Here is a 56,665-nt window from a genome sequence, read left to right as displayed (position 1 = left end):
TCAATGCCGCCTGGTACAACGCCCTGCAAGGGCAGCCGGGGGTTACGGTGGTCGACCTGTACGGGCGTTACCCGGATGGCAGGATCGACATCGCCGCCGAGCAGCAACTGATCGAGGCCCATGAGCGCATCGTCCTGCAGTTCCCGATGCAGTGGTACAACTGCCCGGCGCTGCTCAAGCAGTGGATCGACGATGTGTTCGCCGACGGCTGGGCCTACGGCAGCGGCAAGGCGGTGGCCGGCAAGACGCTGAGCATCGCCGTTTCAACCTGGTCGAAGGCCTCGGATTACCAAACGCAGGGGCGCTACGGGCGCACGCTCGAAGAGCTCACCAGCCCGTTCGAGGTGCTGGCGTTTCGTATCGACATGCACTACCGCCCCGGGTATTTCCTCAGCGGCATTGGTGATATTGGCGACGACGCCCTGCGCGACAACGCCGAACAGTACCGGCACTACATCACAGCGTTTGAATACCAGTACAGCGTTGACATGGCCTGACCGCCGGGCGCTGCCAGCACCACGCCAATGCTGGGTAACACGTTTGACTGATTGAACCACTTGATTAGCCTGCCGGGCGCGCCCGCGATTGAAAAGGGCGCGGGCGCCTGCAGCCATAAGAACAATGGAGGGTGTGATGCAAAGCGTTTCGTTCCGCCAGATGAAAGACGGCGTCAAAGAAGAATATGAAATGCTCCACCAGCTGGAGGCAGACTTCGCCACCCTGCTGCCGGACCGTATCCTGGCCTGCCTGCGTGGCCTGGAGAACTCGCTGAGCGGCTACCAGATCGACCGCCTGCAACATTCGCTGCAAACCGCCACGCGCGCCGAAAACGACGGCGCCGACGAAGAGATGATCGTCGCCGCGCTGATTCATGACCTGGGCGATGAACTGGCGCCCTACAACCATTCGCAGTATGCCGCCTCGATCATTCGCCCCTACGTGCGGGCGGAAGTCACCTGGGTCATCAACTACCACGGCCTGTTCCAGAACTTCTACTACGTGCACTTCTTCGGCGGCGACCCCAACGAGCGGGACATCTACAAGGACCACCCGTATTACCAGAGCTGCGTGCACTTCTGCGAAGCCTGGGACCAGGCGTCGTTCGACCCGGACTACCCGACCTTCCCGCTCGAACACTTCGAGCCGATGGTGCGGCGCATTTTCACCCGCCCGGCCTTCGACCCACGGTATGTGGGTGACGAGCGCATGAGCATCAGTACCGAACGCTCGGTCGCCTGAACCACGCGGATTCGCAGCCCACAAGGAGAACACCATGGATGACCGTGCAGCAATCAGTGGCACCACGCGTGTCTTTGCCATCCTCGCCGACCCCATCGCGCAAGTGAAGTCGCCGCAGGCGGTGAACCGGCTGGCCAGCGAGCGGGGCGAAAACAGTGTGCTGGTGCCGTTGCAGGTCGCACCGGCCGACCTTGGGCGGGTGGTCGAAGGGTTGCGGGCATCGCAGAGCCTTGGCGGCTTCGTGGTGACCGTGCCGCACAAGTCGGCGGTGGTGGAATATTGCGATACGGTTTCCGATGCGGTGCGCCAGGTTGGGGCAGCCAATGTCGTTACCCGCAGCAGCGATGGCCGCCTGCACGGGCATAACCTCGATGGCCTGGGTTTCGTCGCCGGGCTAAGGCTGGGCGGTATCGAGCCTGCCGGCTTGTCGGTGTACCTGGCTGGGGCAGGGGGGGCGGCCTGTGCGATCGCCTTCGCCCTGGCGCAGGCGGGTGTGCGCAGCCTGACGGTGTACAACCGCACTCCGGCCAAAGCACGGCAGTTGCTGGAGCGGCTGGCCGAGGCCTATCCCGCCCTTGGCACTGCGGTAGGCACGGATAACCCCAGCGAACATGATTTGGTCGTCAACGCCACCTCGCTGGGCATGCGCGAAGGTGATGAGCTACCGTGTGACGCCTCCCGCCTGGAGGCTGGCCAGGTTGTTGCAGAAATCATCATGGAGCCTGCGCTGACGCCGCTGTTGCAAGCGGCCAAGCGCCAGGGCTGCCAGACGCACCCGGGGGTTTCAATGATGGAGGGCCAGATCGAGATGATCTTCCAAACGCTGCACCAGGGAGGTTGACGATCTCGCAGGCTTGAAAACAACAACAGCAACACACCGGCTTCAGGACTACCTGTTGGCCCTTGCTACACGTCGTCATGCTGTACCCGGACTGCCTGGTCAATCACTGATATCCATAATAAAAGGTGTACCATGTCCAACCCTGTTTCTCTGGAAGACGTGCCTTTCAACCGCTTTCATCGGTTGCTGGCCTTGCGCTCCAGCGGCGGCTCGTTCGTCGATGGCTACGTGCTGAGCATCATCGGCATCGCCATGCCGCTCCTCGTTCCGGCCATGAACATCAGCAGCTTCTGGGAAAGCCTGATTGCTGTTTCGGCGCTGGTCGGTATCTTTCTGGGCGGTTTCGTTGGCGGCAGTCTCACTGACCGTTTTGGCCGGCGAGCCATGTACTTTGTCGGGCCGATTCTGTTTACCCTGTGTTCGGTGTTGCAACTGTGGGTCGACTCCGGCCTTGGCTTGTTTGTGCTGCGCTTGCTCATTGGTATCGGCATTGGCTTCGAGTACCCTGTGGCCACGGCCTTCCTGGTCGAGTTCCTGCCCAGGAAAGCCCGCGGGCCACGCCTTGCCAGCCTGAGTATCTATTTCTTTGCCGGGGCCGCGGCTGCGTACATGTGTGGCCAGGCCCTGATCGAGGCGGGTGGGGCTGAGGGATGGCGCAATGCACTGGCCAGCACGGCCCTGGTGAGCGGCTTGCTGCTGCTGATCCGCAAGGGTACGCCGGAGTCGCCGCGCTGGCTGATCAGCAAAGGCCGCACGGTTCAGGCTGAGCGAATCATCAAGCAGATCTATGGCCAGGGCTTCGGGCTGCAGAACCTTCCCGAACATCCCAAGCCTGCGAAGTTGTCAGTGCGCAGCTTGCTGCATGCAGGCTATGGCCGGCGGATGTTTTTCGTCACCACCTTCTGGACGTGCTCGGTAATCCCCGTGTTTGCCGTCTATGCCTTCGCGCCCAAGGTACTGGACGCCCTGCACCTGGACGCACAGTGGGCGGCCTACGGCTCGATGATCATCACCCTGATGTTCGTGGTGGGTTGTTTCGTCGCCACCTGGCTGGTCAATGCCATGGGCCGCAGGAGCCTGTTGATCAACAGCCTGCTGTGGTCTGGCCTTGCCTTGCTGCTGCTGGGCAGTTTCTCCGAGCAGTCCTCGTGGCTGACCGTGGCGCTGTTCGCCGCCTACGCCTTTTTCATCGGTGGCGCCCAGGTGCTGCAGTTCATCTACCCGAATGAGATCTTTCCCACCGAGATCCGCGCCGTGGCCGTAGGGCTGGGCACCTCGGTGTCGCGCATCGGTGCGGTGGTGGGCACTTACCTGGTGCCCGTGTCGATCCAGTCCATTGGCATTGGCCATACCCTGTACTTCGCCGCCGGCATCACCTTCATCGGCCTTGTGGTGTCCTGGCTGATGGCGCCCGAAACCCGTGGTATCGAGCTTTGCAAAGCATCGTCGCTGGCGCCTCAAGCCAGCCCGGCCCGGCAGCCATCGGCCAGCCCGCTGCACAAAGCTACCTAGCGCATCAGGGCTGCCCCCCAAGGGGCAGCCCTGCACACGGAAGTGCCTCGGCTCGCAACGGGTCGGGAACGTCGTAGTGGAGCAACTACCGAAACTCAACGTGTTGTGACTCACCATTTCAGTGAAGGGGTTACGTATGCATAAGCTGTTGAGAGTGCTGGCTATTGCCTTGCTGTGTGTGTTCGCAAGTGTTATTCAGGCCGCGGAGAAAACCACCCTTAAAATCGGCACACTACCGTGGGAAGACACGGTGCCATTATCGGATATCGCCAAACGGTTTTTGGAGAAACAAGGCTATCAGGTTGAAGTGACCACTTTCCCTGATTGGGGCATTGCCTTTGCTGCACTGGGGCGCGGGGATGTGGACCTGATGGTGTCGCACATCAACTATGTCGCGGCCGACTATTGGCAGAAGTACCATCAACGGCTGGAAAAGATATCGGTGGTATCCCATGGCCTGCGCCAGGGCATCGTGGTGCCTGATTACATGCCGATCAAGTCCATCGAGGAACTTAACGGGATCAAGGACCAGGTCGATGGCAAGATCATTGGCATCGAGCCGGGCTCTGGGGTGATGCGCGATACAACCGAAGCCATCAAGCAGTACGGGCTGCAGTATGCCCTGGTGGACGGCAGCACCGCGGCGATGACCGCCCAGTTGCAGTCGGCCATCGAGCGTAAAGCGCCAATCGTTACCCTGTTGTGGCAGCCGTCGTGGATGGACATGAAGTTCAAGGTTCGCTACCTGGAAGACCCCAAAGGCGTATTCCCGCCGCCACAAACTTATTACTGGATCGCCAAGAAAGGTTTCTCGGTTGCCAACCCGCGCGCCCGTGAAGCCATGGCGAGCCTGTATGTGCCCATCGATGAAATCACCGCCATCAATATGTCGGTCAATCAGGGCATGACCATGCAGCAGGCGGTGGATGAATGGTGGGGGCAGAATACCAAGTTGATCGACAAGTGGGCCGTGATGGCCAAGTAAGGCCGTGAATAAAACAATCAGCGTGTGTTGTGGTGTTTCCAGAACTTGAACAACAACAAGACAAGTGGAGCGCAAGCATGGCAACCGTGTTTCCCAAATCGCACAAGGACCTGTTGCAGGAGCGTCAACCGGGTTTCAGCATGCCGAGCGAGCTGTATGGCCGCCAGGATGTGCTGGACAATGACATCGAGGTGATCTTTCACAAGCACTGGATCATGGTCGGCGTCGCCGCCGACGTGCCCGAACCCGGTGATGTCTACGCCGTGGACATCGGCAAGTCGTCGGTGTTGCTGGTACACGATGACGATGGCGTGATCAGGGCATTTCGCAATGTTTGCCGCCACCGTGGGGCGCGGCTCAAAGGCCCGGGCAAGTCCACCGTGGGCATGCTGGTCTGCCCCTACCATCAATGGACCTACGACCTGGACGGCGCCCTCAAGCATGCCGGGCACATGGGCGCAGACTTCGACCGCAGTTGCCGCAGCCTGATGCCGGTGCATGTGCGCGACATTGCCGGCGTGCTGTTCGTTTGCCTGTCCGACAACCCGCCCACGGACATCGCCAGGCTGGAAGAGGAGATGGCCGCCAGGTGGGCGCCTTATGACCTGCGCAATACCAGGATCGCCTACGAGAGCGACATCATCGAAGCCGGCAACTGGAAGCTGGTGATCGAGAACAACCGCGAGTGTTACCACTGCGCCGCAGGCCATCCCGAGTTGCTGGTCAGCCTCTCATCGGCGGACCTTGGATACTGCGCTGAAGAAATGACGCCGCAAGAGCGCGAGGAAGTCGATGCCTTCGAGCGCCTGAGCGAACGTCAGCGCGCCAGTTGGGATGCCGACGGCATCATCCACCATGTGGTCGATGCAATGACCGATGACAACCCCACCATGTTCCGGGCCCAGCGCCAGGTCATCATCGGTGCCGGTGAGTCGCAAACCATGACCACCCACGTGGCCTGCCAGAAGTTGCTCGGCGGTGGAGTGCGTCGGGACCTGGGCAGTAGCCACCTGTGGACGCATCACTCCTGGACCCATGTGATGAGCGACCACGCGGTGATCACCTACTGCATTCCGCTGACACCGGATACCACCCTGGTGCGCAGTAAATGGCTGGTGCGCGCCGATGCGGTGGAGGGCGTGGACTACGACCTTGAGCAACTGACCGAAGTGTGGAAAGCCACCAATGCCGCCGATGCCCGCTTCGTCGCGATCAACCACTGCGGCACGCAAGACCCTGGTTACTTGCCCGGGCCTTATTCCAGGTACACCGAGGTATTCCTGGAACGCTTCGCCAGCTGGTACTCGGCCAGGCTTGCGGCGCATGGGGTTCGTTGATCGGCGATGTCACTGGCGGGCCCGAGCCTGCGGAGGGTTGCAACGATGATGTTCGACACAGTATCAGACCCAGCCACCTGGGCAAGGGTGGGCACGTTCTGGCCCAGTTCGCAACGGCGCATGCTGACCTGCATCGGTATCGTGCAGGAAACCCATGACGTGCGCACGTTCACCTTCAGCGCGGCAAGTGGCGAGTTGTTCAGCTTCGAGCCTGGCCAGTTCATCACCCTCGACGTCGACATGGGGGCAGCGCGCCAGTCGCGCTGCTACACCCTGTCGTCCTCGCCCACCCGGCCCTTCACCTTGAGCATCACGGTCAAGCGTGTGGCCAATGGGCCGGTGTCCAACTGGCTGCACGACAACCTGCGCCTGGGCGATGCGCTGCCGGCTTACGGCCCCTCCGGTGCCTTTACCGCAAGCGGCGTTGCGGCGCAGCGCTACCTGTTCTTGTCCGCAGGCTCCGGGGTTACGCCGTTGATGTCGATGGTGCGGGCAGCGGCCGACCTGGACCTCGACCGTGATGTGGTGTTCGTTCACAGCGCGCGTACGCCAGGCGACATCATTTTTCGTGAGGAAGTCCAGCGGCTGGCGCGTCGGCATTCGCAGCTCAAGGTGCTCAACATCGTCGAAGGGGTAGGCGACGAGCCGGCGTGGGATGGCCCGGTGGGGCGGCTCGACCTCGCGGTGTTGCAGGCCCATGTCGCGGACTGGCGGTACCGTGAAGTGTTCGTTTGTGGCCCTGGCCCCTATATGCAGGCCGTGCACGACATGCTGATGGGGCAGGGGTTCGACATGGCCCGCTACCACTGCGAAAGCTTCAACCTCGGGGTGGCGGAACTGCCCGCTGCCGGCAACGCGGCAGCGCCGCCCACTGCCGGTGCTGAGCTGGCCGGGTACAGCGTGCGCTTCAGCAAGTCGGGTGCGGTGTTCAGCGCGCGCAAAGGGGAAACCGTGCTCAGCGCTGCCAAGCGCTCGGGCGTGGCGATTGCGTCATCGTGTAGCCAGGGCATGTGCGGCACCTGCAAGGCGCAGCTGCTCGAAGGCAGCGTGGATATGCAGCATGGCGGCGGCATTCGGCAGAGGGAAATCGACAAAGGCCTGCGGCTGATGTGCTGCAGCACACCGCTGTCGGACATTGTCGTCGACCTTTGAGCAAAGGGTGTTATGTCGGCTTTCAGGGGCGTGACCCGCCCCTGCTTTTTAGGGGTAGCGTTGGCAATGAAAAGAACGACGGCACTGACCTGCCTGGGGCTGGGTATCATCTGGGGCTGCACCTACACCTTTCTGCAGTGGTCGACGCAATTGATCACGCCGCTGCAGACCACCTTCATTCGCGTGCTGTTCGGGTTCCTGCCCATTGCCGGTTACGCCATGTTCACCGGCGTGCTGCAGTGGCGGCACATGCGTCACCTGCACCACTTTGCCGCCATGTCCATCCTGGCAGGCAGTGTCTACTTTTTTGCCATTACCGCAGGCACGGCACTGCTGCCGTCAGGCATTGCCGGGTTGCTCAATGGCGCGATTCCGCTGTTCGCCTTTCTGTGCGCCTGGCTGTTCTTGCGTGAGGAACGGCTAGGGTGGCTCAAGGGCGTGGGCATCCTGATGGGCTTTTGCGGCATGGTGCTGATCGCCGCGCCGTGGTCCAGCACGCAAGCCGTGAATCCCGAGGGCGTGGCTTACATGCTGTTCGGGGCACTGTGTTTTGGCGCCTCGTTCGTCTACACGAAGCGTTTCATCTCGCCGCTGAAAATACCGGCCGTGGCGTTGACCACCTATCAGCTGGGGTTGACCTTGCTGACCTTGCTTGCCATCACGCCGATGACTGGGATCGCCAACCTAGCGGCCAGGCCGGGTGCGATGGTGGGTATCGTGCTTGGGCTCGGTGTGCTCAGTACCGGGGTTGCCTACATCGCGTTCTACCGCCTGGTTGAAAGCGAAGGCGCGGTGGCGGCCTCGGTTGTGACCTACATTCCACCGGTGGTTGCACTGTTGATCGGGGTGGCGGCTGGCGAACCCACCGCCGTCACTGCCTGGGTGGCAATGCTGTTGATTCTCGCGGGCGTGGCTGTCGTTCAGCTGGCTGGCCACTTTGAACTGCGCCTGGGTGTAGCGCCTGCTACCGCACGGCGCTTGAAATCATTCTGACTACGGTAAGGAGCGACTTCATGGATGCTGTTCCCCAGTTCCAGCAAGCCCTGTACTTGCGTGCTGACATCGTGGCACTGCGTACCGACCTCGCGCTAGCCCTGCGGGCCGCGGACCGGCACGGGCTTTCCGAGGGTGTCTGCAACCATTTCAGCGTTGCCGTCCCTGGTGAGCCCGATCTTTTCTTGCTCAACCCCCGCGGGCTGGCATGGTCGGAGGTCCAAGCCGATGACATCGTGCTGGTGGACAGCGCTGGCCGCTGCCTCGCAGGGCGCCATGAGATAGAACCGACGGCCATGTTCATTCATGCCGCGATTCACCGCATTACCCAGAAGCACTGCGTGCTGCATACCCATATGCCCTATGCCACCGCACTTTCACTGACGGTGGCGGGCGCGCTGGACACGACACTTTCGCAAAACGCGATGCGTTTCCATGAGCGCCTGGTGGTAGACCGTGACTACAACGGGTTCGCCTTCGATCATTCCGAGGGCGAGCGTATTGCCCACGCGATGAAGGGCGCCGATGTCGTCTTTCTCGGCAACCATGGGGTGGTGGTGTGCAATGACCGAATCGATTACGCCTATGACGACCTCTACTACCTGGAACGTGCCTGCTGCGCCGAAGTGCTGGCCCGCTCTACCGGGTTGGCGCTGGCGCCATCCTCTGCGGACATCGCCAGGAAGGTTGTGGCGCAGCTGGATGCAGGGCGCCTGCAAAGTGAGCTGTTTTTCGAGTCACTGCGCCGTCATGTGTAGCAGCGCTTTTGAGTTCACCCCGTTTTTTCCCTACGTCCAAGGAGGCAAGTCATGAAGTGCTGGTTCATTACGGGAGTTTCGCGTGGCTTTGGCTTGGCGCTCGCCAAAGCGGCCCTTGCCAATGGCGACAAGGTGATCGGCACGGTGCGCAGCGAAGCGCCAACCGTGCATGACCCCGAAGGCCGCCTGCGCGTGCTCAAGGTCGACATGAACGATGACGAAGGCGTTAGCGCTGCGGTTCACCAGGCATTCGAAACCTTGGGCCGGATCGATGTGCTCGTCAATAACGCAGGTTATGGGGTGCTTGGGCCGATCGAAAGCTCGACCGATGACGACTTGCGCAAGCTGTTTCAGGTAAATGTCTTCGCCCCGATCCGGATCATTCGCACGGCGTTACCTTACTTGCGTAGGCAAAAAGGCGGGCACATCGTCAATATTTCCTCGATCTCCGGGCGTGCGCCGGGGGTAGGGGCGGGGCTTTACGCCGCCACCAAGTTTGCCCTTGAGGGCTTTACCGCCACCCTGGCGCGCGAGGTCGAGCCCTTTGGCATCAAGGTCACTGCCGTTGCCCCTGGCCAGTTCCGCACCGACTTTCTCGACGCCAAGCCCCGGCAAGCGGACACGGCAGATGCCGCTTACGGGGCAACCGTGGGGGCGGCGCTGGATGCGCTGTACCGCTTGAACCATCTCCAGCAAGGCGACCCTGAACGTGCGGCCCAAGCGATCCTGAAAGCCGTGGCTGCAGAACAACCTCCGCTCCAGCTTCTGCTGGGCGCCGATGCGGTGGAGCGGGCGCGGGCCAAAATGCGGGCGGTCGAGGAAGAGATGGTACGTTGGGAGGACGTCAGCAGCAGTACAGGGTTCCGCGAAGCACCCTCATCGAGCAAATCGTAACTATTTGATTTAAAGATAGTTCTGTAGGAGCGGGCTTGCGGGCACTGTTCCCTGCGCGCCAGCGCCGCCATCAGCCTTTGCGGGTCAGCCTGAACAGCAGGTAGACGCCTCCCAGCGGGATGGCCATAAGTATGCACACTACGGCAAACAAGGCGCGACGGGGTTGGCTATATCCATGTAGCCTCTGTGAAATCGAGCGCCGCAAGGCGGTGTTCGTTCGCACCATCGTAGCAGGTCACCAAGGGCATTTCTGGTCCACGGTTAGAGCGGAAATTCAGAATTTTTCCCTTCCGTGTAGGCCATTTCCCAAAGATACTCTCTCCGCCTTTTTTGCGTTGCGGTCGCTTGGACACAGCTCTAGTCTCGGCTTGTCGTTGCAGTTCAACGACACGGCTTTGACAGGCCGGTTTCGATAGAGAAGGTATGGCTACCTTTATGGTGGCTGTGCGTGGGGCACCTACGGGTGCGCCGGGTTACCTCTGTCGACCGGTCTGTCAACCCATGCACAGCTACCACCCAATTGTTTGACAGCAATGGGTGTTGGCCCAATCGACAGAGGTTCGTCATGCTTAAGTTTGCCCCCGATTCACCCCTCCAATCTCAAATCCTTGAAGCCACCCGAAAAGGCTTGGACAATTTCAAGGAGAAAACCCGATGACCACAGACACTACCCCACGCACCGTCGGCAAAACCACCTTCTACCAAGGTGAGCACCAGACCCACCCGCTGTTTCGCATTGAGCCCGGCATTCCCTGCCAAGATGCCCGCGAACAAGCTTCGGAATTGATGGGCTACGTGAACGAACTGACCATCACCGGCCTGATGGACGAAAAGCCTATGTTGCTTTGGGCATCGCATTATCTTGGGGCGATGGCCAAGGCATTGTTGGATGATGCAGAGATGGGGATGAAGGGCGTGAAAGGCCAAGGCTGAGAATGCATCACGGCCTTTAGGCGGTCGCCATCACCCTTGCAGCGCCTGTGAGATCGAGCGCCGCCCGCGCGGCGCATCGCAGGCAAGCCTGCTCCTACATCTGTTTCGGGCCAGTAACGCCTGTGCCATCGCGCGCGACCGCCTTGTTCGTTCACCTCGATATCGAGACATGCGCCAAGGGGTACGCGCGCCAATGGCACAGGATTGATTGGCCCGAAACAGATGTAGGAGCAGGCTTGCCTGCGATGCGCCGCGCGGGCGGCGCTCGATCGCATCAGCGCTGCAGATCCAAAGACGATCACTGACCACACCCGGCGGATAAGCTTTGCCATCCACGCCGCAGCTCTCCATACTCCACCCAACAAGCCAACTGGCAAAGCCCCAGCCTGTACCGGGCGCTTGCCACAAAAATTGGCACACCTACCGTGAACCTAGCCGTTTCCTCTGACCACAAGCGGAAGTGACGGATGTTCGATACAAGCCAGTCCCGTTCAATGCTGTTGCGCCTGGTTGGCGTGATGCTCAGTGTGTTCCTCTGCGCCGCCCCAGCGGGCGCTGCGCAGCCGTTCAAGGTCGTCACCACGTTCACCATCATCGCCGACATGGCCAGGAACGTGGCCGGTGACGCTGCCCAGGTGGAGTCCATCACCAAGCCTGGGGCGGAAATTCACAACTACTCCCCAACCCCCGGCGACCTGCGCCGCGCCCAGGGCGCCCAGTTGATTCTGTGGAACGGCCTGGGCCTGGAGCTGTGGTTCGAAAAATTCTTCCAGCGCCTGGACCAGGTGCCCAGCGTGGTGGTGTCCGACGGTATCGAGCCCATGGGCATCGCCGCCGGCCCCTACACGGGCAAACCCAACCCCCACGCCTGGATGTCGCCGCGTAACGCGCAGGTGTACGTCGACAACATCCGCGATGCGCTGATCAAGTACGACCCGGCCAATGCAGCGGTCTACACGCAAAATGCCCAGGCCTACAAAGCACGTATCGACGCCACCATCGCCCCCATTCGCGAGCGGATCCAGCAGATCCCGCCCGAACGGCGCTGGCTGGTCAGCAGCGAGGGTGCATTCTCCTACCTGGCCCGGGACTTCGACCTCAAGGAACTCTACCTGTGGCCGATCAACGCCGACCAGCAGGGCACGCCCAAGCAAGTGCGCCAGGTCATCGATACCGTCAAGGCCAACGGCATACCGGCTGTGTTCAGTGAAAGCACGGTGTCCGACAAACCCGCCCGCCAGGTGGCCCGGGAAACCGGTGCGCACTACGGCGGCGTGCTCTACGTCGACTCGCTGAGCGCCAGCGATGGCCCCGTGCCCACCTACCTGGACCTGCTGCGGGTAACCACCGAGACCATTGCCAAGGGCCTGAACGAGGCGCATAACCCATGAACCATCCCGGCACGCCCACCCCCGAGGTTCGCGCCATGAAAACCGCAACGCTCGAACCTGGCATCGTTGTCCAGGGGGCGACGGTCACCTACCGCAATGGCCACACCGCGCTGCAGGATGCCAGTTTCGAGCTGCCCCTGGGCACGATCACCGCGCTGGTCGGCATCAACGGCTCCGGCAAGTCGACCTTGTTCAAGGCCATCATGGGCCTGGTGCGCCTGGCGGCCGGCTCCATCCGCGTGCTGGGCATGCCGGCCGAACAGGCGCTGCGCAAGAAGCAGACCGCCTATGTGCCGCAAGCCGAGGAGGTGGACTGGGACTTCCCGGTACTGGTCGAGGACGTGGTGATGATGGGCCGCTACGGGCACATGGGCCCGCTGCGCATCGCCCGGCGCGCCGACCATGAGGCGGTGGACGCCGCCCTGCAGCGGGTCGACATGGGCGCACTGCGCAAACGGCAGATCGGCGAGTTGTCCGGTGGGCAACGCAAGCGTGTGTTCCTGGCCCGGGCGCTGGCCCAGGACAGCAAGATCATCCTGCTCGACGAGCCGTTCACCGGCGTTGATGTGAAAACCGAGGACCAGATCATCCAGCTGCTGCGCGAACTGCGCGAGGAAGGCCGGATCATGCTGGTGTCCACCCACAACCTGGGCTCGGTGCCCGAGTTCTGCGACCGCGTGGTGCTGATCAAGCGCACCGTCCTGGCCCATGGGCCCACCGATGAGGTGTACACCCGGGCCAACCTGGAGCAGGCCTTTGGCGGCGTGCTGCGGCATTTCGCCCTGGTGCAGGGCAGCGAGCAACTGCACCCACCGGTGAGCGTATTCAGTGACGACGAGCGCCCGCTGATCCTGCGCGACGGCCTGCCGGCGCGGCGAGAAAACGACAGCGACAACGAGGCCCACCGTGATTGAACTGCTGATCGAACCCTTCGCCTACGGCTACATGCGCAACGCCATGTGGGTGTCGGCGCTGGTGGGCGGGGTGTGTGCGTTTCTGTCCTGCTACCTGATGCTCAAGGGCTGGTCGCTGATTGGCGATGCCTTGTCCCATTCCATCGTGCCGGGGGTGGCAGGCGCCTACATGCTGGGCCTGCCGTTCTCCCTGGGCGCGTTCTTCGCAGGCGGGCTGGCCTCGGCGGCCTTGCTGTTCCTGCAGCGCCGCACCCGGCTCAAGGAGGATGTGGTGATCGGCATGATCTTCACCTCGTTCTTCGGGCTTGGCCTGTTCATGGTGTCGCTGTCGCCCACCTCGGTGAACATCCAGACCATCGTGCTGGGCAATATCCTCGCGATCACGCCCATGGACACCCTGCAACTGGCAATCATCGGCGTGGTAACCCTGGCCGTGCTGCTGGCCAAATGGCGCGACCTGATGCTGACCTTCTTCGACGAGAACCAGGCCCGTGCCGTGGGCATTCGCCCAACACGCCTGAAGCTGCTGTTCTTCGCCCTGTTGTCGGCCTCCACCGTCGCGGCCCTGCAAACGGTCGGGGCGTTTCTGGTGATCTGCATGGTCATCACCCCCGGCGCCACGGCCTACCTGCTAAGCGACCGTTTTCCCCGCCTGCTGGTGATCGCCGTCAGCATCGGCGCGCTCACCAGCCTGGCCGGCACCTACTTGAGCTACTACCTCGATGGCGCCACCGGTGGGGTGATCGTGGTGCTGCAGACCTTGATCTTCCTGCTGGTGTTCGTGTTCGCGCCCAAGCACGGCATGCTCGCGGCCCGGCGCCGCGGGCGGCAGGCACTGGAGGTGCTGCCATGAACGCACTCACGCTGTTGCTGGAGCCTTTTCGCTTCGACTTCATGGTCAATGCCTTGCTCATTGCCGTGCTGATCGCCATCCCCATGGCGTTGCTGTCGTGCTTCCTGGTGCTCAAGGGCTGGGCGCTGCTGGGCGACGCCATTGCCCACGCGGTGTTCCCCGGCGTGGTGATCGCCTACATCGTGCAGATCCCCTATGCCGTGGGCGCGTTCCTGGCCGGTATCCTCTGCGCGGTGGCCACGGGCTTTCTCAAGCAGAACAGCCGCATCAAGCAAGATACGGTAATGGGCATCGTGTATTCGGGCATGTTTGGCCTGGGCCTGGTGCTGTACCTGAAAATCGAGTCGAGCGTGCACCTGGACCATATCCTGTTCGGCGACATTCTCGGTGCCAACGCCCAGGACATGCTGTTGTGCGCCGCCATTGCCGTGCTCACGGCCGTGGTCGTGGCCACCAAGTGGAAAGACCTGATGCTGTACACCTTCGACAGCATCCAGGCCCATGCGGTGGGCCTGCGCACCGGGTGGCTGCACTACGGGCTGTTGTGCCTGATTTCGCTGGCGGTGGTGGGGGCACTCAAGGCTTCCGGGGTGATCCTGGCCGTTGCGCTGCTGATCGCTCCCGGCGCCATCGCGGTGCTGATGACCCGTGAGCTGCGGCATATGCTGTGGGTGTCGCTGGTGGTGGCGATTGGTTGTGCATTCCTTGGGGTGTACCTGTCGTTCTTCCTCGACAGTGCCCCGGCGCCGACCATCGTCCTGGCGTTCGCCGTGCTGTTCATGCTGACCCTGGGCTACCAGTCGGCCAGGCGCATCGGCACCGATGCGCCGCCAGGCAGCGATGAGGCTAGCCGCCGCGGGGGCTAGCCCGCAGCGGTTGGCTCAGAATGCCGACTCCCGAATCAGCACAGCCACCAACGTGCGCCAGCCTGCCAACAATAGGCTCTGGCGCTCGCCTTCGAGCACCACGGTGCCGCGCAGCAGCAGTGCCGGTGCAGGCTGGTCATCGGTGACGCTGAGGTCGGCGCGGTACAGGGCCTGCTCGGGCCGGGCGAGGCCTTGGGAGTCGAGCGTGGCGGCAATCGCGCCGTCATACGGCGAGGCCAGTTCGGCGGCCATGCCCAGCTGCTTTACCGCGGTACGTGCCAGCTGTTCGAGGCGCACGGGCCGGGTGGGCAGGGTGATGTTCTCGGGGTAGAAACGGCCCTCGCTGGCGCTGCCCAGGCGCTGCAGGTCGTGTTCTTCGACAAATGCCTCGACCCGTGCCGCCTCCGGCTGCACCAAGGTGCCTAACCATTCGCCGGGCGGTAGCCACTGGCCGGCCTGCAAAGGCTCGGCGATATCGCGCAGCTGGCCGGCGACCGGTGCGCGAATGGTCAGTTCCTGTACGTGCTGGCGCAGCAGCTGCAGGCGTTGTTGCGCGGCCGCCAGTTCCTGGCGTACCACGCCGATGCCCGCCGCGCTGTCGCGGTCGAGCAACTGGAAGCTGTTTTGCCACTGCAAGGTCAAGGTGCGCAGTTGCACGCTGTGCAACTCCTGCTGCAGGTCTGGCGCTTCGAGCTCGAACAACGGCTGGCCGGCGCTGACCGAATCGCCAGGCTGGGCCAGGATGCGCACCAGGCGCCCGCCCACCGGGGTATACAGGTTGGCTTGCCCGGCCGCCTTGAGCAGTGCCGGGGCCTGCACGCTGGCGCGCCAGGGCAGGCACAGCAGGGCCACGGCCAGCAGGCAGGCGGTGAGGGTAATCAGGCTGTTGCGGTTCATGCGCAGGTCCTTGCGGCGGGCATGCCATTGGCGTGCTTCGTTGATCAGGGGCAGCAGGATGAAGTAGCCGATTTCCACGGCGAACAGCAGCAGGCCGAGCAGCTTGAACGCGAAGTGGTACACCAGCAGGGCGATGCCCAGGAACAGGAACAAGCGATACACCCAGGTGCCGAGCGAGTAGGCCACCAGCAAACGGCGCAGGCGCGGGGGGAAGTATTCCGGCGCGGGGTCGCCAAAACCGAACAGCCATTCGCGCAGGCGCCAGCGGGTCAGGGCGAAGGCCCGCTGCTGCAGGTTGGGCACGCCGAGCAGGTCCGACAGCAGGAAGTAGCCGTCGAAACGCATGAAGGGGCTGAGGTTGACGGCCAGCGTCAGGATCCACGTGGTGCTGGCCAGCATGAACGCGGCGCTGCGCAGCATGCCGTCCTGCAGAAAGCTCCACAGCAGCGTGGCCCAGCAGGCCAGGGCGAGCTCGGCCGCCATGCCTGCCGCGCCGATGGCCAGGCGCTGGCGCCGCCGGGGCAGGCGCCAGGCACCGGAGGTGTCGGTGTAGAGCACCGGCCACAGTACCAGCAGTGCCACCCCCATGGTTGCCACCCGGGCGCCCTGGCGCTTGCAGGTGTAGGCGTGGCCAAGCTCGTGCAGCACCTTGGCCAGCATCAGCGTCAGGCCCGCCAGGGCGGCGCCTTCCAGGCTGAAGAAGTGCAGGAAGGTGTGGGTGAAGGTGTCCCACTGGCGCAGCACCAGGGCCAGGCCAATCAGGCCGGCCGCCACGGTCAGGGCGAAGAAGGTCAGGCTGAACAGTGGCGCTACCCAGGGCAGGGTGTGTTCCAGGAAGGCGTCCGGGCGCAGCAGCGGCACGCGGATGAACAGGTAGTTCTTCAGCAGCCAGCGTGCCCAGCCAGTGCGCCCGGCGGCCAGCCGGTCGTTCAGGCGGCGCTGGTCATCGGGGCCCAGGCTCTGCAACAGTTGGTGCTGGCGCAGGAACGCATGCAGTTGCAGCACATCCTCGGCTTCCAGGCGCAAGGTGGTGGTGGCGCTGATGCGCTGGGCCACCTGGGCAGGGTCGCCCAACGCCCAGCAGCCGAGCATTTCCACTTCGGCCCAGCCCAGGCGAAAGAACTGGCCGCTGGCCGGGTCTTCGAGCGTCCAGCCCGGCGCCCCGGTGGCGTCACTGGGCCCCGGGTGCAGGCGCAGTTCTTCGCGCAGCGCGCCCAGCGCCGTCACAGCGCCAGCCACATGCGCAGGGTTGCCAGCGGGCGGCGCAACAGGTAGGTGAACAGCGTGCTGCGCTCGCCGTAGACCTTGGCGGTGCCCTTCAGGCCGATGTGAATGCGCGGGTCGTCCTCGCTGAACACCGCTTTCAGGCGGTAGGCCATGCTGCCGTCCGCCGTGGCGCTGGCCCGGTAGCCCAGGTGCTCAAGGCGCGCCTGCAGCGGCGAGGCCGGGTCGGTATTGAGGAACATCAGCACCTGCGCGCCGCTGTGCAATTCGATGGCGTCCTTGACCGGCAGGCGCACTTCCAGCTGCGCCTGGTGCGGGTCGGCCACCTGCAGGATCTGCTCGCCCAGGTTGACCGGGCGGCCTTGCCACTCGGCCGGGTCGTCGTACAGGGCCACGCCGTCGTGGGGCGCGACCATGCGCGTGCGGGCCAGGCTTTGCTCCAGATAACGCACTTCGCCCAGCGCCTGGTCGCGGCGGCCTTGCTGCACCGCAAGGCCAGCCTTGCTGCGGGCGTCGTTCAAGGCCTGCTGCTGGCCCTGGCGCAGCTCGCCTTCGGCAATGGCCAAGGTTTGCCGCGCCGCCTCCAGGCGGCTCTGCAGCTCGCGGGCATCCAGCTGAACCAGCGCTTGGCCAGCGCTGACCGGCTGGTTGGGCTCCACCAGAATGCGCTCCACCACCCCTTGCAGCGGTGCGCGCAGCACACTGGGGCGCAGCGCAGTGATTTCGGCCGGTGCCAGCGCGGCCTGGCGCACCGGCAGCAAGGCCAGGGCCAGCAGCACGCCTGCGCCGATCAGCCACGGCTTGCGCTGGTTGCGCAGGCTTGCGAAACGGGCAAGGCGCGGGCGCTCGAAGCTGGCCCAGGCATGCCCGTAGGCATCCTGCAACAGTGGCAACAGGCTGCTGTCGGCCATGCTCAGTGGCTGGTCGCGGGCCAGCAGCAGCGCGCCCAGCAAGCGCTGGTTGCGGTCGTGAAGCGGCAGCCACAGCAGCCATGGTGGCAGGTACTCGGCCCACAGCGCCTGATCCTCGCGGGGCAGGGCGCTGGCATTGAGGCTGCTCAGCTGTGGCCCTGGGTGGGCCTGCTGCCAGGCTTGGCAGCGGCTGGCCAGCCAGTGGTTGAAGGGTGCGTCCGGCTCGACCGTGGCCAGGCCAGACAAGCAGGCCAGGCGCTGGCTGCGGGCGTCCCACAGCATGGCCTGGCGGTAGGGCAGCAGGTGGCGGGTTTCGTTGACCATGACGAAACCCAGGGCCGCCGCGCTGTCGGCGGCCCTGGCCTGGCGTTCGAGCTGCAGCAGCGCGGCCAGGGTGGGGTCATTGAGGGCTGCGGTCATGAGTCGGCGCTGGCCGGTGGGGTGATGCGCGCATTGCCGCTCATGCCTGGCAGTAACTGGCCAGCCTGGGCATCGATTCGGCCGAACACCTTGATCGACTGGCTGAGTGGGTCGATCACCGAACCCAGGCGGTCGACCTTGGCCGGGTAGTCGCTGCCGGTTTCATCCAGGTGCACACTGAAGGCAAACCCAGGTTTGAGCCACACCATCCAGCGCGATGGCACGATCAGTTCCACCTCGAAGGCGCTGTCGTCGTAAAGCGCCAGCAGTTCCTTGCCCTCGGCCACATACTCGCCAGGTTGCACCTTGCGCTCGGCAACCCGGCCGGAAAACGGCGCGTCGATGCTGCAGTGCTGCACCATCACCTGGTTCACGCCGTTCTGCGCCCGCGCCATGCTCAGCTCGGCCTGGGCCTGGCTGAGGTCGGACACGCTGATCGACTGCAGCTGGTCCAGCTTGCGCGCCACCCCCAGCTTGCGGCTGGCCGCTTCCTGGGCGGCAGCGGAGTGGCCCAGCCGGGCGCGGTGGATGGCGCAGTCGAAGCCGACCAGGCGCTCACCCTTGCGGAAGCTGTCACCTTCCTTGACCTTGAGCTCGGTGATCTTGCCGGCCAGCTCGCTGGAGATCACCGTGCGCTGGCGGGCACTGAGTTGTACCCGCAAGTCTGGTTCGGCCAGCGAGGCTGGCGGTGGCTGCAGCGGTGGCAGTTCGTCGGCCATTACCGGCAGGCTGCCGAGCAGGGCCAGCAGGCACAGTTCAGCGACGGGCCGGCGCATGGCGTACCTCGACCAGTTCGGCGCTTTGCAGCGAACCCAGGCTGCTCCACATGTCCACCTGCGCCGCGGCGATACGCGGGGCGCCAGGGTAGGCCTGGCTGGCCACCTGGTAGCGCGCCATCAGTGGTGGCTGCACTTGGCCCTGGGCCAAGGCCAGGCTGTTGCGGCCGATGGCGCGGGCCAGTTCGGCAACGCTGTCACCGGCCAGGCGCTCGGGCAGTGGGTCGAGGCCGGCGGCCTGGTAGATGGCGCCGTAGGCGGTTTGCAATTGGGCAAAGCTGCGGTCGCGGCTGCGGGTGGCAAGCACGGTCTCGGTGGCTGTGCGCACTTGTTCGAGCACGCTCTGGGCGTCGCTGCGCACGGCGTTTTCGGTTTGGCCGAGGATGCCGGCCTGTACCCGTTGCAGCTCGTTGGAGCGTTCGAACAGGCGGGTTGCCTGGTGGTATTGCTGCCAAGCCACGTTGACCTGGGTCAGCACGGCCATGCGCAGGGCCTGGCGGCGCATGTCGGCCAGCGCTTCGCGGGCTTCGCCGGTGCGCGCCACGCTTGGGTAGGCGAGCACGTTCATCAGGTTCCAGCTCACCTGCACGCCGGCATCGGCCCAGTTCTTGTTGGCGGTGTAGCTGTTGCTGTCGTAGTTGCTGCCGACGAACAGCGACGCGCCGGGCATCAGCCGCAGCAGGGCTGCGCGGGTTTCCAGCACGGCGTTGCGTGCCTGGTAGCTTTCCTCGCGCACTTCCGGGCGGCGGACCATGGCCATGGCTTCCAGGTCGGCGAGCGGGTAGGCCAGGTTGGGCGCCTGCAGTTGGCTGTCGCTGGGCACGGCCAGCTGGAAGTCGGTGGCCGGGGGCAGGTTCATCAAGCCGGCCAGGCGCGCCTTGGCGGTGGCCAGCTCGCTGTCGACGGTTTCCAATTGGCGCACGGTTTCCAGCAGGCCTTTCTGGAAGCGCAGCGCCTCGACCGGGGCCAGCAGGCGTTGGCGTTCGGTTTCCCGGGCCTGGCCCAGGGCCCGGCGGGCATCGGCCAGGGCACGTTGCACCTGGGGCTGCAGGCGCTGGGCGGTGGCTGCTTCCCAATAGGCGCTGCGCACTTGCTGGATGATATCGGCGATCACCCGGCGGCGGCGTTCTTCGGCAGCCAGCACTTTGTTGGCCTGGGCCTTGGCACCGAAGTAGCCGATGCCAAAGTCCAGCACGTTCCACGACAGTTGCAGGTCGGCACTGCGCAGGCTGCGGTCCTGGCTGGTGGAAGGCTCAAGCGACTGGTTGCCGGTGCGCAGCGACTGGCTGGACGATGCCAGTTGGTTGTCGCGGCCACGCCAGCCGGCACGAGCAGCGAGCTTGGGCAGCAGGTCGTAGCTTTGCTGGTCGAGCAGGTTGTCTTCCAGGGCTCGTTCCATCAGGGCCAGGCGCTGTTGCAGGTTGTACTTCACCGCACGGGCCATGGCCTGGTCGAGGTCGATGGCCTGGGTGACCGGTTCCTGGTTGTCGAACATGCGGCTGCGGTCGGCGCTGGCCTGGGCCAGTTGTTGCTCCAGGGTCAGCGGTTCGGGGGTAATCGCGCAAGCGCTCAGGCCCATGGCCATGAAGCCCACGGCGATTTTCAACGGCGCCCGCTTTGACGCGCCTGGCAGATGCTTCTTGATCACGTGATTTCCCTTGAACGTATGGTGGGCCGCGGCCCGGTGATGCGGGGCGCGGCGGGGAGAAGATAAGAATTGTTCCCAATACCGGGCAATGGTGGGTTTATTAAGATTGCTTAATGCGGTGTCGCGTTCTGAATGGCTGAAGCGCCGGTCAGGGTTGCCATGTGCCTGCCGTGAGAGGTGTGGCGCCTATGAGATCGAGCGCCGCCCGCGCGGCGCTTCGCGAGCTGCGCTCGCTCCTACGTTTGTTTCGGGCCAGTTATGCCTGTGAAATGCGCGCGCGGCCGCCTTGTTTGTACGACGCGATGTTGCGCCATGCGCCAAAGCGTTCGCGCGCAAATGCCCCAGGACTCACTGGCCCGAAACAAACGTAGGAGCGAGCGCAGCTCGCGAAGCGCCGCGCGGGCGGCGCTCGATCTCACAGGCGCTGAAAATCTGTCGGCGAGCCCCCAGAGGCCTGCCTGCCGCCTTCAGCGGTTGCCGAAGACAGTTACCAGCAGCTCCTGGGCCTGACTCATCCAGCTACCGCTAGCCTTGGCCTGCAATTGCGCGCTAAGCCCCTGGTGGCCAGGCAGCGGCTCGGCCGATGCCTGGGGTTGGCCCTGACCTGCATGCAGGTGCAGCTTGACCGTGGCCTGGTGCCCCGCGCTGTCCTGGCCACGCAGCAGCAAGTCGAGCTGGCCGTAGCGCTGCAGCGCCTGGCCCTGTACCTGGATCTCCCCGCGTTGCGGGTCGAAGCGAATCCACGCCGGCAGCGGCAGGCCGTTGGCCAGGCGCACGCTGATTTGCACGCGACCGTCGCGGCTGCTGAGTAGGCCGCTTGGCAGCTTGATTACGCCGCCGGGCGCGGCGGCCAGGTGCACGTCGTGGCGTGTGGCCTGTACCCCGACAGCCAGTGGGTCGATGGCCAGCAATGGCGCGCCAAGGTGCAGCGACACCGGCTCGTCGCGGTGTTCGGGCAACGCATCAGGCTCGGGCAAATCGGCAATCTCCTGGGTGCGACGGTCGAAGGCGGCCTGGCTGTCGTCGATCTGGCGCAACACCTGGGCGGCGACATCGGCCCGTGGGGCATCGCGCTCGACCGTTGCGGCCGCCGCAGTGGCCTGGGCAGGCCAGAAGGGCGCTTGGGCGTCAAGGATGACCGGATTGACGGAATCCACGGGAACCGTCGGCTCCACGGGTTCCACAGGGTTTGTCGGTTCAGTTGGGTCAACAGGGTCGACCGGATCGACAGGCTCCACGGGGTCAACAGGGTCAACGGGGTCAACAGGATCGACAGGGTCTACAGGATCCACGGGATCAACAGGCTCCACTGGCTCCTGAGCCGCCCCCACCAACACACTCACCCGCACCGCGGCACTTTCCAACGCGCCGTCATTAAGTGTCAGCGCCAGGCGTACCTCGCCGGTCTGCGTCGCGCTGCTGGCATACGACAGTTGGTGCAGCAGGGCATTGGCCTGGGCGCGGGTCAGCGCCGCCTCGATCTTCACGCTCAGTACGCCGTCGACACTCTGCAACTGCGCTACCACCTGGCCGTCGAGCAGTACCTGCCCATTGACCAGGCTGAAGCCATTGCCGGCGATCAGGCCGAACTGGTCGCTGGCCACCGCGCCGCCTTCGCGTTGCAGGCTCAGGCTGGCACCCTGGTAATTGCCCAGGCCACCATTGGCTGCGTCCATTTCCGCATCGCCCAGGCGCAAGGCCGGGGCCAGCGCCACCGGTTCGCCGGCCAGCGTGTAGTGTGGCTGCGCAGCGCCGGGGGCCTCGAACTGGGCAATGCCCTGGCCAATCACCAACACCTGGCCAGCACTGCCCAGCTGGATATGCCCACCCTGGGTGACCACCGCCGAATGCTGCTCGTCGAGCCGTTGCAGGCCTTCGCTGCTGGCATACCGCTGGACCGTGCCATCGGCCAGCACCAGGTACAGGCTGCGGCCATCGGCGCTCAACGCCATGTCACTGATCCCGCTCACCTCGACACGGTCGAGCAGGCTCAGCGCGTGGCTGGTCGGGTTCAGGCTCAGGCGAGTCACGCCGTTGCCAGCGGCGATGTACAAGGTGCTGCCATCGCTGCTCAGTTGCGCACCCACCAGCCCGCTAAGGTCAAGGCCACCGGCGGTACTGGCATCGGCATGGGTGACCAGCGTCAGCACACCTGCGGTATCCCGCTGGTAGACGATCACCGCCAGGTGGTTCTGGAAACCGGTAGTCACCACCAGCAGGTCGCCTTGCTGCGACAGGCTACGGGGCTGCCACAGGTAGGGGGCCGAGAAGCCGTTGCCCGCCAGTTGGCTGGCCAGGGTCAGGGCGCCGTCGGCACCGCGCTCGAACACGGCCAGGCCGTAGTCCCCGGCCACATACACGTGGCGGCCGTCCTGGTCCACCAGCACCTGGCTCAGGCTGCCCAGGTCGCTGAGGTAGCCCGTGCTCTGCACGAAGGTCAGGTTGCCGTCGGTATCACGCAGGTAGGTCCGCACCTCATTGCCGCCATTGGCCACGGCATACAGCGACTGGCCATCGCTGCTCAGCGCCAGGCTGTCGATGGTCACGCCCTCGCTGGCAGGCAGGCGCCCCAGCGCGCTCAGGCTGCCATCGGCGGCCAGGGAGAACCAGGCGATCACGCCCTGGCTGTCGGCCACGAACAAGGTCTTGCCGTCGCTGCTCAGCACGGCGCTGTGCACATCGGCCAGCCCCGCCAGGCTTGCGTCTTCATGGCTCAGGGTGAAATCACCCAGCGACAGCACCGGGTCGTTGTCCACTTGCGGGGCGTCGTTGACCTGCAGCACCTGCACGGTCACCGCCAGCGCCGCCGACGCCAAATGGCCATCGCTGAGGGTCACGCTGATGTGCACCTGGGCGGCCGGGGCGCGGTTGCTGCTGGCGAAGGTCACCTGGCGCAGCACGTTGTTGACGTCGGCGCGGGTTGGCGCAGTACCGGCGTCGTCGTTGAAGTGCACCACCAGGCTGGCGCCTTCCACGGCGACCGTGCCAATGGCCACGCCGTTCTTGAGCAGGGTGCCGTCCACCAGGGTCAGGCCGTTGCCCTCGCGCAATGCCAGGGTGTCTCCGGCCTGGGGCGCGTCCAGGGTGACCGTGAGCGTTGCGCCTTGGTAGTTGCCCAGGCCGTTGCCCAAGGCATCGAACTGGGCGTCGCTGACACTGGCCTGGGGCGCGATGGTGATCGCTGCTCCGGCCTCGTTGTACAGCTGCGCGGCGCCGTTGTTGCTCACTTGCGGTGCGCTGTTGTCGGCGGCGCTGCGTTGCAGGGTAACGGTGACGCTATCGGCCAGGGTGGTGTCGAGGTTGACATTGTCCGCCTGGGCACTTTCGACGATGGCCAGGGTGAGCGTGCGGCTGCCACTCAACTCGCCGGCGATGTTGTAGAACGCCAGGCTGTCGATCAGTGCCGCGGTGTCGGCGGCAGAGCGGTTGACGTACAGGGTCAGCGTGGTCACACCGCCTTCCACGCGGATCATGTACTGCAGGCCGTCAGGCAGCGTGGGGGAGGAGTCGATGGCCTGGTCGAGGTTGATTTTCTGGCCCAGCACGCGGATTACATCGTGGGCGGCCACGGCGTCCAGGGTGATGACCACCCGGGCGATGTTCTGGCCGCTTTCGATGGTGTCGATGCGGGTGCCGGTGAACAGGTTCACCGGGTCGCCCCAGCCTTGCAGGGTAGGGTTCAGCGGCTGGCTTTCGAGAATGGCCGGGTCGTTGACCCCGGTGAGGGTCAGGTCCACGCTCAGCCGGGTGTTGTTGCCGTCGCCGTCGTTGAAGGTGATCTGCACCTGCTGGCGGGTGCCGTCGCGGGTCGGGTCCTGGCTGAGGTTGCGGTAGTCGATCTGGCGCAGGATCGCCTGGGCATCGGCCTGGGTCAGCGGGGCGATGAACAGCACGGTCAGCTGGCCATCGGCCTGGGTGAGGCTGGCAATCGCCGTGTCGCCCTTGAAAATCTGGCCGTCGCGCAGGGTCAGGCCATTGCCGTCGACAAAGCCGAACAGGTCGTCGCTCGACGCCCCGCCCTGGCGTGCGATCACCAGGCTCGCGCCCTGGTAGTCGCCCAGCGCATCCAGTTGCTGGTCGCTCAACGCGCCGCTTGGCAGCAGCAGGGTAGCGGCGTCGCCTTCGGTGACCTGCAGGCCGTCCACCTTGATGCGCAGGCCGACGACCTTGCTGCCGCTCACATCGCCGGCCAGGTACAGGTGCTGGCCATCGGCGCTGAGGCTAAGGCCGGTCAGTTGCTCGGTGCCCCATTCATCCAGCTGGAAGCTGCGCGCCTGGCTGCTCAGCAGGCCGTCGCTGGTACGGGCGAAGCTTTCCAGGTGCTCGCCGCCGGCGACGAACACGGCGCTGCCGTTGCGCGCCACCACCAGGTCGATGGCATCGGCTTGTACCGTTTGGCTGCCGAGCAGTTGCAGGCTGCCGTCGGCGCCCAGGGCGATGCTGTACAGCACGGTGCTGTCTTGCTTGTCGAGCACGTACAGCGAGCTGCCATCGGCGCTCAGGGCCAGGGCGGCCAAGTTGTGCGTTTCGCTGCCGGTGGCCAGGGTGGCGACTTGGCTCAGCGAGCCGTCGCTGGCGATGCGCAGGGTGGCCAGCAGGTATTGGCCGCCCATGCCGCTGGCCAGCAGATACTGGCCGTCGGCGCTTACCAGCAGGCGGTGCACGCTGCCAAGGCCGGTGAAGTCGGTGTAGGCGGCCACCTGGCTGAGGCTGCCGTCTTCGGCCTGGCGCAGCACGAACAGGCCGGCGTTGGTGGCCAGGTACAGGCTGTCGCCATGCTGGGCGATGTCGTCCACCATCGGCAGGCTTTCGCCCAGGCTGTCGGCGCTGAAATGGCTGGCCAGGGTGAGGGCACCGGTGTCGCTGTTGCGGGCGAACACTTGCACGCTGTTGTCGCCCGAGGTGATTACGTACAGCCATTTCTGGTCGGCAGACAACACCACCTTCTCCGGCACGGAGAGGGTAAGGTCACCGCTGCCCAGGGTTTGCACCAGCGTCAGCTGGCCGTCGGCGTCGCGGCTGAACACGCTGATTGCTGCCTTGCTCGACCCGTCCCAGCCGCTGGCATCGGCAATTACGTACAGGTAGCGGCCATCGTCGCTGAGCAAGGTGTCGCGCGGCGAGTCGATCAGGTTGGTGCCGCTGTCGTCCTGGTTCACGCCGCTGCCGACCTGTTCAAGGTCGGTGGTGTCGGCTGACAGCTGCGGCCGTTGGTCCGGTGCTGCCTGCACTTCCAGTTGCAGTTGCACCACGGTTTCGGCGCCGCGGGCATCGCTGACCACCAGGCGCAGGCTGTACTGGCCAACGCTGCCGGCGGCCGGGCTGCCGCTGATGGTGCCGGTGGCGGCATCGAACGTCAGGCCTTCGGGCAGGCCCTGCAGGGTGAAGCTCAGGCTGTCGCCTTCGGCGTCAGTGAACGCGGCCAAAGGCAAGGTGGCCTGGAACGGTTGCTCGACTTCGATGCTGCCCAGCACCGGCATGCCTTGGCTGCTGGTGGGCGCGTGGTTGACCTGCAGCACGATCTCGCGGCTGCTCTGTTTCAGGCCGTCGTCGAATGTCAGGGTCAGGCTGACCTGGGCGTCGGTGGCGCTGGGGCCTGCGCTGTAACCCAGTTGATGCAGCACGGCGTTGACGGTTTGCGCATCCACCGCGCCGGTAAAGGTCAGGGTCAGGGTGCCTGCGCTTTGCACCAGGGTTGCCACCGGCTGGCCGTTGAGCAGCAGGCGCTGGCCGTCCTGGGTCAGGCCGTTGCCGCTGACGAAGGCGAACTGGTCGGCGGCCTGGGCCGCATCGCTGCGGCTGACGGTCACCACCAGGCCGGCATAGCTGCCCTGGGCCTCGTAGTCCACGTCGCTGACCGTAAGGCCTGCGGCGAACAGGTTGTCCGCGCCCTGGTTCCAGGCTTGGGTATGCTGGGCGTTGAGCACCCCCAGCCCACCGCTGACCAGCACGGCGCCGGTGTACAGGTTGCGCCCGTCGCTGCTGATGATGACCCGGTTGGCGCTCATGCCCAGGGCGATGTTGTGGCTGTGGGTGAGGGCGCCGGTGGCGAGGTCGCGGCTGAACACCACCAGTTTCTGCGCACCAAAGGTGGTGGCATAGACGGTCTTGCCATCGGCGCTGATGGCCATTTCGCGCAGGAAGGTGCTGCTGGTCAGGGCATAGGTATCGATGGCGCCGGTGAAGGTCAGCTTGCCGCTGCTTGGGTCGCGGCTGAAGCTGCTGATGTAGGCCGGGTCGTTGCTGCTGATGTACACCGTGCTGCCATCGGGGGCGATGATGATGTCGTTGGCGTTGAGAAAGCCGGTGTTGCTTGGCAGCGCGGCACTGGCCGGGTCGCTGCTGATGCTGTCGAGGGTCAGCGTTTGCAACAACGTCAGGGTGCCGCTGCTGGCATCGCGGCTGAGTACCGTGAGGGTACGGCTGCTGAGGTTGCTGATGTAGGCGGTGGCCCCGTCGGGCGACAACACCAGGCCGCTGGGGCGCGGCATGCTGGCGCTGTCGGCGTAGCTGCCAACCCAGGCCAGGGCGCCGGTCTGCGGGTCGCGGGCGTAGATGCCCACGGTCGCCTTGCCGGTACTGCCGTCGGCCACCGTGGCGCCGTTCACGGTGTAGAGGAACTTGCCGTCGGCCGACAGCACGATCTGCCCAACCTGGCCATCCAGGCCTTTCACGCCGCCGTCGAGCTGGCCATCGGCATTGGCCACGGCGCCGTCGCCCTGGTGGGCCTGCACGCCTTGGTAGGTCAGCTCGCCGGTATTGGCGTCGCGCTGGAACAGTACCAGGGTGCCGGCGTCCTGGCCGCTGATATAGCCGGCCACGTACACCGAGTTGCCATCGGCGGAGAAGGCCACCGAGCTGGTCTTGTTCAGGCCGTCGACTTCGATGGCCACGGTGCCTGGGTCGTCGCTGGCGCCTTGGGTGAAGGTTTGCAGCAGGGTCAGGCTGCCGTTGCCGGTGTCGCGGGCGAACACCTGCACGTAGCCGGTGCCGGTGGCATTGGTGGCGCTGTTGCTGGCCACCACCAGGGTTTTGCCATCGGCGCTCAGGGTCAGGCTGATCACATGGTTGCTGAAACCATCGAGCTTGCCGTCGAAGTAGATCAGCGTGCCATCGGGGGTGAAGCTGTCGCTCAGCTGCGGGGCACTGCCGGTGCGCAGGGTGAGTTGCGCGGTGATGGCCAGGGCCCGGGTGTCGACGCCGCCGCCTCCGCTGCCGCCATTGTCGGTGACACTGGCCAGGGTGATGCTGCGCACGCCGCTGACGGCACTGACGTGTTCGTTGCGGTAGGCGATGCCATCGACCAAGTTCTGCACGGCGGCAGTGGCAAGGCCGCTGCTGCTGGTCAGTACCAGCGTGGCCTTGGCGCCGTCGCGGGTGTAGCTGTAGGCCATGCCGTTGGCCAGGGTGCCACTGGCGGACTGCTCCAAGGCGATGCGGGTGCCGTCCACCAGCAGGTACTCGTCGCTGGCATCGGCCAGGCCGTCGAGTTCGAAGGCAAGCCCCGTGATGCTCTGGCCGGCCTCGCCGGTGCTCACCTGGGTGCCGCTGAACAGCTGCACTTGCACCCCCGGGGTGTCGTACACCGGGTTGACCACAGGTTGCGCGCTCAGGGTGGGCGCGCTGTTGATGCCGATCAGCAGGGCCACGACCTGCGCCTTGCTGTCGAGCTGGCCATCGTTGGCCACCAACTGCAGGCTGACGGCGCCTGTGTCGGTGGCGTTGCGGTAGATGACCTGCTGCAGCACGCTGTTGGCCTGGCTGCGGGTGAGCGCGGCGCTGAAGGTCACGGTCAGCGTGCCATTGGCCTGGGTGAAGCGGCCAACTTCCACGCCGTTGCTCAACAGGCGCTCACCGTCCACGCTGAACCCGTTGCCGGCGGCGAAGGCGTACTGGTCGTTGCCATTGGCCCCGCCCTGGCGCTGCAAGGTCAGGGTAAAGCCGCTGTAGTCGCCCAGCCCTGCGCCCAGGGCATCGGCGTTGCTGTCGCTCAAGGTCAGGCCCTGGCCGATGGCCAGGTCGCTGCCGCTCATGTAGCTGCGCACGGCGCTGAAACGGTCGATGCCCGTGCCCAGGGCAAGCAGCGACTGGCCATCGGGGCTGACCAGCAAGCCTTGCGCACCGGCGGCGTCAAGGCTGCCGCTGGCGGTCAGGGTGCCGTTGGCGCCGATCTGGTATTGGGTGACCTTGCCATCGCTGGTGCTGGCGTACAGGCGCAGGCCATCGGCGCTGATGGCCAGGGCGTTGACGTTCGCCAGGCTGACGCTGTTGAGCCGCACCAGGCCATTCTGGCCGAGCTGGAAAACCTGGATCACGCCGTCCTTGCGGTCGCCTACATAGATCAGCCCGCTGTCGCTGACTACCAGGCTGTGCAGGGTCTGGCCGGTGAACTGGCCGGCGGTGAGGTTGGCTGCGCCCTGGTCGACTGCACTGAGCGAGCCGTCGGCATTGCGCTTGAGCACGGTGAGGGTATCGAAGCCGATGTACTGCGGATCGGTGGTGACATACACATAGTCGCCACTGACGTAGACCTTGTCTGGCGCGGCGTTGCCAAAACTGCCCTGGCTCAGCGACTGCACCACGCTGCTGCTGACCGCACCCAGCACCGGGTCGCGTTGGTACACCTCCAGGCCATTGTATTGGGTGCTGACGTACACCCGGGTGCCATCTGCAGACAGCGCAAGGCCGGTGACGCTGCCCAGCTGCACCGCCTGGATCTGGCTCAGGGTGCCGTCGGCGGCCACCCGGTAGGTGTGGATCTGGTTGTCGCTGCCGGCGGTGTACACGAAGTTGCCGTCACTGCTCATCACCAGGGCATTGAGGGTGCCCAGGCCTTGGGGCGCGTCCAGGCTCTGCAGGGCCGTCAGGTTGCCCAGGGCATCGGCCTGGAACACCTGCAGGCGGCCGTCGCTGCCCGCGCTGTACAGGTAATGGCCGTCGCTGCTGTAGAGCGCCTTCTGCACCGTGCTGCCCAGGCCGCCGATGCCCTGGGCCAGGTCCAGCGGCGCATCGGATTGCAGTTCCGGCGCCCGGTTCACCGTGCTCACCAGGGTCAGCGTGGCACTGATGGCCGGTTCGCTGCTGTTGTTGTCCTCGCCCATGTCGCTGATGCGCGCCAGGGTTACGGTGCGCGTGCCGCTGTCGAGGCTGCCATCGAGGGTGCGGTACTGGATGCTTTCGACCAGCGCCTTGAGGTAACTGGCCGTGTTGTGCTTCTCGTTGCTCGACGACAGCGCGATGTTGATGGTGGTGAGCGAGCCTTCGGTGGTGACGGTGTAGCTAAAGTGCTCCCCCTGGGTTTCAACGCCTGCGCCAGCCGCCGGCTCCAGCACGATCTGGGTGCCGTCGATCACCAGCGCTTCCTGGCTGCCGGCGCTGTCGATGGTGATGCGCAGGGTGTCGAAGCCCTGGCCCTCGTCGTTGCTGTTGGCCACGGCATTGCTGAACAGTGGGGCACTGGTGCTGGCCTGTTCGCTGACCGTGTGGCTGGCCTGTGCCGGTTCGGCGCTGAGGCTGGGGGCGTGGTTGCCGGCAGCGGCCTGCTGGGCGTCGGCCTGCTCGGCTGTCTGCACCGCCGTGGTCACCGCGGCGGCGTCGAACATCATGCGCGGTTCGAGCGCCAGCGCCAGGCGGGTAGGGGTGGCAGGGTTGCGGGGGCGGGGAGCACTCATGGCGGGTCCTTGTCAGTCGATCAGGCGCACGAAGCGCTCGTGTTTGATGCGTTGGGCGATGTCGCTCAGCAGGTTCTTGATCTGCGCTTCGCCGTCGGCGAAGTTCTCGGCATTGGCGAAGGTCATGCTGCCGTTGCCGGCACACACCTGCAGGCCGGGGCCGGCGACCTTGTCGAACAGCACGCGGCCGAAGTCCTGCGGGTCGCCAGGGCGCACGCCGAGGAAATGGAACTTCAGGCCACGGGCGCGAAAACTCTGGCACAGCAGGGTGAAGCGCTGGCCGGCGACGTCGTTGGCCGAGACGCTGCCGTTCTCGCCGTTGATGGCTTGGCCAACCTCGGCGTTGTAGGCGTCGGTGTCGAACCAGTTGCCGGTGGTGTTGGCCAGCATCACGATGATCTTGGCGTTGTCGCCTTCACCGTCGGCGTTGAAGTCCAGCGGCAGTTCGTTGTCGCCCCAACCGGCGCTGCCGCGCATGCGCGGGGATAGTGCCATGGCGGCCCAGCCCATGGCGATGGCGTAGTTGGTGTTGAAGCGGGTGGTGAATTGCTCGCTGCGCCGCTCGATCTTGTCGATATCGCGGGTCAGCGGCAGCAGCGCGGCGGCCGGGCAGCCTTTGTCGGCCACCATCCAGCGGGTGTCGTTGACCCCCGAGGCCTGGCCGAAGTCCGGGTTCGGCCCGACCCAGGAAATGGCCGGCGCGCCGGGGCTGCCGTTCTCCGGCAGGTCGTGGCGGTAGTAGATCTTGAACTGCCCGGAAGGCGCCTCGTCCCAGAAGTAGTTTTCCCCCAGGCGCAGGCCGCGGTACATGCACAGCAGGTTGGCGCGCCGGTCGGGAATGCGCTGGTCGGCCAGGCCGCTGTAGCCGGTGCGAAACAGCGAGCGCAGCTCCACCGGGGTGAGCGCGCTGGGGGTGGCCCAGCGGCGGATACGGTTGCTGTCCTCGTCGTCGTAAACGTTCACCGCCTGGCTGTAGGGCACCAGGGAAATCCAGGTCTTGCCATCGGGGCGGGTGCCCAGCACCTGTTTGGAAAACTCAAGGGTCAGGCGGCGCAGGGCGGCGATATCGCTGTCGTTCTCGCTGAGGGTGTTGGGCACCACCAGGGCCACTTCCACCGGGCGGTTGACCACCTCTGCGGTGGAACTCACCTGCAATGACTGGGGATTGGCGCCCAGCATGTCGGCATGGGCCACGAAGCTGGCCGAGACGGTGATGTTCAGCTTGCCGTCGGCGTCGCGCGTTTGCTGCACATCCACCGCGCCGCTGTCGACCTGGTCGATCAGTTCGCGGTCGGTGCCCAGGTTGGCGCGCACGAAGCCGGCGGCCAGGCCCTGCATCTGGGCAAGGCTCAGGCGGTCGTCGAGCAGGCGCTGGTTGCCCACCGCCATGGCCGCGGCGTCGGTGGCACGCTTGAGCTGCGCGGTGTTTTCCAGGGCGCGGGTTTGTTCGATGACGAAGGCGGTGGCCAGCAGGGCGCCGCCGATCACCAGGATGGCGAAGGGGGCGACGGCGCCGTGTTGCTGGCGGGCGAACTGTCGCAGCCGGTGGCGCAGAGGCAGGGTGGCAAGCATGGGGCAGGGGTTCCTGGGCGAGGCGGGTGGTGCTGGCCTTCTCGGGCCGCGCTGCAAAGATAGGAATGCTTCTTGTTAGCAGCAATCGCCGTACCATTAAGATTGCTTAACCCGGCCGCCGGGCGCGGCCGGTTCAGGCGGTCACTGGGTTTCGCCCTGGGGCATGACCTCCTGGGTCAGGGCTTTGTCCAGGGTTGGCGTGCCGTGCTGCAGGCGGCTTACAGCCTGCACTTGCAGGGTCTTGTCGGTGAGCACCAGGCTACTCAGCACCAGCCGGTCGACCTCGGTACACAGCTGCACCACCACCACCGAGCTGTCGGTGTCGCTGGCCTCGTCGTCACTGTCGTCGTCGGCGGCGCGCGGCACTTCCGGCAGTTCGCCGGTGTACTGCGCCCCGGCGCTGTTGGCCCGGCAGATGCCGCTGGCGCCGCCGCGGTGCAGGGGCCGCCAGGCCATGCTGCGGTCGGGCTCGACCTTGCTCACGATCAGCTCGAACGGCACCGGGTCGAGGTCGGTGTTCAACCGCGCGGTCATGCGCGTGGCTTCGTCCACCAAGGCCTGCAGGCCGTTGGCATCCAGCGTGCTTTGCACGCCCAGGGTGGAAGCCAGGGTATGGGCCGATTGCTCCAGGTAGCTGCGCGCCTGGTGCAGGGTGTACAGGTCGGCGCCGAGCAGGGTCACGCCGATCAGGATGGGCATGATCAGGGCGGCCTCGACGCTGGCACTGCCGCGTTGGCTGCGACGAAAATTCATTGGCCGTCCTCGGTTTGCAGCGGGCTGGGCAGGTTGCCGAGCAAGTGGCGGTATTGGTACTGGTAGCCATCCCCGAGGCCGAACAGCGCGGGGAAGGTGGTCATGTAGTTCTGCTTGAGGTCGACCGTGACGCTGAGAATCGGCGGCGAGAGTGCCGTGTCGGTGGTCTGCTGCTCGTCCTGGTCCGTGCTGTCGTCCTGGCTTGGGCCGTAGCGCGACTCGCCAAAGCTGCGCAGGTTCTCGAACGGCAGCACGTCGACCTTGAGCTCCCCGGCATCGAACAGGTTGAAGCTGCGCTCGACCATGCGCTGGGCCACCTGGGACTCCATCGCCTCGGGGCTGAGCCGGTAGTAGTCGGGTGTGGTGCGAAAGCGCTGCACGGCGTGTTCCAGGGCCAGGTTGCCGGCAGCGATCACCATGGCCATGTGGGCCAGTTCGAACAACATCATCAGGCCGAACAGCAGCACAGGCAGGATGAACGCGGTTTCCACCGCGGTCACCCCCTCCTGTTGGCGGCGCAGGCGTTGCAGGGCTGCTTTCATTGCCACTCAGTCCTGGCTGGCCAGTTGCAGCGGCTGCTGGCTGGCGGCGAGCAGTTCGCTGTCGATCGGCGCACCGCCTTCGATGCGCTGGCGCGTGGCCTGGAAGCGTTCGAGCACGCGGGCGGCGTAGTCCGGTGCCAGGCGCTCTTCGAGAATGCGCCGGGCGGTGTCGTCGTGGCCGTCGAGCACGTAGGCCAGGGCCAGGTTCAGTTGCAGGGTGACGTCGGCGCCGTTGCGCGCGGTGTTGAGCAGGCCAATGGCCTTGCTGCGCTGGCCGTCGGCCAACCAGCTCAGGGCCAGGTTGTTGGTGGCGGCGCTGTAGCCGGGGTCCAGCTCCAGGGCCTGGTTGAACGACTCGCGCGACGCCGCGTGCTGGCCCTGCTGGGCCTGGGCGACGCCCAGCATGTTCAGCAGTTGCGCCCGCTGGCTGCGGTCACCTTGCACGTCCAGCGCGCAGCGCAGGTCGGCTTCGGCGCGGGCAGCATTGCCCAGCGCCAGCGCGGCGCGGCCCAAGCCGCCGCACAGGGCCTGGCGCTCGGTGGCGGTGAGGCCGGGCATGTCGGGGCCAACCTCGCGGCGGGCGCGGTCGAACAGGGCGTAGGCTTCCCGGGCCGGGCGCACGGCGGCGGCGACGCTGGCGTACTCGACCAGGTAGGCGCCCTTGAGCTGCTGGCGCTGGTCCATGCGCTGGTACACCTCGAACGCACCGGCCAAGCGGCCGTTGTCGCGCAATACGCGGGCAAGCTTCAGGGCTTCGCCGGCCTCCTGGCCGGCTGGGGCATCGGCGCTGGTGTGCAGGGCCGGGGCCAGGCTGCTGCAACCGCTGAGGGTGAGAACGCCGAACAGCGACAGGGCGATAAGTGAACGGGACATGGCAGTTACCTGTGGGAAGTCGGGGGTCAGTGGGTCAGCAGGCGCACGATGCGCACCAGGGCCGGGGCGCCCATCATGGCGATGATCGGCGGCAGGATCAGGGTCATCAGCGGCACGCTCAGTTGCGCGGGCAGCTTGCCGGCGCGCTCTTCGAGGGTCAGCACCAGGGTCTTGCGGCTTTCATCGGAAATGGTGCGCAGGGCGTGGGACAGCGGGGTGCCATAGCGCTCGGCCTGAATCAGCGTCGACACCATGCTTTCGATGCCGCTGACCCCGGTACGCTCGGCAAAATGCTGCAGGGCCTTGGCGCGGTCGCTGACCAGTTGCAGCTCGGCGCAGGTGTAGCGCAGTTCCTCGGCCATTTCCGGCGCCGACAAGGCCAGCTCCTTGGCCACCACTTGCAGGATGCGCCCCAGTGGCAGGCCGGCCTCGGCGCAAATCACCATCAGGTCCAGCGCATCGGGCAGGCTGCGCTCCAGGCGCCCGCCGCGGCGCGCGGCCCGGGCCTTGAGCCACAGCTCTGGCAGCAGGGTGCCGACGAACAGGGCGATCAGTGCGGCGGTCATGCCGTTGAGGGTCAGGCGCTGGCCGCTGTCGAAGCCGGCCAGCAGCACCAGCGACGCCAGCAGCAGGCCGAGCAGGTACTTGCCCAGCACCAGCAAGCCCAATGCCTCGCGCTGGCGCAGGCCGGCCAGGGTCAGCAACTCGCGCAGCTTGCGCCGGTCGCGCTCGGCACCGGCCAGTTGCTCGCCCACCCGGGCGCTGGCCTGGGCCAGCGCTTGCAGTTGCTGCGGAACCTGCAGGGCCTGGTCGCGCAGAATGTCGGCCTGGGCCTGCACGGCGCTGCTGTCGCGGGTCAGGCGCTCGCGCAGCACCGGTTGGCGCTGGCGCCGGTGCAGGCCGATCAGCGCCATGCCCAGGCCGCAGCACAAAAGGCCCAGCGCGGTGAGCACGAAGGGGTCGTCAAGCCATGGGGTCATCCGATCCTCCGGACCATCAGTTGGGTGATCAGCAGGCCCAGGGCGACGCTGCCAAAGGCATAGAACAGCACGCTGTTGCCAGTGGGGTCGTTGAGCAGGAAGCGAAAGTCCCGGGGCGAGTTGAAGTACATGTAGCCCAGCGCGCAGGGCACCAACGCGGCGACGATCTTGGCCGAGGCGCGGGCCTCGGAGGTTTTCGCCTGGATCTTGAGAAACAGCTCCTGGCGTTCGCGCAGGGTGGCCGAAAGGCGGTCGAGGGTTTCGCCCAGGCGGCCACCGGCTTCCATGTTGATGATCAGGATCACGGCGAAGAAGCGGTACTCGTTGAGCGGCACGCGGTTGGCCGATTCCTGCATCACCTGGCGCAATGGCACGCCCAGGCGCAGCCAGTTGTCGATTTGCACGAACTCGCGGGCCAGGGGCCCGGCCAGGTTCTGCGCGACCATGCTGAAGGCGTTGCTGACCGGCACCCCGGCGCGGGCGGCGCGGGTGATGGCATCGATGGCCTGGGGCAGGTCGAGCTTGAGCTGGTGCAGGTACTTGCCCATGGCCTGGCGGTACAGCACCAGGCCGCTGAGGCTGAACGCCAGCAGCGTCAGCAGGCTGCCGTACAGCCAGGGCAGCGGTGTTTCGCGGCCCAGCAGCACGCCGAAGGTCAGGCTGGCGAGCAGCAGCATGGCCAGCCGGCTGCGCAGGTTGGCGCGCCAGCCCAGGGTGTCGAGGTCGGTCCACAGCCGCGCCAGCGCGGTGCCGATCACCGGCCAGCGGGTGAACGCCGGCCCTGCGCTGTCGCGCAACAGGCCATCGTCGCCGCCGAGCAGCGCCGCACCGCTGCCAAGGCTGGCCTTCAGCGCCGCCAGCCGCTCGGCCTGGGCCAGGCTGCGCTGGCGCTTGCCGCTGAGGCTGCGCACGGCATAGAACGCCACCAGCACGCCAAGGAACACCACCAGGGTGAACAGGTCGAGGACCGCGTTCATCACAGGCCTCCGAACAGGTGCGCGTGCTGGGTGTAGAACAGCGGCCGTTGGCCGCTGGCGACGAACTGGCCGCTCAGGCGGCCTTCGGCGTCGATGTGGGTGGTCTTGAAACCGTACAGCTCCTGGGTCTGGATCACGTCGTTCTCCATCCCGCACACCTCGGTGACCGAGACGATGCGCCGGGCGCCGTCGCGCATGCGCTCGACCTGCACGATCAGGTTCACGGCACTGGCGATCTGCCGGCGAATGGCTTCCAGCGGCAGCTGCATGCCGGCCATCATCACCATGTTCTCCAAACGCATGATGGCGTCGCGCGGGGTGTTGGCGTGCACCGTGCACAGCGAGCCGTCGTGGCCGGTGTTCATGGCCTGGAGCATGTCGAAGCATTCACCGCCGCGCACCTCGCCAAGGATGATGCGGTCTGGGCGCATCCGCAGGGCGTTGCGCACCAGGTCGCGCTGGTCGACCTTGCCGGTGCCTTCGGCGCTGACCGGGCGGGTTTCCAGGCGCACCACGTGGCGTTGCTGCAGTTGCAGTTCGGCGGCGTCTTCGATGGTGATGACCCGGTCGGCATCGCTGATGTTCTGCGACAAGGCGTTGAGCAGGGTGGTCTTGCCCGCGCCGGTGCCGCCGGACACCACGATGTTGAGCTTGGCCAGCATGCCGCGCTTGAGCACCTCGACCATGTCGGCCGACAGCGCGCTGCGCTCGGCCAGAATTTCCAGCGACATGTTGCGGCGCATGAACTTACGGATCGAGATGGTGGTGCCGTCGATGGCCAGCGGGTGGGTGATCACGTTCACCCGGCTGCCGTCGGCCAGGCGCGCGTCGACCATCGGGTTGGCCTCGTCGATGCGCCGGCCCACGGCGGCGGCGATGCGCTGGGCGGTGTTGAACACATGCTCTTCGTCGATGAAGGTGATGGGCGAAAGCTCCAGCTTGCCGTAGCGTTCGACGAACACCGTGCCGGCGCCGTTGACCAGGATGTCGTTCACCGAGTCGTCGTGCAGCAGCGGCTGGATCGGGCCGATGCCGACCATCTCGTTGAGCATTTCCTCGCAAACGGCCTGCTCTTCCTGGCGCGACAGCTGCAAGCGGCTGTCGTCGCAGATGCGCCGGACCACGCCCTCGACCTGCTGGCGCAGGGCGTCGCGGCCCAGGGCGGCGGCCTTGAGCGGGTCGATCTGGTCGTATAGCTGGTTGCGAATCAGCCGGCGGTTCTGCGTGCCCAGGGTGTCGGCCGGGCGCGCCGCGGCCACGCGCTGTGGGGCGTCGTTGGCCGCGCGGGCCGCGGCGGGTGCCGGGTTGCCGGGTGTGGCTTCGGGGCTTTTGCGGGTGGGGCGGATAATCATGCGCGCACTCCTTGGTTCAGGCCGCGCGGCGCGTGCGGCCGAGGGCCTGGCGCAGACGCAGGATCAGGTTGCCGGCGGCCAGTGGCGGCGCCACCGGCGTGCGCCCGCAGGCCAGGTCGGCAAGGTCGAGCAGGGCCTGGCGCAGGGCCGGGGCGCGGTTGAGCTGCAGCGGGCCTGCCAGCAGGCTGTCGGCCAGGGCACTGCCGGCGTGGGGCAGCACCAGGTCGACCTTGCGGCTGATGAAGTCTTCGAACTGCTCGCGCTCCACCACGTCGGTATTGCCGGGGCGCTGCGGGTTGGCCACCAGCAGCAGGCGCTGGCCGTTGCTTTCATCGCCAATCTCGCCCAGCAGGTTCAGGCAGTTGCGCGCATCTTGCACGCTGAAGTCGCACAGCAGGATGCGCGTGTCGGCATGGGCGAGCACATCCAGGGCGCCGTGGCAGCGGCCGCTGGGCAAGTCCCAGATCACCTGGTTGAACAGCTGGCACAGGCTGGCGCCCAGGTTCAGCAGGTGTTCGCGGCTGAAGCTGTCGGCGGCGTGCAGGTCGGGCGCTTGCGCCAGCAGGTACAGGCGTTCGTCGATCTGGGCGATGGCGCGTTCGAGCAGGCGCGAGTCCAGTTCGCTGGCGGCCAGGGTGGCGGCCAGGCCGGCATCGCCCTGGTGGCCGAGCAGCAGGGCCTGGTCGCAGCGGCCACGGTCGAAGTCGACCACCGCGCTGCTGCTGTGGCGTTCGTTCGACAGCAGCCTGCCGAGCGCTGCCACCACGGTGCTGGTGCCGCGCCCGCCGCCCACGCCGGTCACGGCCAGGGTGCGGCCGGTGCGGCTGCCGGGGGTACCGTGTTCCTGCGGGTCGCGGGCGCGGCGCAGGGTGCTGGCGAACTGGTCCAGGGGCACCGGCTTGCACAGGTAGTCATGCACACCGGCGTGCAACAGGGCGCGGTACAGGTTGAGGTCGTGGGCGCTGCCCAGGGCCACCAGGCGGGTGGACGGCGGGCATACCTGGCTCAGCTCGGCAATGGCCTGCAGCGGTGAGGCCTGGCCGTCGAGGTCGACCACCAGCACCTCGGGCACGCTGTGCAGCTCGCAGCCGCTCAAGGCGGCGCTGAAGCCGCCGGCCTGGGCCAGCGCCGGCGACAGGCCAAGGCGTTGCAGGTACTGGCCGAACAGCTGCGCATCGCTGCCGCTGGCGGCGTACAGCGCCAGCGCCGGGCGTGGTTCGGCGCTGGCCTGTGGGGTTCGCGTGGTGTCGTTCATCGGGGCGCTCCGCGGTCAGTCCTTGTTGAAGTTGATGTCCAGCAGTTCCACCGTTTCGTGGCGCTGGTAACGGTCGACGGCGTTGGTGGCGGCGATGCCGTCACCGCCGTCCAGGGCCTGGGCGCGGTTCAGGTCGCGAGGGTCGGCGACCATCCGGGCGATGTTGGCGCGGTTGGCGCAGCCCAGGCTGCCGATGGCGGTGAAGGGCTTGACGGTCACGCCGTTGGGGTCGCGGATCAGGCAATCGGGCACTTGCGCGACCACGGCCTCGGACACCACTTGCAGGTCGGTGTCGCCGCTGCGTTGCAGCTGGGTGGGGGCGACGATCACCTGGCGCACGCCCAGCTGGCGCAGCACCTGGGCAAGGCGCGTGGCAACCTGCTCGCCGCCTGGGGTGGCCGGGCGCAGGGTCAGGGTTTGCTGGCTCAGGCGGCCCTGGCGGGCCAGCAGGGTGTTGAGGTCGGCCAGGGAGGCCTGGTCCAGGCCTCCGGCTGCGGTGGTCTTGAGCTGCGCGACCAGTGCCGATGGCACGGCCTGGATCGCCGGCATGGGCGTACCGGGCGCGTAGTTGGCCACGCGCTGGTTGTTGAAGTTGCGGTCGCAGCCGCCTAGCAGCAGGCCGAGCGCCAGGCTGAGGAGCGCGGGTTGGGCAAAGCGCATGGGGTGTTCTCCTTGGCTCAGAACAGGTAGCCGGCGGTGGCTTGGGCAGGAGTCAGGGCATCGAGCTGGGCGATGCCCCGGCCTGGCGTTTGCAGCTCGCCCGGGGTGGTGGGCTCGACCACATAGGCGGTGGCGATGATCACCAGCTCCGTGTCGGCCTGGCTGGAGGTGTGGGTTTCGAAGAACCGGCCAAGCCCGGGGATGTTGCGCAGGCCGGGCACGCCGGTGACCTGCTGGGCGCTGTTGCTGCGCAGCATGCCGGCCAGGGCGAAGCTTTGGCCGCTGGCCAGTTCCACGGTGGTGTCGGCGCGGCGCACCTTGAAGGCTGGAATCACGTTGCCTTGCAGCTCCACGGCGCCTTCATCGGACAGGTCGCTGACTTCGGGGGCGACATGCAGGCTGATGCGGTTGGGCGACAGCAGGGTCGGGGTCATGCGCATGATTACGCCGTACTGTTTGTACTCGATGGTGATGTTGTTGTTGGTGGTGATCACGATCGGCACCTCGCCACCGGCGGCAAAGCCTGCGGTTTCGCCTGACATCGCCGTCAGGTTCGGTTCGGCCAGCACCGTCGCCAAGCCGTCCTGGGACAAGGCGGTGAGCAGGCCGGCCACGGTGGTCGAGCCATAGCGGTGGAAGCCCCCGGCCACGGCGTTGCTGACGGTGCCGCCACTGAAGGCGCCGGTGGTGGCATCGAACAGGCTGGCGCCGTTGCGGAAGAAGTAGTTGCCGTCCTTGAGCGTGGCTTCCCAGTTCAGCCCCAGTTGCGAGCTGAGGCTGCGCGACACTTCGACGATGCGCACGCTGAGGTTGACCTGGGCCGAGAGCTCGACCTTGAGCTGGTTGATGACCCGCGGGCCTTGCTCGCTGCCACCACTGCCTGCAGCGCCGCCACCACCACCTCCGCCTCCGCCACCGCCGCTACCGCGCGTGCCGTCCTGCGGTGAGCCAAGGTAGCTCTCCACGGCAGTGATCACCTGGTGCGCCTGCTGCGGGGTGCGCACACTGCCGCGCACCACCAGGCCGTTGGCCGAGGCCGGGCTGAACTCCACCTGGGCGCCGGGTACTTCGGCGATCACTTGCTTGCGCAGGGCGTCGAGGTCGTAGTCGGCCACCACGCGGATCGCGGCGATCACCTGTTCCTTGTCGTCCAGGGCATACAGGGTGGTGGTGCCTGCGGTTTGGGCGAAGACGAACACGCTGCCTGGGGTGGGCGCCTGGAAGCTGGCGATCTTCGGGTCAGCGACCAGCACCCGGGTGGCGGCCCTGGGCAGTTGCAGCAAGCGCCCCTGCTTGACCAACAGGTGCACGTCGCGGGTTTCGCTGACCTCGGTCAGGTGCGCCGGCAGGTGCGCGTTGGCGTCGGGGGCGGCCGGGTAGGCTGCCTCCTCGGCATAGGCCTGCGGGTCTTCGGGCTGCTCGGCTTCGGGGTACTGCGGCGGCAGCTCCAGGGGTGGGTCCAGCACCACCACTTCGGCGTGCGCCGGCAGTGCGCAGAACAGGCCCAGGGCGCAGGTCAGCGCCAGGAAAAGGGGAGAGCGGGGGAACGTCATCGTCAGTGCTTCCGGAATGGCCAGTCGATGCCCGGGTGGGGCAGGTCGGGATCTCAAGGTTTCGCAGGGCGTACGTATTCGACCTGGTCGCCGCGGTAGAGCACGGGCAGCGAGTCGCCCAGCCCGGGCTTGGCGTACACGTCGGTGGCCTGGGCCAGGCGGGTGACCTCGCGGGTGCCGCTGCGGGGCAGGCCGTCACCCGGCTCGCGGTTGCCACGCAAGGCCAGCTGCAAGGTGCCGGCTTCCTTGCTCAGCGCCAGGCGTTCGGCCTGGGCCGGGGTCACTTCCAGGGTGACGGTTTCGAAGTAGCGGTTTTCCTTGTCGTTTGCCGCTGCCGCCGGTGCAGCCGGCTCAGCGCTGTTCAGCCGTGCGGTGAGGTCGCGGGCGCTGCGGTTGACGGCCAGCACGCGCACATCGCGCAGCAGGGTTTGCGCGGCGAGCTTGGGTGGGCCGAGGTCGCGGTCGTCGTTCTTGCCCACCTTGAGCGAAAGAATCACGTCGACCCGGTCGCCGGCGCTGACCAGCCCCTGGCTGACGGCTACCGCCGAGGTGGGCAGCGACAGGCCGCGCATGCCTGGCTTGAGTACCGCGGCCAGGAAGCCCGGCTCGCCAGCGCGCACCAGCAGCGCGGCGGTCAGTGCCTGGCCGGCCTTGAGCGGGCGGCGCAGCACGGCGCCGGCGCCCAGGTCGAGCTTGCCCTGGCCACGCTGGAAGTACTGCTCGGCCGAGGGCAGCGACTGCACTTCCTGCCAGCGCAGCATGCTGCGGTCGATCAACTGGCCGGGGCGCAGGTCGGCGGCGGCTACCAGCACGGCCAGCGGCGCCTTTTCCGGGGTAGCGGGCTTGGCGGCGGCAACGGCGGCCGGTGGAGGGGCGAGCAGAACGCGGGCCAGCAGGGCTGCGCCACCGGCCAGGACCAGGGCGCCTGCCAGCAAGAGGACGGAAGGGGTTTTCATGGGACAACCAGATCGTCAGGGGTGGATGGAAGAGAACAAGGTGAAGAAACTGCCGGTCGCGATGGCCAGGCCGTAAGGCAGGCCCTGTGGGCGCTCACGGGTGAGCACGGTGGGGATGCCGATGCCCAGCGCTGGCAGGCGTGCGCCAAGCTGTTGCCAGAGCAGTGCACAGGCATGCTCCAGCGGCGCCAGCACCGGCATGGCCAAGGCCAGGATGCCGCCTGCCAGGGCGGTGACGATGAGAAACGCCATCTGGTTGCCGCTGCTCCACAAGCACAGCACGGTCATCAGCTTGACGTCACCGGCGCCGACCTGGCCGATGCTGAACAGCATGAACCCGACCGCCAGTACCAACACTGCACCGAGCAGCGCGCAGCCCAGCATCGGCAGCAGTTCACCGGCGCTCATCGCAGCCCAGGGGCCGAGGCCGAACACGGCGAACAGCGGCTGCGAACACCAGACCAACAGCAGCATCACCACCAGCAGGTTGTGGATGCGGCGATACAGCAGGTCCGAGGCGATCACCCAGCACAGTGCCGGTGGCAGGACGATAAGAGCCAGTTGGCTGTTCATGGCGGTGCCGGCGGCTTACTGCGCCGCGCCCTTGCCGCCGCTGATCTGGTTGCCGATGGCTTCGAAGCGGTTTTTCAGTGCCGAGATGAACACGCCGTCTTCGCCGAAGATGATGCCGATGGCCGCGGCCATGGCGGCAGCGAGAATGCCGTACTCGATGGCGGTAACACCGCTTTCGTCGTTGAGGAAGGCGCGGATGCGAGGGGTCATGGCAAATCTCCGAACGGGGCATGGTTAACAGGAAGGCCCCGGCGGGGCGTGGCTGATATTACGAGTGATTCTCAATTGCCGAGCAAGGTGACAACCATTAAGAATGCTTAAGGAAGGCCCGCTCAGCGCCCGGCCAGCACCTGTTTGCGCACATTCAGGCTGGCTGCCAGGCCCGGCTGGTTGTCGCCCAGGCGCAGGTCGCCGCCATGCACTTCGGCAATCGCCCGCACCAGCGTCAGGCCCAGGCCATGGCCGTGGACATCGCCCTTGGGTTCAAGGCGCTGAAAACGCTCCATCGCCCGCTCGCTGTGGGCGGCGCTGATACCCGGGCCGCGGTCGCGTACCTGGAGCATCCCCTGGCCATTGCGCCCGCGCGCCGCCAGGGTGATCGCCAGGCCCGGTGGTGCGTACTTGAGGGCGTTGTCGATCAGGTTGGCCAAGGCCTGGAACAGCAGGGCGCGGTCGCCGAACAGCTGGCAGTCCTTCTGTACTTCCAGCTCGAAACGGCAGCCGCGTTCATCGGCCAATGGCTGGTAGTACTCGGCCACGTCTTCGAGCAGTTCGCGTACGTCGATGACTTCGAAATGGCAGGCCATGCGCCCGGTTTCCACCTCGGCGATGCGCATGACGGCGCGGAACAGGTGCTGGATGCGCTCGCTGTCCTGTACTGCGCACAGCAGCTCCTCACGCGCCGGCCCCTGGAGGTGTTCGCTGGCGTTGAGCAAGCGGCTCTGCAGGCGGGTCAAGGGCGTGCGCAGTTCGTGGGCGATGTGGCTGGTGATGTGCTTGACCTCGTCCATCAGCTTGTTGATGCGCCGCAGGCCGTGGTTGATCTCGATGCCCAGTTGGTCGAATTCGTCGCCATGCTGCACGGCAGGGGCCATGGCCGTGTAGTCGCCGTTGGCATAGCGGGCCAGGGCGTCACGGATGCGGTTGATGCGGTAGAGGTTGTGCAGGCCGAAGGGCAGGGCGGTAATCAGGATCGACAGCAGCAAGAGCAGCAGCCCGGCGCCGGTGGCCAGGGGAATGATGCGCGTGCGTTCGAGCATCGGCCGCAGGTCGAAGGCGCTGTAGTACTGGCCGCCATCGCCCAGGGTGATGGTCAGGCCCAGCACTTCGGCAGCCTCGCCTTGTTCATTGGTGAGGGTAATGTGGTACCAGCGCAAGCGGTCGGAGGCTGGCAGGGTCGGTTCGGGCAGCAGCCCGCGGCTGCCGAACAACAGCTTGCCGTCGCGGTCGACCACCGTGGCCTGGCGTTCCTTGCGCACATCCAGCTGCTGGCGGTAACGCAGTGCCCAGCTCAGCCGCTCGGCGCTGACCATGGCGCCCTGCAACTGCTGGCTGCGCACGTCGTTGAGGATCATGTCGCGCACGTGGCTGCGCATCACCACTTCAAGCAACTGGTTGCTCAGCACGATCGAGATCAGCGAGAACAACAGGCAAATGAAGGCGATGGTGGTGGCTTGGCGCAGGCTGCTGGTGGTCAGGAGTGGGCGAAGTTCAGCCCAGGACATAACCAATGGCCCGTACGGTTTTGATCAATGCGTGCTCGAAGCCTTTTTCCAGCTTGGTGCGCAGTTTCGACAGGTGCACGTCGATGAGGTTGGTCTGCGGGTCGAAGTTGTAGCCCCAGACTTTCTCCAGCAGCATGCTGCGGGTGACCACTTGGCCGGCATGTTCGGCCAGCACTTGCAGCAGCTTGAATTCCTTGTCGGTGAGCTCGATGCGCTTGCCCGCGCGCTGCACCTGGCGCGTGCCCAGGTCGACGCAGAGGTCCTGCACCTGCACCACTTCCTGCGGGGCGCGGGGTTTGTGGCGGCGTGCGAGCAGTTCCAGGCGCAGCAGCAGTTCGTTGAAGTCGAACGGTTTGCCCAGGTAGTCGTCGGCACCGGCGCGCAGCCCTTCGACCCGGTCGCTGGTTTGATCGTTTGCGGACAGGATCAGAATGGGCGGGCGCTGCTGGCCATCGAGCTGGCGAAGCACTTCGATGCCGTCCATCTTGGGCAGGATTCGGTCCAGGATGACGACGTCGAACACTTCATTGCCAATCATCTGCAGGGCGCCCTCGCCGTTGTCGATGGTCCGGCAGGCATGGCCAGAGGCGTGCAGCTTGCAGCCGAGCCAATGGCTAACCGACGGGTCATCTTCAACTACCAATACTCGCATTACGGTGTTCCCTCACTGGAGACGTACGCTGTTTCTATCAGTCAAACGGTTCAAGTATCAGTTAAGAATTATTAAGATTCGAAACTGAGAATCATTCGCAAAAAATGATAGCACTCTAGCATGGCGGTGGAAATGGGTAGGTGAGGGAAAGTGCCATCGCAGATGCACAGCGAGGGCTCAAGGGCAGGCAGGCCGGGTGCTTGAGCAGGGGGGGAGCGGTGTTGGGATGGGGTAGGGACTGCGCTTTTACGCCCGCCTCAGCCCGCGCGCTGGCACGGCGGGTTGATGGGTGGCGGGTTTAAACCGGGCGCGTTCTGTAAAGAATGCGCGTCCGGTCGCCAGCGTTGGAGCTTTTGGGGTGGCAGGTCAAGACGAAAGCTTTTCAATGACAAACAGGATGCCCAAGCCAATGGGGATCGATAGGGCAAGCCAATACCCTGGTCGCTTGTTCCCGTTGGTGTGTTCAAGGCGTACCAGGTTCATCTTGAATGCCAGGAGCACCAGTGCGACAACACCAGCACCCACTATCCATAGCGTCATGATCGTCATTTTCCGATCCTGCCAAGCTGTATGGCCGTGTTCGCTGTTCCCTGCGGTAGCAACTGGAGAACTTCCTGCTCTCGTTTGGTCATGCGCTTAGGCTCCGTTAAAGCGGTCAGTTGAATTTTGATCACGTGCGCGAGGGTGGGCGGCAACGGTGCCATGGCTGGCGACTTGCACGAAGGCCCTGCGAAACGTCGGGGATTGAAAGAAGGCGCGATACTGCCAGCAGTCGCGCCGCCATCCTTTGTAGGAGCGGGCTTGCCCCGCGAACACCGGCACAGCCGGTGCCATGCACCGCGGTGCTTGCTTCGCGGGTCAAGCCCGCTCCTACAGAATGCTCTGTTAAATCAGATAGTTGCGTTTTTTCCTTAGAAGGATGTAGTGATCTCGAAAACTCGGGGTGAAAAAAATGTGGCCCCGAGCGTCTTTGTAGAAAGGCAGAGGAGGTGCTTATGAAAACGGATTGGAACCTGATTCGCGAAATGATGAATACCGCTATCGATAGCTGTGAGCAAATCGATGCTGCAGGCTTTGACGAATCACTCCGTTCAGCCGTCATCAACATCAATGGCGTCGAGTACACGGTCATGGAGTTTCTAATCAGCGCGTGGACGATGCCGGAGAACATCCGTTATAAAATTATCCGAGACAGGCATGATACCCAAACGGACTCACCCTACGTTCCCGAAGCGGCACGCATCCTTCAGGCGATGGCGCAAGCCTGTTCAGAATTAATCGGTGCAGGGAGCCTGCCATCCTCACAGCAGGCGATTGCCGGCATGAATCACTGGTTTAAATCCTACGCCGTGCCCCATATCGTTGCGGCGGTTGCCCAGTCAAGAGAATCAAAACACTGAGCGATAGATCACGGCTACCGACTAGTCTTGATGCTTGATAACAGCACTGCACCTGATAGGAAAGTTGACTGAATTGGCAATAAAGCATTCGTGGTGAGCGTCGTCATGCAGGCGTCTTGCAAGATCCAGATTTGACTGGCTGCTGATGATGACCTGGGGCCTAAGCTCTGCGTCCTTGAAATGGCCTTTACGCTGGCCATCTCCTTCAAACATTCGGGCCACTGGCTGATCGACGTATGCCAGCACGTTCACATCGTTGACGGCGCACAGATGAAGATACCAAAGCTTGTGGCAGGCCGAGATCGAGGCCAGCAACATGTCTTCAGGATTCCAGCGTTCGGGGTTCCCGCGAAAGGCAGGGTCGGCAGAGCCAAGGATAGGTGCCTTGCCTGGAGCCTCCACGTTGAAGTCTCTCTGGTACGCCGTGTAGCTTGCAGTACCTTCACCCGTATTACCTATCCAATTTACGGTGACAGCGTAATGGTGTTCTTTCATGGTCACTCCTGTGTCGAAAGATGGCTGGAAAACCTTGCCCACCGCTTCTAGGGTATAGGCGCTGTATGGCCCATGGCGTGCAGGAATGCCGAATCGGTCATTCAATTTTGTTGTAGGCCCTTCTTGCAGCGCAACCCCTGGCGATTTCTTGCCATGCGTCGCTATCGGGTTTCAGCTCAGGGTAGGCTTGCAGTGCGACATCCACAGTCGCCGCGAGGACGCCCGCCATGGCATGGCCGAACGATTTCTTGAGCCCGGCATAGTCCTCTTCCGAGGCATGCAGCAAGACGCGCTCCAGGGCGCTGTTGAGGGCCGAAGTGGCGTCGATGCCACCGTCAAGCAGTGCTTTTGCCGCGTGCAGGGACAACCTCATTTGCATCTCATCCACCTTTTGGAATGTTCGGGCAACACTAGACGGCTGAGTGGCGCTGTTTTTCAGCAGCGTCGGCGCTCGATCTCATAGGTGGTGAAAATTTCACGGTGAACGCATCCGAACACCGTGCTGACCCAAGGTATGGACCGTCCGCAATGGTGACGGTTGCAGCCATTCGCTACCGACCGCTATCGACCCATTGCGGACGTTCACCGTGACATCGTCTGCGCCTATGAGATCGAGCGCCGCCCGCGCGGCGCATCGCGAGCTGCGCTCGCTCCTACGTTTGCTTCGAGCCAGTGACGCCTGTGCCAAAGCCTTCGTGCACTAACCTCACAGGAATGATTGGCCCGAAATAGACGTAGGAGCGAGCACAGCTCGCGATGCGCCGCGCGGGCGGCGCTCGATCTGATAGGCGCTGAAAAATTCACGGCGAACACATCCGAACACCGCGCTAACCCCAAGGTATGGATCGTCCACAATGGGTCGAAAGCAGCCCCTCGCGGCTGACCGCTATCGACCCTTAGCTGCCCTTCAGGAAGGGCAGATAACGGCCCGAAGCGGACCTTGCTTGGTGTTGAGGACCCAGGCGAACTGAGTAAGGTCAGCTCGAAAACGGCCTGAGAATACGCATCAAAAGGGACTGAACCGAGCCAGCGTCTTTCGAACGGCCTATTCACAGCAGAAGCGACTGGTCGGAAGCGGCTGCATGCTGGCGTGGAGAGGACAAGTTCGATCACGAGGCCGTGTGCAAACATTTCGGCCGGTGGCTGCAAGACGGAGGTGAATCATTAGCGACTGATGTCCGATAGCAGCCATTCGTGAACGGCCGGTATGGGTCGATAGCGGTCACTCGAGAATGACTGCAATCGACCTAATGCAGACTTTCGTATCCGTGCTGCAGCCCAGAGGACCGCTTACTTCACCATCACTTCATCCAGTGCCTGCTCAAACGTGCTGACCGTACGCTCGATATTGTGCAGTTTCTCGAGCCCAAACAGCCCAATGCGGAAAGTCTGGAAATCAGCCGGTTCGTCACATTGCAGCGGCACGCCGGCAGCGATCTGCAGGCCGTGCTCGGCGAATTTCTTTCCGTTCTTGATCTCGGCATCATCGGTGTAGCTCACCACTACGCCTGGCGCCTGAAAACCGGCTGCAGCCACACTTTTGATGCCCTTGCCAGTCAACATGGCGCGCACGCGATTGCCCAACGTCTGTTGTTCGTCACGAACTTTGTCGAAGCCGTAGTCCTGCATCTCGACGATCACGTCGTTGAAGCGCGCAAGCGCATCACTGGGCATGGTCGCATGGTAGGCATGCCCACCCTGTTCGTAGGCCTGCATGATCTGCAGCCACTTTTTCAGGTCGCAGGCAAAGCTGCTGCTCTGCGTGCGCTCGATGCGCTCGAGGGCCAGGGCGCTGAGCATCACCAGGGCGCTGCAAGGGGAGGCGCTCCAGCCTTTCTGCGGTGCGCTGATCAGCAGGTCGACCGCGCACTTCTGCATGTCCACCCAAACCGTGCCGGAGGCAATGCAGTCCAGCACGAACAGGCCGCCCACCGCATGCACGGCGTCGCCGACGGCGCGCAGGTAGTCCTCGGGCAGGATGATCCCGGATGAGGTTTCAACGTGGGGCGCGAACACGATCTGCGGCTTGTGTGCCGCAATGGCCGCCAGCACTTCGTCCAGTGGCGGGGGCGCGTAGGCTGCCTGGCGACCCGTTTCGACCGGTCGGGCTTTCAGCACCGTGGTGGCCGCCGAGATGTTGCCCATCTCCAGAATCTGGCTCCAGCGATAACTGAACCAGCCGTTGCGGATCACCAGGCACTGCTGGCCGGTGGCGAATTGCCGCGCAACGGCCTCCATGCCGAAGGTACCGCTGCCCGGCACAACCGCAACGGCCTGGGCGTTGTAGACCTGTTTCAGGGTCTTGGAAATGTTCCTCATCACGCCTTGGAAGGTCTGCGACATGTGATTGAGCGAGCGGTCGGTGTAGACCACCGAGTACTCGACCAGCCCCTCAGGATCGATACTGGGATAGAGCTTCGACATGCGGTGACTCCTTTGGCAGAGATGTCATTGGTACGGACCCTGTCCTGAGCCTCGGCAAATGACAAGATTGATCGCAACGGCAGTGGCTGACCGCTGCCGTGCGCGCGTGGCGTTCAAATTAGCAGATCCGAACCGTCATGCCGCGCGCGACCCCATGCCTAGTTCGTGGGCAAGAGGATCACGAAGTTCTTTTTCATGTCTTCCAGCACGGTCCATTTGCCCTTGGCGCCTGGTTCGATGATGAACGTGTCGCCAGCGGCCAGTGTGACGGGCGCGCAACCCTCAAGCTCGATCACGCAGCATCCACTCAGGACATGGCAGAACTCCCAAACCTTGTAGTCGATGCGCCACGCGCCGACGCTGGCTTCCCATTCTCCGGAAATGCGGCCTTGCTGTTCATCGTGGTAGTACTTGGACGTCAGCGTATGCGGGGTGCCTTCCACGACTTCCTCAAAGAAGGGAAGGTCGCGCACCGGTTGAATATCCAGTTCGCGGAACACGGTCAGTTTCTTGTTCATGGCATTTTCTCGAGTACGTTGTGGGTAGGGCGATACATCAAATAGGCTTCACCGGTGACGCCCAGCATCGGGTGTGGAACGATCTGGCAGGTTTTAACAATCTGAAAACCGTGACGTTCGTAGAAACGGCGCGCGCCGTGGTTGTCCGCATAATCGATCAGGCATAGCCCAGCCAGGCCAGCGTCATCGGCGCGCTGCTGGGCGTGGCGCAGAAACTGGACGCCCAGCCCCTGGCTGCGCCAGGCCTCATCCAGGGCCAGGCTGGATATGTACAAGGTGTCGGGTATTTCCATGTCGGAATAAGGCGCGAGCACCGGGTCCGTCTCGACCGGCCTGTCAGGCGTCTCGTGCAGGGCGTAGCTATGCATCATGCCGATGACGCGCCCTTCGAACGTGGCCATCAGGCAGTTCTTATAGGAAAAGTCGCCCTGTTCGCGGGCATAGCGAGACGCACCGACACTCAGCAATGCTTCTCCAGGTGCGGCAAGCTGGCTCCAGATGTAATCGGCCATGCCCTCCGATGTCAGTTGGAAAAAGCGCGCAATGTCGTGCGCGTCCGAGGCTTGAGCGGGTCTGAAGTCGACAGGCACGTGCAGTGCTCCCATGGGATCGGGGGGTGGTTTTCGAGGATTACGCTTTTGACAGGGGGCAGAGTAGGCTGGTTGAACGGTTCCCATCATGCTATCGGCGACACTGTCAGCACGGCGTGCGACAGGAAGCTACCGACCCGAAGCGGACGTTAGCATTGAGACGCTGACGTGACCGTTGGAGCGTTAATGCCTGAGGTGCGACATCGCCTGGGTGACTTCCGATGCCATTTTTTCAGTGCTGATCGCCCCGTCAATTTGCAGGACTGGAGATGACTGCTCTGATAACCACCGCTCGTGCCAGGCTCGGTTGCGTCCAGAGAAGTCTGGATTGTCATACTGCGAAGCCCATTCCCTGAATCCCGCATGTATTTCATGCATGTCTCCACCGGGTGCGATGCGATCTCCAAAGCGAGCCTTTTCACGAGCTGCCAGACGTTCAAGGCGGATCGGTGTCGGCGTCACCACGAACACGATTAGGTCGACGTGCGCCAGTAGAGCATCACCCCAGACCATGCAGGAACCGGTCAGTATCCAATCATCCTGACCGAGTGCTTGCTGGAGCAATGGCACCCGCTCGCTGACAGGCCGCTTGGTTGTGAACGGAGGGTTTGTGGGCATCCAGAAATAGTCATCTACATCCGCATGACGCAGCCCGAGCCGCGAGGCCAGACTTTGCCCCAGAGTGGTCACACCCGCACATGATGCGCCTGTAACGTAGATCTGCATTTGTTCCTCCATGATGCCAGCTGATTTCAGGGGCAGGAAAATACTTCATTTCTCGTTGATCTCACATTCGGGCGCGTTTGCAATGGCCAAATTTAGACCTTTGGCATCGGCGGCTTTGGATCGATAGCTTAAGCTCATTGAATCACTTGCAGCCATGGCCACCGCGCCTGGTAGCTAGCCGCCTTCTCTCTGAACAAGTCTGGCCGTGGATTCAGTTCGTTCATCCTGAGCTCGTTGTTCTGAAGCTCGTTAAGACCATGAGTGCTGTAAAGCTTACCTGTGCAGGCGTCTATGCCTAGACAAGTCGACCGAATCAGATATCGGTCGATACCATCGGTGACCTTTTTCAACGGTGAATAGGCGCCGCCGAATTTCTTTTCGTACCACAGATGCACACGGGCCTGATTGCGTATCTCGACATTGACGCCTAGATGGGAGGACGCCTGCTGAACCTGGGCTATGACTCTGTCTTCCGCCTCCCATGACAAGTCTGCGTCGAAGTAGGCGATGTCATAGTCCTTTATGCCCCACTCAGCGGGCTCTCCCGATCGGTGATTCCAAAACGTCTGGAACAAAGCCCCTGCGACCAGCATGGAATGAGGGATACCAAGTGTTGGCAGGATCTCCAGTAACGCCCGGTTTATTGGGTTCTGATGGATGATCTCTAGTAACTGCTCATCGGTAAGTAAGTGCATGGGTGCCGTCCTTGGTAGCGTCGCAGATGGCTGAGCTTAGCTTGCGCCATCGAGACCCGTGAAGATCCAGAAAAGCTCGATAGCACTGTCCAACAAGGGCAGCATCAGGTCTGATACGGTCTGAAGCAACGGCTGCGCACGAGGCGAACATGCAGGGTGGCCGAAGTCGAGCTGTTGCTGGCATTCTTGTCTCACCACGAGGGGGAGCGAAGGGGGCCCGTAATGGATCGTTCTTGCACTACTTATTACTTAGAGATGACATCGGCTTCAGAGCTGAAGGCGAAGCCCCAGCGACATGATCTACAGATTATCGAGTGTGAAGTGCCTCAGGCGGAATTCAATAAATTTCTCTACCAGCTAGTAGGCGCGCCTTGGGAATGGGGCGATCTTGATACCTGGGGTGATTCCGATTGGCAGGCGCTCGTTGAGCAGGACTGCCATCGGACGTGGGTTGCCTATCACCGAGGTGCAATAGCCGGCTATTACGAGCTTTATCGTCCCGATGGCCGTAACAGTGAGATCCGATATTTTGGGCTAGCTCCACAGTTCCTAGGGTGCGGGTTCGGCGGAGCGCTGTTAAGCCACGCCATTCGATCTGCGTGGGAATGGCATGGTACAGAACGGGTATGGGTACACACATGCACATTTGACCATCCTGCTGCGCTTCAAAACTATCAAGCACGGGGATTGCGCATCTACAAGCAGGTTGAGGAAGTAAGCTGATGAGCACCGGGCGAATACTATGACCTGGCTGGCAGCTGTGGGTTGATGGTGCAAGTTATGAACGACAGCTACGGGGCGTAAGCGATCACTCGCGACCGGCAGCTCTCGACCCATTGCGGACGTTCACCGTGACATCGTCTGCGCCTATGAGATCGAGCGCCGCCCGCGCGGCGCATCGCGAGCTGTGCTCGCTCCTACGTCTATTTTGGGCCAATTATTCCTGTGAGGTTAGTGCGCGAAGGCTTTGGCGCATGACGCGATTGGCACAGGCGTCACTGGCCCGAAACAAACGTAGGAGCGAGCACAGCTCGCGATGCGCCGCGCGGGCGGCGCTCGATCTCATAGGCGCTGAAAAATTCACGGCGAACACATCCGAACACCACGCTAACCCCAAGGTATGGATCGTCACCGAGCGTATTTCTTGGCACCGGCAACACAGATGACCGCACCCAGCGTGACCACGACCATCATCCCGCTGACGTCCTCATGCAGCAGCAGCGCTGCCAGTCCAAGCCCCATGAACGGCTGTAGCAGTTGCAGTTGGCCCACGGCCGCGATACCACCCTGGACCAGCCCTCGGTACCAGAACACGAATCCGATCAGCATGCTGAACAACGAAACGTAGCCGAAGCTGAACCACGCAGGGGCGCTGACATCGGCGAAGGTGTGAGGTGCGGGAAAATTAGCGACAGTCAGCAGCAGCATGAACGGCAACGCCACCAGCAATGCCCAGCTGATCACCTGCCAACCACCCAATGTCCGCGACAGACGCGCCCCTTCCGCATAACCCAGCCCACAGACAATCACCGCAGCCATCATCAACAGATCACCCACTGCCGACGCCTCGCCGCCATTGACCAACGCATAGCCTACGACCAGCCCGGCACCTATCAGCGAGAACAACCAGAACAGCGGCCGAGGTCGCTCACCGCCGCGCAGAACGGCGAACCCTGCGGTACAGAGCGGCAGCAGCCCGACAAAAACGATGGAGTGGGCCGAGGTGACATGCTGCAGGGCCAGTGCTGTCAGCAGCGGGAAACCGATGACCACCCCAAGCGCTGTTATCGCCAACGACGACAGGTCGCCACGTTCAGGTCGGGGCTGGCGCAGCACCAGCAGAAAAAGCGCACCCAATAGGGCGGCAATCGTTGCCCTGGCACAGGTCAGGAACGTCGGTTCGAAGGCCGCCACGGCCACACGGGTTGCCGGTAGCGAGCCGGCAAAAATGGCGACGCCGATGAAGCCGTTGATCCACCCGCTTGTTGATCTTTCCATCGCTGAGTCCTCGATAAGCAAGGCCTCAGTACACCACTGACAGGCTCACCGAGGCCACGTACAATCCAATACAGTTGGGCCGAACTGTTATGCCTATTAATCCAGTACAGTCGAGAGTGCGATGAAACGGAGCGGAACGCGAATTCGAACGGTCATGGGCGAAATCCAGTCCAGGATAGCCTCTCGAACCTACGCACCCGGTGCGAGAATTCCCTCCGTTCGGGCAATGGCCCGGACCATGCAAGTGTCGGTGTCGACCGTTATCGAGGCCTATGAACGGTTGATGGCAGAAGGAGTGCTCAGCTCTCGGCCGGGCTCCGGCTTCTACGTGGCAGGCCCCGTGGCGCCGCTGGCACTCACCGAACTCGGCCCGCGGCTCGATCGTGCCGTCGACCCGCTGTGGATCTCGCGCCAGTCGCTTGAGAGCGCCAGCGATGGATTGAAGCCAGGGTGCGGCTGGCTACCCCCGTCCTGGCTGTACGAGGCGGGCATGCGAAAAGCGCTGCGGGTCGCGGCCCGTGGCGATACAGTGCAGCTGGCTGAATATGCTTCACCGCTTGGACACCCGCCACTCAGGCAGTTCTTGTCGCGAAGGCTGGCAGGCATAGGGATCGAAGCGCCGCTGGAACATATCCTGCTCACCGATTCCGGCACCCACGCCATCGATCTGATTTTCCGTTTTCTGCTGGAGCCGGGAGACACGGTCCTGGTCGACGACCCTTGCTACTTCAACTTCCACGCCCTACTCAAAGCCCACAGGGTGAACGTCGTGGGCGTTCCCTACACGAGGACCGGCCCAGACATCGATGCGTTCGGCACGGCCCTGCTCAAGCACGCGCCGCGGTTGTACATAACCAATTCCGGTATCCACAACCCGACCGGGGCCAGCCTGTCCCCAGTCACCGCCCACAGGCTGCTGAAGCTGGCGGACAGCTCTGACCTGGTGATCGTAGAGGACGACATCTTCGGCGATTTCGAGAATACGCCCGCGCCACGCCTGTCCGCCTTCGATGGCCTTTCCCGCGTCATCCAGATCGGCAGTTTTTCCAAGACCATCTCCGCATCGATTCGATGCGGCTACATCGCGGCTCGCGGTGAATGGATCGAGAGCCTGGTCGATCTCAAGATTGCGACGACCTTCGGCGCTGGGCGCCTGGCCGCGAACATCATCCATCACGCCATTACCGACAGCGGATACCGAAAACACATGGAGAGTGTACGCCTTCGCTTGGCCGAGGAAATGGACAGCACGGTCGCCAGGCTGCAGGCCATCGGTATCAAGCCCTGGATGATTCCCCAGGCAGGCATGTACCTCTGGTGCCAGCTCCCGCAAGGGAAGGATGCCGCAACGCTGGCCAGGGCTTGTTTGAATGAAGGTGTCGTGCTGGCGCCCGGCAATGCGTTCAGCCAGTCCCTGACGGCGGGAGATTTCCTGCGCTTCAATGTTGCGCAATCGGGGGATGCGAAGATTTATGACGTGCTGGAGCGGGCGCTGGGTCGTTAGCTGCGTACAGCCAGACCGGGACGTTGTAATGGGCGGATGTGTTCGCCGTGAAATTTTCAGCGCCTACGAGATCGAGCGCCGCCCGCGCGGCGCATCGCGAGCTTTGCTCGCTCCTACGCCTATTTCGGGCCAATTATTCCTGAAAGGTTAGTCCGCGAAGATTTTGGCGCATGACGCGATGTTGCGTCGTACCCACAAGACGGTCGCGCGCGATTGGCACAAGCCCCCAGGCCTACCTCTGCCATCGGCTTGGCTGAGGCTCAAGGGGAAAATCACGCCGCCCAGGTTTCATGCAGGTGTTGCCACAGCACGTGACCACGCTGGAGGCTGAACAGCGCGGTCGAGATCCGTGTCTTGGCATCCTGGCCGGGCAGCCGATGTGTCTCCCGGTAGCGGATCACTGCCCCCTCCGGCCACTGTGCCAGGGTTTCCAGTTCGGTGAGTTCGATGGCCAGCCCTGGCTGGCCGCCGGCACGTGTTGCGAACAGGCTTGCCACATCCTGCAGGCCAACCTGCAAACCCGTAGGCGTGACCATGGTGAAGTCCGCTGTGAAGCGCTCGATCATCGCCCCAACCTGGCCCTCGCCTCTGGCGAACAGCGCTTCGATCAGTAGGTGCAGGTCGATGACTTCTTGAAAGTAAGGATTCATGGCATTCCATTCCTGGGTAGAGCGCCGATTATGACCCAGAACACGCCGATTGCTTGCTGTTGATCCGCACTGCCAAGTTTGTTGGTGGTGTCAGAGATTGAGTCCGTAAGATTCCCAGCGCCTATGAAATCAAGCGCCGCCCGCGCGGCGCTCGATTTCACAGGCGCTGGAAATATCAAGGCGAACGGCCAGGGCTGATTACCGAATCAGCGGCACGCCACTAAGCGCCTGCAGCTCGTCGAAGTCGATATCGGCGCAGATCTCCACCACTTTCAGGCCGTCGGAGGTGACTTCCAGCACGGCCAGGTCGGTGTAGATACGGCTGACGCAGCCGATGCCCGTCAGCGGGTAGGTGCACGCCGGCACCAGCTTGCTTTCGCCGGACTTGGTCAGGTGGTCCATCATCACGAACACCTGGCGGGCGCCGGTGGCCAGGTCCATCGCGCCGCCCACGGCGGGGATCGAACCTTCGGCGCCGGTGTGCCAGTTGGCCAGGTCGCCCTTGACCGATACCTGGAAGGCGCCGAGCACGGCGATGTCCAGGTGGCCGCCGCGCATCATCGAGAACGAGTCGGCGTGGTGGAAGAACGCGCCGCCGGTGAGCAGGGTCACGTGCTGCTTGCCGGCGTTGATCAGGTCATCGTCTTCCTCGCCGGGCGCGGGGCTTGGGCCCATGCCCAGCAGGCCGTTCTCGCTGTGCAGGAACACTTCCTTGTCACCCAGGTAGTTGGCCACCAGGGTTGGAGCGCCAATGCCCAGGTTGACGTAGGCGCCTTCCTGGATGTCTGCGGCCACGCGCTGGGCCATCTCGGTGCGGGAGAGCTTTTTGGTGATGGTCATGGCAGGCCTCAGACAGCGTTGGCGATCGAAGAAGCGGCGGTGCCGGGAACGGCGACCACGCGCTGGACGAAGATACCCGGGGTGATGATGTGCTCCGGGTCCAGCTCGCCGAGTTCGACGATCTGGTCGACCTGGGCGATGGCGGTCTTGGCGGCCATGGCCATGATCGGGCCGAAGTTGCGCGCGGC

General features: G+C 64.4%; 50 protein-coding genes (2 of these 50 running past the window's edge). 18 read left to right on the top strand and 32 right to left on the bottom strand.

Features of this window, described 5'->3' with window-relative positions; translation table 11 throughout:
* The 15 genes from F3J45_RS01935 to F3J45_RS01865 form a co-directional block, all read left to right on the top strand.
* Positions 1 to 497, top strand: partial view of an NAD(P)H-dependent oxidoreductase gene (locus F3J45_RS01935; RefSeq protein ID WP_167056427.1) — the 3' portion only. 52 nt of this gene lie to the left of the window's left edge; only the last 497 of its 549 coding nucleotides appear in the window; its start codon lies beyond the left edge, outside the window; its stop codon occupies positions 495 to 497.
* Between the two features lie 136 nt (positions 498 to 633).
* Positions 634 to 1,239 carry an HD domain-containing protein gene (locus F3J45_RS01930; RefSeq protein WP_167056423.1) on the top strand — a complete coding sequence of 202 codons (606 nt, stop codon included), beginning with the start codon at positions 634 to 636 and terminating at the stop codon, positions 1,237 to 1,239.
* A gap of 34 nt (positions 1,240 to 1,273) precedes the next feature.
* A complete protein-coding gene (locus F3J45_RS01925; protein WP_167056420.1) occupies positions 1,274 to 2,080 on the top strand; it encodes a shikimate dehydrogenase in 807 nt (268 codons plus the stop codon).
* Between the two features lie 132 nt (positions 2,081 to 2,212).
* Positions 2,213 to 3,592 carry an MFS transporter gene (locus F3J45_RS01920; protein WP_167056417.1) on the top strand — a complete coding sequence of 460 codons (1,380 nt, stop codon included), beginning with the start codon at positions 2,213 to 2,215 and terminating at the stop codon, positions 3,590 to 3,592.
* Between the two features lie 136 nt (positions 3,593 to 3,728).
* The gene (locus F3J45_RS01915; RefSeq protein ID WP_167056414.1) at positions 3,729 to 4,577 is read left to right on the top strand and encodes a glycine betaine ABC transporter substrate-binding protein; all 849 of its coding nucleotides are present in this window, start codon (positions 3,729 to 3,731) and stop codon (positions 4,575 to 4,577) included.
* A 77-nt stretch (positions 4,578 to 4,654) separates the two neighbouring features.
* Positions 4,655 to 5,914: an SRPBCC family protein gene (locus F3J45_RS01910; protein WP_167056411.1), complete on the top strand. Its 1,260-nt coding sequence runs from the start codon at positions 4,655 to 4,657 to the stop codon at positions 5,912 to 5,914.
* A gap of 45 nt (positions 5,915 to 5,959) precedes the next feature.
* On the top strand, positions 5,960 to 7,066 hold the full coding sequence (locus tag F3J45_RS01905) for a hybrid-cluster NAD(P)-dependent oxidoreductase (protein WP_167056408.1): 1,107 nt from the start codon (positions 5,960 to 5,962) through the stop codon (positions 7,064 to 7,066).
* Between the two features lie 66 nt (positions 7,067 to 7,132).
* Positions 7,133 to 8,059 (top strand): DMT family transporter, encoded by a 927-nt coding sequence (locus F3J45_RS01900; RefSeq protein ID WP_167056405.1) that lies wholly within the window; start codon positions 7,133 to 7,135, stop codon positions 8,057 to 8,059.
* A 20-nt stretch (positions 8,060 to 8,079) separates the two neighbouring features.
* Entirely contained in the window at positions 8,080 to 8,817 is a 738-nt protein-coding gene (locus F3J45_RS01895; RefSeq protein WP_167056400.1) for an aldolase, read from the top strand.
* A 51-nt stretch (positions 8,818 to 8,868) separates the two neighbouring features.
* On the top strand, positions 8,869 to 9,711 hold the full coding sequence (locus tag F3J45_RS01890; protein ID WP_167056397.1) for an SDR family NAD(P)-dependent oxidoreductase: 843 nt from the start codon (positions 8,869 to 8,871) through the stop codon (positions 9,709 to 9,711).
* Positions 9,712 to 10,365: 654 nt separating this feature from the next.
* Complete coding sequence (locus F3J45_RS01885; protein ID WP_167056394.1) at positions 10,366 to 10,644, top strand: DUF3077 domain-containing protein; 279 nt, start codon at positions 10,366 to 10,368, stop codon at positions 10,642 to 10,644.
* A gap of 494 nt (positions 10,645 to 11,138) precedes the next feature.
* Entirely contained in the window at positions 11,139 to 12,035 is an 897-nt protein-coding gene (locus F3J45_RS01880; RefSeq protein WP_205300363.1) for a metal ABC transporter substrate-binding protein, read from the top strand.
* Between the two features lie 35 nt (positions 12,036 to 12,070).
* The gene (locus F3J45_RS01875; protein ID WP_167056836.1) at positions 12,071 to 12,949 is read left to right on the top strand and encodes a manganese/iron ABC transporter ATP-binding protein; all 879 of its coding nucleotides are present in this window, start codon (positions 12,071 to 12,073) and stop codon (positions 12,947 to 12,949) included.
* Positions 12,945 to 13,802 carry a metal ABC transporter permease gene (locus tag F3J45_RS01870; RefSeq protein ID WP_167056832.1) on the top strand — a complete coding sequence of 286 codons (858 nt, stop codon included), beginning with the start codon at positions 12,945 to 12,947 and terminating at the stop codon, positions 13,800 to 13,802. The genes F3J45_RS01875 and F3J45_RS01870 overlap by 5 nt, the downstream gene beginning before the upstream one ends.
* Positions 13,799 to 14,668 carry a metal ABC transporter permease gene (locus F3J45_RS01865; RefSeq protein WP_167056388.1) on the top strand — a complete coding sequence of 290 codons (870 nt, stop codon included), beginning with the start codon at positions 13,799 to 13,801 and terminating at the stop codon, positions 14,666 to 14,668. The genes F3J45_RS01870 and F3J45_RS01865 overlap by 4 nt, the downstream gene beginning before the upstream one ends.
* 15 nt (positions 14,669 to 14,683) lie before the next feature.
* On the opposite strand, the gene F3J45_RS01860 is transcribed toward F3J45_RS01865, so the two are convergent.
* The 21 genes from F3J45_RS01860 to F3J45_RS01760 all read right to left on the bottom strand — a co-directional run bounded on the left by F3J45_RS01860 (position 14,684) and on the right by F3J45_RS01760 (position 45,186).
* The gene (locus F3J45_RS01860) at positions 14,684 to 16,792 is read right to left on the bottom strand and encodes an HlyD family efflux transporter periplasmic adaptor subunit (protein WP_370526168.1); all 2,109 of its coding nucleotides are present in this window, start codon (positions 16,790 to 16,792) and stop codon (positions 14,684 to 14,686) included.
* Complete coding sequence (locus tag F3J45_RS01855) at positions 16,789 to 18,120, bottom strand: efflux RND transporter periplasmic adaptor subunit (RefSeq protein ID WP_167056382.1); 1,332 nt, start codon at positions 18,118 to 18,120, stop codon at positions 16,789 to 16,791. Before F3J45_RS01855 ends, F3J45_RS01860 begins: the two co-directional genes overlap by 4 nt.
* Entirely contained in the window at positions 18,117 to 18,896 is a 780-nt protein-coding gene (locus tag F3J45_RS01850; RefSeq protein ID WP_167056379.1) for an efflux RND transporter periplasmic adaptor subunit, read from the bottom strand. Before F3J45_RS01850 ends, F3J45_RS01855 begins: the two co-directional genes overlap by 4 nt.
* Complete coding sequence (locus tag F3J45_RS01845; RefSeq protein WP_370526167.1) at positions 18,877 to 20,544, bottom strand: TolC family protein; 1,668 nt, start codon at positions 20,542 to 20,544, stop codon at positions 18,877 to 18,879. Before F3J45_RS01845 ends, F3J45_RS01850 begins: the two co-directional genes overlap by 20 nt.
* Positions 20,545 to 21,011: 467 nt before the next feature.
* The gene (locus F3J45_RS01840) at positions 21,012 to 30,215 is read right to left on the bottom strand and encodes a beta-propeller fold lactonase family protein (RefSeq protein ID WP_167056376.1); all 9,204 of its coding nucleotides are present in this window, start codon (positions 30,213 to 30,215) and stop codon (positions 21,012 to 21,014) included.
* Positions 30,216 to 30,227: 12 nt separating this feature from the next.
* Complete coding sequence (locus F3J45_RS01835; protein ID WP_167056372.1) at positions 30,228 to 31,787, bottom strand: TadE/TadG family type IV pilus assembly protein; 1,560 nt, start codon at positions 31,785 to 31,787, stop codon at positions 30,228 to 30,230.
* A gap of 141 nt (positions 31,788 to 31,928) precedes the next feature.
* Positions 31,929 to 32,540 (bottom strand): TadE/TadG family type IV pilus assembly protein, encoded by a 612-nt coding sequence (locus tag F3J45_RS01830; RefSeq protein WP_167056369.1) that lies wholly within the window; start codon positions 32,538 to 32,540, stop codon positions 31,929 to 31,931.
* Positions 32,537 to 33,082 (bottom strand): TadE/TadG family type IV pilus assembly protein, encoded by a 546-nt coding sequence (locus F3J45_RS01825; RefSeq protein WP_167056366.1) that lies wholly within the window; start codon positions 33,080 to 33,082, stop codon positions 32,537 to 32,539. Before F3J45_RS01825 ends, F3J45_RS01830 begins: the two co-directional genes overlap by 4 nt.
* A gap of 6 nt (positions 33,083 to 33,088) precedes the next feature.
* A complete protein-coding gene (locus F3J45_RS01820; protein WP_167056363.1) occupies positions 33,089 to 33,955 on the bottom strand; it encodes a tetratricopeptide repeat protein in 867 nt (288 codons plus the stop codon).
* A 26-nt stretch (positions 33,956 to 33,981) separates the two neighbouring features.
* Entirely contained in the window at positions 33,982 to 34,935 is a 954-nt protein-coding gene (locus F3J45_RS01815; RefSeq protein ID WP_167056360.1) for a type II secretion system F family protein, read from the bottom strand.
* Positions 34,932 to 35,912 (bottom strand): type II secretion system F family protein, encoded by a 981-nt coding sequence (locus F3J45_RS01810; RefSeq protein ID WP_205300345.1) that lies wholly within the window; start codon positions 35,910 to 35,912, stop codon positions 34,932 to 34,934. The genes F3J45_RS01815 and F3J45_RS01810 overlap by 4 nt, the downstream gene beginning before the upstream one ends.
* The gene (locus F3J45_RS01805) at positions 35,912 to 37,264 is read right to left on the bottom strand and encodes a CpaF family protein (protein ID WP_167056353.1); all 1,353 of its coding nucleotides are present in this window, start codon (positions 37,262 to 37,264) and stop codon (positions 35,912 to 35,914) included. Before F3J45_RS01805 ends, F3J45_RS01810 begins: the two co-directional genes overlap by 1 nt.
* Before the next feature lie 16 nt (positions 37,265 to 37,280).
* A complete protein-coding gene (locus tag F3J45_RS01800; protein ID WP_167056350.1) occupies positions 37,281 to 38,519 on the bottom strand; it encodes a CpaE family protein in 1,239 nt (412 codons plus the stop codon).
* A 15-nt stretch (positions 38,520 to 38,534) separates the two neighbouring features.
* On the bottom strand, positions 38,535 to 39,179 hold the full coding sequence (locus tag F3J45_RS01795; protein ID WP_167056346.1) for a CpaD family pilus assembly lipoprotein: 645 nt from the start codon (positions 39,177 to 39,179) through the stop codon (positions 38,535 to 38,537).
* 17 nt (positions 39,180 to 39,196) lie between these two features.
* The gene (locus F3J45_RS01790; RefSeq protein ID WP_167056343.1) at positions 39,197 to 40,732 is read right to left on the bottom strand and encodes a type II and III secretion system protein family protein; all 1,536 of its coding nucleotides are present in this window, start codon (positions 40,730 to 40,732) and stop codon (positions 39,197 to 39,199) included.
* Between the two features lie 53 nt (positions 40,733 to 40,785).
* Positions 40,786 to 41,688 carry a Flp pilus assembly protein CpaB gene (gene cpaB, locus F3J45_RS01785; RefSeq protein WP_167056340.1) on the bottom strand — a complete coding sequence of 301 codons (903 nt, stop codon included), beginning with the start codon at positions 41,686 to 41,688 and terminating at the stop codon, positions 40,786 to 40,788.
* A 15-nt stretch (positions 41,689 to 41,703) separates the two neighbouring features.
* Entirely contained in the window at positions 41,704 to 42,261 is a 558-nt protein-coding gene (locus F3J45_RS01780; RefSeq protein WP_167056337.1) for a prepilin peptidase, read from the bottom strand.
* A 15-nt stretch (positions 42,262 to 42,276) separates the two neighbouring features.
* Entirely contained in the window at positions 42,277 to 42,471 is a 195-nt protein-coding gene (locus F3J45_RS01775; protein WP_167056334.1) for a Flp family type IVb pilin, read from the bottom strand.
* 122 nt (positions 42,472 to 42,593) lie between these two features.
* Complete coding sequence (locus F3J45_RS01770; protein WP_167056331.1) at positions 42,594 to 43,985, bottom strand: HAMP domain-containing sensor histidine kinase; 1,392 nt, start codon at positions 43,983 to 43,985, stop codon at positions 42,594 to 42,596.
* On the bottom strand, positions 43,972 to 44,637 hold the full coding sequence (locus F3J45_RS01765; protein ID WP_167056327.1) for a response regulator transcription factor: 666 nt from the start codon (positions 44,635 to 44,637) through the stop codon (positions 43,972 to 43,974). The genes F3J45_RS01770 and F3J45_RS01765 overlap by 14 nt, the downstream gene beginning before the upstream one ends.
* A gap of 366 nt (positions 44,638 to 45,003) precedes the next feature.
* The gene (locus tag F3J45_RS01760; RefSeq protein ID WP_167056323.1) at positions 45,004 to 45,186 is read right to left on the bottom strand and encodes a hypothetical protein; all 183 of its coding nucleotides are present in this window, start codon (positions 45,184 to 45,186) and stop codon (positions 45,004 to 45,006) included.
* A gap of 446 nt (positions 45,187 to 45,632) precedes the next feature.
* On the opposite strand from F3J45_RS01760, the gene F3J45_RS01755 reads away from it, so the two are divergent.
* Complete coding sequence (locus F3J45_RS01755; RefSeq protein ID WP_167056319.1) at positions 45,633 to 46,037, top strand: hypothetical protein; 405 nt, start codon at positions 45,633 to 45,635, stop codon at positions 46,035 to 46,037.
* 21 nt (positions 46,038 to 46,058) lie between these two features.
* Here F3J45_RS01755 and F3J45_RS01750 read toward each other — a convergent pair whose 3' ends face one another.
* From F3J45_RS01750 to F3J45_RS01720, 7 genes are all read right to left on the bottom strand, one after another.
* A complete protein-coding gene (locus F3J45_RS01750) occupies positions 46,059 to 46,532 on the bottom strand; it encodes an OsmC family protein (RefSeq protein ID WP_167056315.1) in 474 nt (157 codons plus the stop codon).
* 97 nt (positions 46,533 to 46,629) lie between these two features.
* Positions 46,630 to 46,905: a hypothetical protein gene (locus F3J45_RS01745; protein ID WP_167056311.1), complete on the bottom strand. Its 276-nt coding sequence runs from the start codon at positions 46,903 to 46,905 to the stop codon at positions 46,630 to 46,632.
* 917 nt (positions 46,906 to 47,822) lie between these two features.
* Complete coding sequence (locus F3J45_RS01740; RefSeq protein ID WP_167056308.1) at positions 47,823 to 48,956, bottom strand: aminotransferase class V-fold PLP-dependent enzyme; 1,134 nt, start codon at positions 48,954 to 48,956, stop codon at positions 47,823 to 47,825.
* A gap of 158 nt (positions 48,957 to 49,114) precedes the next feature.
* Positions 49,115 to 49,474, bottom strand: coding sequence for a cupin domain-containing protein (locus tag F3J45_RS01735; protein ID WP_167056305.1), 360 nt, complete (start codon positions 49,472 to 49,474; stop codon positions 49,115 to 49,117).
* A complete protein-coding gene (locus F3J45_RS29965; protein ID WP_205300344.1) occupies positions 49,471 to 50,064 on the bottom strand; it encodes an N-acetyltransferase in 594 nt (197 codons plus the stop codon). Before F3J45_RS29965 ends, F3J45_RS01735 begins: the two co-directional genes overlap by 4 nt.
* A 183-nt stretch (positions 50,065 to 50,247) precedes the next feature.
* Positions 50,248 to 50,790 (bottom strand): adenylate kinase, encoded by a 543-nt coding sequence (locus tag F3J45_RS01725; protein WP_167056296.1) that lies wholly within the window; start codon positions 50,788 to 50,790, stop codon positions 50,248 to 50,250.
* A gap of 134 nt (positions 50,791 to 50,924) precedes the next feature.
* Positions 50,925 to 51,485: a nucleotidyltransferase family protein gene (locus F3J45_RS01720; protein ID WP_167056293.1), complete on the bottom strand. Its 561-nt coding sequence runs from the start codon at positions 51,483 to 51,485 to the stop codon at positions 50,925 to 50,927.
* A 222-nt stretch (positions 51,486 to 51,707) separates the two neighbouring features.
* Here F3J45_RS01720 and F3J45_RS01715 point away from each other — a divergent pair, with 222 nt between their 5' ends.
* The gene (locus F3J45_RS01715; protein WP_167056287.1) at positions 51,708 to 52,208 is read left to right on the top strand and encodes a GNAT family N-acetyltransferase; all 501 of its coding nucleotides are present in this window, start codon (positions 51,708 to 51,710) and stop codon (positions 52,206 to 52,208) included.
* 405 nt (positions 52,209 to 52,613) lie between these two features.
* Here F3J45_RS01715 and F3J45_RS01710 read toward each other — a convergent pair whose 3' ends face one another.
* Positions 52,614 to 53,483, bottom strand: coding sequence for a DMT family transporter (locus tag F3J45_RS01710; protein WP_167056825.1), 870 nt, complete (start codon positions 53,481 to 53,483; stop codon positions 52,614 to 52,616).
* Positions 53,484 to 53,604: 121 nt separating this feature from the next.
* On the opposite strand from F3J45_RS01710, the gene F3J45_RS01705 reads away from it, so the two are divergent.
* Complete coding sequence (locus F3J45_RS01705) at positions 53,605 to 54,987, top strand: PLP-dependent aminotransferase family protein (protein WP_167056285.1); 1,383 nt, start codon at positions 53,605 to 53,607, stop codon at positions 54,985 to 54,987.
* Positions 54,988 to 55,259: 272 nt separating this feature from the next.
* On the opposite strand, the gene F3J45_RS01700 is transcribed toward F3J45_RS01705, so the two are convergent.
* From F3J45_RS01700 to F3J45_RS01690, 3 genes are all read right to left on the bottom strand, one after another.
* On the bottom strand, positions 55,260 to 55,637 hold the full coding sequence (locus F3J45_RS01700; RefSeq protein WP_167056282.1) for a hypothetical protein: 378 nt from the start codon (positions 55,635 to 55,637) through the stop codon (positions 55,260 to 55,262).
* A 198-nt stretch (positions 55,638 to 55,835) separates the two neighbouring features.
* Positions 55,836 to 56,477 (bottom strand): 3-oxoacid CoA-transferase subunit B, encoded by a 642-nt coding sequence (locus tag F3J45_RS01695; RefSeq protein WP_167056279.1) that lies wholly within the window; start codon positions 56,475 to 56,477, stop codon positions 55,836 to 55,838.
* 8 nt (positions 56,478 to 56,485) lie between these two features.
* Positions 56,486 to 56,665, bottom strand: partial view of a 3-oxoacid CoA-transferase subunit A gene (locus F3J45_RS01690; protein WP_167056275.1) — the 3' portion only. 516 nt of this gene lie beyond the right edge of the window; 180 of the gene's 696 nt are visible here — the last part of the coding sequence; the start codon falls outside the window, past its right edge; its stop codon occupies positions 56,486 to 56,488.

Source organism: Pantoea sp. Ap-967, from assembly GCF_011752565.1.
Lineage (GTDB): Bacteria > Pseudomonadota > Gammaproteobacteria > Pseudomonadales > Pseudomonadaceae > Aquipseudomonas.
This window is presented reverse-complemented; position numbering and strand designations above follow the sequence as displayed.

What these genes read in the sequence shown, in the direction of transcription:
- F3J45_RS01700 (WP_167056282.1), bottom strand. Translation starts at nt 55,637, where the DNA reads ATGAATCCTTACTTTCAAGAAGTCATCGACCTGCACCTACTGATCGAA.
- F3J45_RS01720 (WP_167056293.1), bottom strand. Translation starts at nt 51,485, where the DNA reads ATGCACTTACTTACCGATGAGCAGTTACTAGAGATCATCCATCAGAAC.
- F3J45_RS01775 (WP_167056334.1), bottom strand. Translation starts at nt 42,471, where the DNA reads ATGACCCCTCGCATCCGCGCCTTCCTCAACGACGAAAGCGGTGTTACC.
- F3J45_RS01825 (WP_167056366.1), bottom strand. Translation starts at nt 33,082, where the DNA reads ATGAAAGCAGCCCTGCAACGCCTGCGCCGCCAACAGGAGGGGGTGACC.
- F3J45_RS01710 (WP_167056825.1), bottom strand. Translation starts at nt 53,483, where the DNA reads ATGGAAAGATCAACAAGCGGGTGGATCAACGGCTTCATCGGCGTCGCC.
- F3J45_RS01835 (WP_167056372.1), bottom strand. Translation starts at nt 31,787, where the DNA reads ATGCTTGCCACCCTGCCTCTGCGCCACCGGCTGCGACAGTTCGCCCGC.
- F3J45_RS01855 (WP_167056382.1), bottom strand. Translation starts at nt 18,120, where the DNA reads ATGACCGCAGCCCTCAATGACCCCACCCTGGCCGCGCTGCTGCAGCTC.
- F3J45_RS01780 (WP_167056337.1), bottom strand. Translation starts at nt 42,261, where the DNA reads ATGAACAGCCAACTGGCTCTTATCGTCCTGCCACCGGCACTGTGCTGG.
- F3J45_RS01920 (WP_167056417.1), top strand. Translation starts at nt 2,213, where the DNA reads ATGTCCAACCCTGTTTCTCTGGAAGACGTGCCTTTCAACCGCTTTCAT.
- F3J45_RS01900 (WP_167056405.1), top strand. Translation starts at nt 7,133, where the DNA reads ATGAAAAGAACGACGGCACTGACCTGCCTGGGGCTGGGTATCATCTGG.
- F3J45_RS01895 (WP_167056400.1), top strand. Translation starts at nt 8,080, where the DNA reads ATGGATGCTGTTCCCCAGTTCCAGCAAGCCCTGTACTTGCGTGCTGAC.
- F3J45_RS01925 (WP_167056420.1), top strand. Translation starts at nt 1,274, where the DNA reads ATGGATGACCGTGCAGCAATCAGTGGCACCACGCGTGTCTTTGCCATC.
- F3J45_RS01805 (WP_167056353.1), bottom strand. Translation starts at nt 37,264, where the DNA reads ATGATTATCCGCCCCACCCGCAAAAGCCCCGAAGCCACACCCGGCAAC.
- F3J45_RS01740 (WP_167056308.1), bottom strand. Translation starts at nt 48,956, where the DNA reads ATGTCGAAGCTCTATCCCAGTATCGATCCTGAGGGGCTGGTCGAGTAC.
- F3J45_RS01800 (WP_167056350.1), bottom strand. Translation starts at nt 38,519, where the DNA reads ATGAACGACACCACGCGAACCCCACAGGCCAGCGCCGAACCACGCCCG.
- F3J45_RS01735 (WP_167056305.1), bottom strand. Translation starts at nt 49,474, where the DNA reads ATGAACAAGAAACTGACCGTGTTCCGCGAACTGGATATTCAACCGGTG.
- F3J45_RS01830 (WP_167056369.1), bottom strand. Translation starts at nt 32,540, where the DNA reads ATGAATTTTCGTCGCAGCCAACGCGGCAGTGCCAGCGTCGAGGCCGCC.
- cpaB (WP_167056340.1), bottom strand. Translation starts at nt 41,688, where the DNA reads ATGAAAACCCCTTCCGTCCTCTTGCTGGCAGGCGCCCTGGTCCTGGCC.
- F3J45_RS01905 (WP_167056408.1), top strand. Translation starts at nt 5,960, where the DNA reads ATGATGTTCGACACAGTATCAGACCCAGCCACCTGGGCAAGGGTGGGC.
- F3J45_RS01770 (WP_167056331.1), bottom strand. Translation starts at nt 43,985, where the DNA reads ATGTCCTGGGCTGAACTTCGCCCACTCCTGACCACCAGCAGCCTGCGC.
- F3J45_RS01790 (WP_167056343.1), bottom strand. Translation starts at nt 40,732, where the DNA reads ATGACGTTCCCCCGCTCTCCCCTTTTCCTGGCGCTGACCTGCGCCCTG.
- F3J45_RS01750 (WP_167056315.1), bottom strand. Translation starts at nt 46,532, where the DNA reads ATGAAAGAACACCATTACGCTGTCACCGTAAATTGGATAGGTAATACG.
- F3J45_RS01760 (WP_167056323.1), bottom strand. Translation starts at nt 45,186, where the DNA reads ATGACGATCATGACGCTATGGATAGTGGGTGCTGGTGTTGTCGCACTG.
- F3J45_RS01840 (WP_167056376.1), bottom strand. Translation starts at nt 30,215, where the DNA reads ATGAGTGCTCCCCGCCCCCGCAACCCTGCCACCCCTACCCGCCTGGCG.
- F3J45_RS01915 (WP_167056414.1), top strand. Translation starts at nt 3,729, where the DNA reads ATGCATAAGCTGTTGAGAGTGCTGGCTATTGCCTTGCTGTGTGTGTTC.
- F3J45_RS01705 (WP_167056285.1), top strand. Translation starts at nt 53,605, where the DNA reads ATGAAACGGAGCGGAACGCGAATTCGAACGGTCATGGGCGAAATCCAG.
- F3J45_RS01810 (WP_205300345.1), bottom strand. Translation starts at nt 35,912, where the DNA reads ATGAACGCGGTCCTCGACCTGTTCACCCTGGTGGTGTTCCTTGGCGTG.
- F3J45_RS01725 (WP_167056296.1), bottom strand. Translation starts at nt 50,790, where the DNA reads ATGCAGATCTACGTTACAGGCGCATCATGTGCGGGTGTGACCACTCTG.
- F3J45_RS01880 (WP_205300363.1), top strand. Translation starts at nt 11,139, where the DNA reads ATGCTGTTGCGCCTGGTTGGCGTGATGCTCAGTGTGTTCCTCTGCGCC.
- F3J45_RS01875 (WP_167056836.1), top strand. Translation starts at nt 12,071, where the DNA reads ATGAAAACCGCAACGCTCGAACCTGGCATCGTTGTCCAGGGGGCGACG.
- F3J45_RS01930 (WP_167056423.1), top strand. Translation starts at nt 634, where the DNA reads ATGCAAAGCGTTTCGTTCCGCCAGATGAAAGACGGCGTCAAAGAAGAA.
- F3J45_RS01890 (WP_167056397.1), top strand. Translation starts at nt 8,869, where the DNA reads ATGAAGTGCTGGTTCATTACGGGAGTTTCGCGTGGCTTTGGCTTGGCG.
- F3J45_RS01745 (WP_167056311.1), bottom strand. Translation starts at nt 46,905, where the DNA reads ATGAGGTTGTCCCTGCACGCGGCAAAAGCACTGCTTGACGGTGGCATC.
- F3J45_RS01695 (WP_167056279.1), bottom strand. Translation starts at nt 56,477, where the DNA reads ATGACCATCACCAAAAAGCTCTCCCGCACCGAGATGGCCCAGCGCGTG.
- F3J45_RS01910 (WP_167056411.1), top strand. Translation starts at nt 4,655, where the DNA reads ATGGCAACCGTGTTTCCCAAATCGCACAAGGACCTGTTGCAGGAGCGT.
- F3J45_RS01765 (WP_167056327.1), bottom strand. Translation starts at nt 44,637, where the DNA reads ATGCGAGTATTGGTAGTTGAAGATGACCCGTCGGTTAGCCATTGGCTC.
- F3J45_RS01755 (WP_167056319.1), top strand. Translation starts at nt 45,633, where the DNA reads ATGAAAACGGATTGGAACCTGATTCGCGAAATGATGAATACCGCTATC.
- F3J45_RS01865 (WP_167056388.1), top strand. Translation starts at nt 13,799, where the DNA reads ATGAACGCACTCACGCTGTTGCTGGAGCCTTTTCGCTTCGACTTCATG.
- F3J45_RS01820 (WP_167056363.1), bottom strand. Translation starts at nt 33,955, where the DNA reads ATGTCCCGTTCACTTATCGCCCTGTCGCTGTTCGGCGTTCTCACCCTC.
- F3J45_RS01795 (WP_167056346.1), bottom strand. Translation starts at nt 39,179, where the DNA reads ATGCGCTTTGCCCAACCCGCGCTCCTCAGCCTGGCGCTCGGCCTGCTG.
- F3J45_RS01715 (WP_167056287.1), top strand. Translation starts at nt 51,708, where the DNA reads ATGGATCGTTCTTGCACTACTTATTACTTAGAGATGACATCGGCTTCA.
- F3J45_RS01850 (WP_167056379.1), bottom strand. Translation starts at nt 18,896, where the DNA reads ATGCGCCGGCCCGTCGCTGAACTGTGCCTGCTGGCCCTGCTCGGCAGC.
- F3J45_RS01885 (WP_167056394.1), top strand. Translation starts at nt 10,366, where the DNA reads ATGACCACAGACACTACCCCACGCACCGTCGGCAAAACCACCTTCTAC.
- F3J45_RS01815 (WP_167056360.1), bottom strand. Translation starts at nt 34,935, where the DNA reads ATGACCCCATGGCTTGACGACCCCTTCGTGCTCACCGCGCTGGGCCTT.